The following is a 56,437-nucleotide window of genomic DNA, read 5'->3' as shown; positions in this document are numbered from 1 at the left end:
CAGGTTGAGGATCTGCGCCTGCACCGAGACGTCGAGCGCCGAGGTCGGCTCGTCGCAGACGATGAACTCGGCATCGGAGGCGAGCGCCCGCGCGATCGCGATGCGCTGGCGCTGGCCGCCGGAAAACTCGTGCGGAAACTTCAGTCGGTCGTCGGGATGCAGGCCGACGAGGCTGAGCAGCTCGCCGATTCGGGCCTGGATGTCACGCTCGCCCTGGATCAGGTCGAAGGCGCGGATCGGCTCGGAGATGATGGCATCCACGCGGAAGCGCGGGTTCAGGCTTGCATAAGGATCCTGGAAGATCATCTGGATGCGGCGGCGCAGCTTTCGCCGCGCCGGCGCCTGCCGCGGATCGGTCATCGAGACGCCGTCGATCAGGACGTCGCCGGAACTTGGCGGCAGCAGGCCAACGACCATCCGCGCCACCGTGGTCTTGCCGGAGCCGGATTCTCCGACCAGAGCAAACGTCTCGCCCTTTCTGATGTCGAAAGTGACGCCATCCACCGCCTTGAGGTATTCGAGGTGGCCACCTTCGAGCACGCGGTTGAGCCAGGGTTTCGAGACGTCGAAAACGCGGCGCAGATTTGTGGCCTGGACGAAGGGAGCGCTCATGCCGCGCTCTCCGCCGGCACATTGTCATAGAGATGGCACGCGACCGATTGCGCGCCGCGCGGCAGCGGCTCCGGCCGCTCCACGCGGCAGCGATCGAAGGCGAAGGCGCAGCGCGGATTGAACGAGCAACCACGCGGGATCGCTGACAGGCGCGGCATGGAGCCGGGAATCTGCACGAGGCGCTTGTCCTCGCCCGCAAGCGTCGGGATCGCGCCCATCAGGCCCTTGGCGTAGGGATGCAGCGGGTTCCTCACGACATCCTGCACCGGGCCGATCTCCGCGATGCGACCGGCATACATCACCGCGACGCGGTCCGAGGTCTCCGCGATCACGCCCATGTCGTGAGTCACCAGCATCACCGCGGTGCCATGGTCACGCCCGAGCCGCTTGATCAGCGAGATGATCTGGGCCTGCACGGAAACGTCGAGCGCGGTGGTCGGCTCGTCCGCGATGATCAACTCCGGCTCGGCGCAGATCGCAAGCGCAATCACCACGCGCTGGCGCATGCCGCCGGAGAACTCGTGCGGATAGCCGTCGATCCGCTTTTCGGGTGCGGGAATGCCGACCTCGGCGAGCAGGTCGATGGCGCGGCGGCGCGCCGCCTGCTCCGACAGATTGAGGTGCGTCCGGATCGTCTCCACGATCTGGTCGCCGACCTTGTACAGCGGATTAAGGGAGGTGAGGGGATCCTGGAAGATCATTCCGATGCGCTTGCCCCTGATACGGCGCATCTGCTCCGGCGGCAGATTGTCGATGCGCAGGCCCGCGAGACGAATCTCGCCGCCGGCGATGCGGCCGGGCGGATCGATCAGGCCGATTACCGAGAGGCCGGTGACGGACTTGCCGGCGCCCGACTCGCCGACGACGCCGAGCACCTCGCCCTTGGCGATGTCGAAGGAGACGTCGTCGATGGCGCGCAACGTGCCTCGGCGGGAGGCGAACTCCACCTGGAGGTTGCGCACGGAGAGAACGGGTTCGGTCATGGGCGAGGCGTACTCATCGAAGCTTCGGGTTGAGCGCGTCGCGCAGCCAGTCGCCGAGCAGGTTGATGGAGAGGATCAGGGCGGCGAGCGCAAAACCGGGGAAGGCGACGATCCACCATTCGCCGGCGAACAGATAGTTGTTGCCGATGCGGATCAGCGTGCCGAGCGATGGCATGGTGTCGGGCAGACCGACGCCGAGGAAGGAGAGCGTAGCCTCGGTGATGATGGCGAGCGCGAGGTTGATCGTGGCGATGACCAGGATCGGGCCCATCGTGTTCGGCAGCACATGCCGCAGCATGATCTTCGGCGCAGGCAGGCCGATCAACTGCGCGGCAGCCACGTAGTCCTTGTTCTTCTCGACCATCACGGAGCCGCGCACCGTCCGCGCGTACCCCACCCAGAAGCTCAGGCCGATCGAGATCACCAGCACCACCAGCATGCTGGTGGCGTCGAGCCGGTTGCCGAGGATCGATTTCGCGATGCCGTTGACCAGCAGCGCGATCAGGATGGCGGGGAAGGTGAGTTGCACATCGGCGATCCGCATGATCACGCCGTCGACTGCGCCGCCGAAATAACCGGCGATCAGGCCGAGCGCGATGCCGAGCGCGCCGGCGAAGATAACGCCGGCGACGCCGACGGCCAGCGAGATGCGCATGCCATAGAGAATGGCAGAGAACACGTCGCGACCCTGCTCGTCGGTGCCGAGCAGGAACGGGCTCTGACCGTCGGCGGTCCACAGCGGCGAGATCCGCGAATTCATCAATTGCAGCTGCGCCGGATCGAACGGGTTCTGCACCGCGAGCACGGATGCAAAGATCGCGAGCAGGAAGAACAAGACCGTGATGGCCGCCGCCACCATGGTGAGCTTGGAACGCCGGAAAGAATAGAAGAGATCGCTATCGAGCGCGCGCCTGAACCAGTTCTGGGCGGCATGTGATGGCTGCGCGCCCTGCTTGTCGGAATTGGAGACGGCTGCGTCGGACATGCAGGGCTGCCTTATGCGGCGCGACCGATGGTCGAGCGCAGGCGCGGATCGACCACGGTGTAGAGAATGTCGACCACCAGATTGATGGTGACGAAGATCAGCGACACCATCAGCAGGTAGGCGGCCATGATCGGGATATCGACATTTTGCACGGCCTGGACGAACAGAAGTCCCATGCCCGGCCACTGGAACACGGTTTCCGTGATGATGGAAAATGCAATAACCGAGCCAAACTGAAGTCCGGCCACCGTGATCACCGGAATCAGCGTGTTCTTCAGCGCGTGGCCGAAATGGATGGCACGGGTGGTCAGTCCCCGGGCACGGGCGAAGCGGATATAGTCGGTCCGCAGCACTTCCAGCATCTCCGCGCGCACCAGCCGCATGATCAGGGTCATCTGGAACAGGCCGAGCGTGATCGAGGGCATGATCAGTGCCTTCAGCCCGGACAGCGTGAGCAGGCCCGTCGTCCACCAGCCGAGCTTGACCACCTCGCCGCGGCCGAACGAGGGCAACCAGCCCAATGTCACCGCGAACAGATAGATCAGGAGAATGCCGATCAGGAAAGTCGGCAGCGAGATGCCTACAAGCGAAACGGCCTGGAATAGTTTCGCCAGCACGGTGTCGCGTTTGAGCGCCGAATAGACGCCCATCAGGATGCCGAACACCATCGCGAAGACGGTCGCGCAGATCGCAAGCTCCAGTGTCGCGGGCATACGCTCCATCAACAGCGCCGAGACTGGCTGGCGGAACTGGTAGGAAACGCCGAACTTGAACTGCGCGGCATCGGCGAAATAGCGCACGAACTGCACCGGCACGGGATCGTCGAGGCCGAGCGACTTGCGCACGATCGCCCGCTCGGCCGCCGAGGTGTCGATCGAGACGATCTGGTTCACGGGGTCGCCGGCGAAGCGGAACATCGAGAACGCGATGATGCCGACGGCGAACATGACGCCGATGGCCTGAACGGCGCGGCGAAGAGTGAAAGCGAGCATGCCTTCCACTGTCCTTGGGTGTGCGTGCGGCCGACGTCTTTGCCAGCCGGAAAAGGAATGGTCCCGGACGCCTCACGCGACCGGGACCTTGTGTTCAACTGACGCTATTCCTTCTTGGTCGCCCAGTGGAACATGACCAGATTGTCGGCGCGCTGCGGCAGGTTGACCTTTTTCGATACGCCCCATGCCAGCGCCTGCTGGTGCAGCGGAATGTAGGCCCAGTCCTTCATGCCGATTTCGTAGGCCTGCTTGATCAGCTGGTTGCGCTTGGCGGTGTCGGTCTCGACCAGCACCTTGTCGGTGATGGCGTCGAACTCCTTGTTGCAGTAGCCGCCGAGATTGGCCTCGCCGCGCGAGGATTTCGCATCGTCGCGGCAGCCCATGATGTCGTAGAGCACGTTATGGGAATCCATGGTGCTCGGCGTCCAGCCCAGCAGGTAGAACGAGGTCTGGTAGCCGCCTTGCTTGAGCACCTTGGCGAAGTACTGCGCCTTCGGCTGCGCCAGCAGGTTGATCTTGACGCCGATGCGCGCGAGCATGCCGACGACGGCCTGGCAGATCGCTGCGTCGTTGACGTAACGATCGTTCGGGCAGTCCATGGTGACCTCGAAACCGTCGGGGTAACCGGCCTCGGTCAGGAGCTTCTTGGCGCCGTCAGGATCGAATTTCGGCCGCGTGAACTCCTTCGACAGCGCGAACAATTCAGGTGCGATCATCAGAGCCGACGGCGTCGACAGGCCGCGCATCACGCGCGTCTTGATCAGCTCGATGTCGATGGCCTTGTAGAAGGCTTCGCGGACGCGGGCGTCCTTGAAGGGGTTCTTGCCCTTGATGTTGGAATAGAGCAGCTCGTCGCGAGTTTGGTCAAAGCCGATGAAGATCGTGCGCAGCTCCGGTCCCTTCAGCACCTGGGCATTCGGGCTGGAATCGACGCGGGAGATGTCCTGGATCGGCACCGGCTCGATGACGTCGACTTCGCCCGACAGCAGCGCGGCGACGCGGGTGGCGTCAGAGGCGATCGGGGTGAAGATGATCTCCTTCAAATTGCCTTCGACCTTGCCCCAGTAGTTGGGGTTGGCCTTGAACACCGTCTTCACGCCGGGTTGATGGCTTTCGATGATGAAGGGACCGGTGCCGTTCTCGTGCAGCGAGGCGTAGCTCGGCGTGGTCGCCGCCACCGGCGTCGGATCGACGACGTTGTTCGCCTCGGCCCACTTCTTGTCCATGATGTACCAGACATCCCACGACGAATGCAGGATGGGATTGGGCGAGGGCAGGATGAAATCGACGGTGTAGTCGTCGACCTTGACCACCTTGACGTCGGGCGCAAGGCGGGTCTGCATGTTGGACCCCTTCTTGCGGACGCGGTCGGCGGAGAACAGCACGTCGTCGGCGGTGAAGGGATCGCCGTTGTGGAATTTCACGCCCTTGCGCAAATGGAAGCGCCAGCGGGTAGGCTCCGGCGTTTCCCAGCTTTCCGCCAGTGCGGGAATAATCTTGAGGTCCTTGTCGCGCGCGGTGAGACCCTGATAGACGTGGCCAAGATGGGCGTGGGTGGTGCTCTCGTTCAGGGTGTAGGGATCGAGCGACTTCAGGTCACCCTGGTTGGCATAACGTAGCGTCTGGCTTGACGCCGGCGAGACTGCCAACGCAAGCGTACCGGCGAGCGCCGCCGCAAACAGACTTTGACCGATTGACATTCTTGACCCTCTCCGCACTGCCACGCCGGTGATTTTTGATTGTTCGGCGGGGCTGATTGATCCATGTTGCCCAGAGTTATCGACCCGTGCAAGCGCCATTCCAGCAAGGAACGCGCCAAGTTGCACCGCTGTGCAGCAATGCTGACGGTGTCACCGGGCATGGAGGACCATGTCTTTCGACTTTGGTTGACCATGCCGGCTGATTGCCGGACGGAGCATGTCGCGCCGGCATCAGGTCGCTTGCGTTGCACCACAACTCGCGGCGATACTCAGACAGGCCGCTCGAATCTCATCTGGAGGGGACATGAAGGTTAACATCGAAATCGACTGCACCCCCCTCGAGGCTCGCCAGTTCTTCGGTCTGCCGGACGTGGCGCCGATGCAGGCGGCGGTGATGGACAAGTTGCAGCAGCAGGTTCTCAGCAACATCGAGAAGGTCTCGCCGGAATCCCTGATCCAGAGCTGGTTCACCTTCGATCCCAAGATCGCCGAGCGGTTTCAGGACATGTTCGTCACGATGGCCGGCCTCGGCGGCTCTCGCAGCGGCGACAAGAAGAAATAATGTCGCCCGGGCCGGACGGGCCGCTGGAGTCGGGCCGGCTTCGTCCGCCAGGTCTCGGCCTGCTGCTGGCCGAAGCCCGTGGACTGTTCGAATTGAATGCGAGCCTGCTGCTGTCGCCGCTCCTGATGCGCGCGCCGAGGGGCGACGGCCATCCGGTGCTGGCGCTGCCGGGCTTTCTCGCCAGCGACCTCTCGATGGTGCCGATGCGGCGCTATCTCAGCGAGCTCGGTTATGAGGCACATGCCTGGCGGATGGGCCGCAATCTCGGCGGGCTCGGGCGGATGCGGGATTCGCTGCGCACCCGCCTGACCGAAATCCATGCCGAGAGCGGACGCAAGGTCAGCCTGGTCGGGTGGAGCCTCGGCGGCGTCTATGCCCGCGATCTCGCGCTTTGGGCACCCGACAAGGTCCGCTACGTCATCACGCTCGGCAGCCCTTTTGCCAACGACGTGCGGGCGACCAACGCCACGCGGCTTTACGAGGCGCTGTCAGGCGAGCGGGTCGAGGATTTTGCCGAAGCGCGCGAGGCGATCGCCGGCGATCTGCCGGTGCCGACGACGTCGATCTATTCGCGCGCTGACGGCGTCGTGAACTGGCGGACCTGCCTGCTTCGTCCCTCCGCGCGTGCCGAGAACATCGAGGTGCATTTGGCGAGCCACATCGGGCTCGGGGTGAACCCCGCGGCGCTGTGGGCCGTGGCGGATCGCCTTGCGCAACCGGAGGGGGAATTCCGGCCATTTGACCGGGCAGGGCCGTTTGCCATTGCATATGCCCCGCCGGAACAGGCAGTATCGGCCTGACGAGAAGCGCCGTCCAAGGCGCCCGTCAGATCTTGCGGGAGGGAACCATGGCCGACGGGAAGAAGCTGTCGTCGCTGGACGCGTCGTTTCTCTATCTGGAAACGCCGGAGATGCCGATGCATGTCGGGAGCATGGCGATCTTCCGCCTGCCCGACGACTACAAGGGCGACTTCTTCGAAGACTTCAAGGCGATGATCGTCTCGCGCCTGCACATCGCGCCGATCCTCAAGGCGCGGCTGGAGAAGGCGCCGCTCGACATCGATCATCCCTCCTGGGTCGAGGACGACCAGTTCGACATCGACCGTCACATCTTTCGCGCCAGCCTGCCGCAACCGCGCGACCGCGCCACGCTCGAACGTATCGTCGGCTGGATGCACGCCAAGCTCCTGAACCGCGCCCGCCCGCTCTGGGAGTTCTACGTGTTCGAGGGCATGAAGGACAATGAGGTCGGGCTCTATTCCAAGATGCATCATGCCGCGATCGACGGCGGCGCCGGTGCTGCGCTGACCAACATGATCTACGATATCTCGCCGATCCCGCGGAAGGTCGAGCCGCCGACGCCAGGAGCGAAGCCCGCTCAGGAGCCGCGTGACATCGCCGCGAACCTGCTCGATTCGTATCAGCAGCTCTTCTCTCAACCGCTCGACGCTTCGCAGACCGCGAAGAACCTGCAATTGCCGCGCACCGGCAAGAGCGACATCGGCTCGATCCTGTTCGACAACGCGATGTACCAGATCGAGAGCGCGGTGCGCTTCGCCGGCAACATCCCGACCGTGCTGAAGAGCGTCTCCGACGTGCTCGGCAAGGTCGCCGATCCCAAGTCGCGCGAGAGCCTCGCCAGCATGGTGTCGCCGCCGACCATGCTCAACAAGACGATCTCGTCGGAGCGCAGCTTTGCCGGCGTGTCGATCTCGCTCTCGCGCGCCAAGGCGTTGGCCAAGCAGGCCGGCGGCAAGCTCAACGACGTGGTGCTGGCGCTCGCCTCCGGCGTGGTCCGGCGCTACCTCCTGCAATATGGCACGCTGCCGGCGAAATCCTTGACCGCCGCCGTGCCGATCTCGCTGCGCGAGGAAGGCAACACGGAGGCCAACAACCAGGTGTTCGGCATGATCTGCTCGATCGCGACCAACATCGAGGATCCCAAGGCGCGGCTGGAGGCCATCATCGCGCAATCGACCAAGTCCAAGGAGATGTCGCATCCCTTGCGCGCCCTGATGCCGCAGGTCTCCAACATCTCCATGCTGGGCGCGCCGATCATGGTGCAGATCCTGGCGCTGCTCTACAGCCGCTCCAACCTGTCGGACGTGCTGCCGCCGGCCGCCAACATCACGGTGTCCAACGTGCCCGGGCCGCGGCAGACGCTCTATGCCGCCGGCGCCGAGCTGTTGCATATCTTCCCAGTATCGATCTCGACGCACGGGCAGGCCCTCAACGTCACCGTGCAGAGCTATCGCGACCAGCTCGACTTCGGTTTCATCGTCGGCGCCAACATCATTCCGCATGTGCAGGTGATGTGCGATATGCTGCCGGGCGAGTTTGCCGCGCTGGAGGCCGCCTATGCGCCGCCGGCCGCCGACATCAAGGGCGCGGCGGAATAGGAAGCCATGATGATTGAAATGCCGCCGCTCAAGTTCGCACAGACGAACGGAATCCGCATGGGCTATTACGAGGCGGGCCCGACCGATGACAGACCGCCGCTCGTGCTCTGTCACGGCTGGCCTGAGCTCGCCTTCTCCTGGCGCCACCAGATCAAGGCGCTGAGCGAGGCCGGCATTCGGGTCATCGCGCCGGACCAGCGCGGCTATGGCGCGACCGACCGGCCCGAGGCGGTCGAGGAATATGACATGGAGCATTTGACCGGCGATCTCGTCGGGCTGCTCGATCACCTGAACATCGACAAGGCGATCTTCGTGGGCCACGACTGGGGCGGCTTCGTCGTCTGGCAGATGCCGTTGCGGCATCCCGCGCGAGTAGCCGGTGTTGTCGGCGTCAACACGCCGCATTGGGACCGCGCTCCGGTCGATCCGATCGCGCTGTTCCGTCAGCGCTTCGGCGACCAGATGTATATCGTCCAATTCCAGGACCCCGCGCGCGAGCCGGACAGGATCTTTGGCAGCCGCGTCGAGCAGACCTTCGACGCCTTCATGCGCAAGCCGCTGCCGCGGCCGGCGGCGAAGCCGGAGGAGCCGCCGATCGCGGGCGTCGGCGCCTCGTCAAAGACCAATCTGGCGTTTCCGCAGATGATCGCGGCCTATGATGCCAAGGTGGATCCGCGCACGCCGATCCTGTCGGCGGAGGAGAAGAAAGTGTTCGTCGACACGTTCACGAAAACCGGCTTCACCGGCGGCATCAACTGGTATCGTAATTTTACGCGCAATTGGGAGCGCGCGAAGGGATTGGATCATCACATCCACGTCCCGTCGTTGATGATCATGGCCGAGAACGATGCTGTGCTGCCGCCCTCGGCGGCCGACGGCATGGAAAGGCTGATCGCCGACCTCGAGAAGTACCTCGTGAAGGACAGCGGCCATTGGACGCAGCAGGAGAAGCCGGAAGAGGTCAGCGCCAAGCTGATCGAATGGCGTAGAAGGCGGTTTGGGTGACGACGCAGTCGTCATCCCGGGGCGATGCATAGCATCGAACCCGGGATCTCGAGATTCCGGGCCTGGTCCTTCGGACCATCCCGGAATGACGCAGGGCGAGGGGGGAAGCACTTTTCATGTCATCCAAGAACCGTCTGGACCCGATCCCGCACCCGCCGACCAAGCCGGTGGTCGGCAACATGCTGTCGCTGGATTCGTCCGCCCCCGTGCAGCACCTGACGCGGCTCGCCAAGGAGCTGGGTCCGATCTTCTGGCTCGACATGATGGGCTCGCCGATCGTCGTCGTCTCCGGCCACGATCTCGTCGACGAGCTCTCCGACGAGAAGCGGTTCGACAAGACGGTGCGCGGTGCACTGCGGCGCGTGCGCGCGGTCGGCGGCGACGGCCTGTTCACGGCTGACACCAACGAGCCGAATTGGAGCAAGGCGCACAACATCCTGCTCCAGCCCTTCGGCAACCGCGCCATGCAGTCCTACCACGGAAGCATGGTCGACATCGCCGAGCAGCTGGTCCAGAAATGGGAGCGGCTCAACGCCGATGACGAGATCGACGTCGTCCACGACATGACCGCGCTGACGCTGGACACGATCGGCCTGTGCGGCTTCGACTACCGCTTCAATTCGTTCTACCGGCGCGACTACCATCCCTTCGTCGAATCGCTGGTGCGCTCGCTCGAAACCATCATGATGACGCGCGGCCTGCCGTTCGAGCAGCTCTGGATGCAGAAGCGACGCAAGACGCTCGCCGAAGACGTCGCCTTCATGAACAAGATGGTCGACGAGATCATCGCCGAGCGTCGCAAGATCGCGGAGGGCATCGACGACAAGAAGGACATGCTCGCCGCGATGATGACCGGCGTCGACCGCGCGACCGGCGAGCAGCTCGACGACGTCAATATCCGCTACCAGATCAACACGTTCCTGATCGCGGGCCACGAGACCACCAGCGGCCTGTTGTCCTACACGCTCTGTGCGCTGCTCAAGCACCCCGACATTCTCAAGAAAGCCTATGACGAGGTCGATCGCGTCTTCGGCCCCGATGTCAATGCGAAGCCAACCTATCAGCAGGTGACGCAGCTCACCTATATTACGCAGATTCTGAAAGAGGCGCTGCGGCTGTGGCCGCCGGCGCCGGCCTACGGCATCTCGCCGCTCAAGGACGAGACCATCAGTGGCGGCAAGTACAAGCTCAGAAAGGGCACTTTCACCACCATCCTGGTGACCGCGCTGCATCGCGATCCCTCTGTCTGGGGGCCGAACCCGGACGTGTTCGATCCCGAGAATTTCAGCCGCGAGGCGGAGGCCAAGCGGCCGATCAATGCCTGGAAGCCGTTCGGCAACGGCCAGCGCGCCTGCATCGGCCGTGGCTTCGCCATGCACGAGGCTGCGCTCGCGCTCGGCATGATCCTCCAGCGCTTCAAGCTGATCGACCACCAGCGCTATCAGATGCACCTGAAGGAAACCCTGACGATCAAGCCGGAGGGCTTCAAGATCAAGGTGCGTCCGCGCGCCGATCGCGAGCGTGGCGCCTATGGCGGGCCCGTTGCCGCGACGGTTGCGATTCCGAAGACGCCGCGGCAGCCGACTGCGCGCCCGGGCCATAACACGCCGATGCTGGTGCTCTACGGCTCCAATCTCGGCACGGCCGAAGAACTGGCGACACGCATGGCGGACCTCGCCGAGATCAACGGCTTTGCCGTGCATCTCGGGCCGCTCGACGACTATGTCGCCAAGCTGCCGCAAGAGGGTGGCGTGTTGATTATCTGCGCTTCCTATAACGGCGCGCCGCCCGACAATGCGACGCAGTTCGTCAAATGGCTTGGCAACGACCTGCCGAAGGATGCCTTTGCCGGCGTGCGCTATGCCGTGTTCGGCTGCGGCAACAGCGATTGGGCCGCGACCTACCAGTCGGTGCCGCGCTTCATCGACGAGCAATTGTCGGCCCATGGCGCGCGGGCGGTCTATCCACGCGGCGAGGGCGATGCGCGTAGCGATCTCGACGGCCAGTTTCAGAAATGGTTTCCGGCGGCGGCCCAGGTCGCGACCAAGGAGTTCGGCATCGACTGGAATTTCACCCGCACGGCGGAGGACGATCCGCTCTACGCGATCGAGCCGGTGGCCGTGACCGCCGTCAACACCATCGTCGCTCAGGGCGGCGCGGTGGCGATGAAGGTGCTAGTCAATGACGAGCTCCAGAACAAGAGTGGCCCGCATCCGTCCGAGCGCTCGACGCGCCACATCGAGGTGCAGTTGCCGTCCGACGTCACCTACCGCGTCGGCGACCATCTTAGCGTCGTTCCGCGCAACGATCCGACGCTGGTGGATTCGGTGGCGCGCCGCTTCGGCTTCCTGCCCGCCGACCAGATCAGATTGCAGGTCGCCGAAGGCCGGCGTGCGCAATTGCCGGTCGGCGAGGCCGTGTCGGTCGGCCGTCTGCTCAGCGAGTTCGTCGAACTCCAGCAGGTCGCGACGCGCAAGCAGATCCAGATCATGGCGGAGCACACCCGGTGCCCTGTGACCAAGCCGAAGCTGCTGGGCTTCGTCGGCGAGGAGCCTGAAACGCTGGAGCGCTATCACGGCGAGATATTGGCCAGGCGCAAATCGGTGTTCGATCTGCTGCTCGAATATCCCGCCTGCGAATTGCCGTTCCACGTCTACCTCGAGATGCTTTCGCTGCTGGCGCCGCGCTATTACTCGATCTCCTCGTCGCCGTCGGTCGATCCGGCGCGTTGCAGCATCACGGTCGGCGTGGTCGAGGGGCCGGCCGCCTCGGGCCGTGGCGTCTACAAAGGCATCTGCTCCAACTACCTCGCCAATCGACGGGCGGGTGATGTGATCTACGCGACGGTGCGCGAGACCAAGGCGGGCTTCCGGCTGCCCGATGATCCCTCCGTGCCGATCATCATGATCGGCCCCGGTACGGGGCTTGCGCCGTTCCGCGGCTTCCTCCAGGAGCGCGCCGCGCGCAAGGCGAGGGGAGCCGTCCTCGGGCCGGCCATGCTGTTCTTCGGCTGTCGCCATCCCGACCAGGATTTTCTCTATGCCGACGAGCTGAAGGCACTGGCGGCAGGCGGCATCGCCGAGCTCTTCACGGCATTCTCGCGCGCGGATGGACCGAAGACCTATGTGCAGCATGTGCTCGCCGCACGGAAGGACAAGGTTTGGCCATTGATCGAGCAGGGCGCCATCATCTATGTCTGCGGCGATGGCGGCAGGATGGAGCCCGATGTGAAGGCGGCGCTCGCCGCAATCCATCGCGAGAAGAGCGGGAGCGACGCGGCCGCGAGTGCCCGGTGGATCGAGGAGATGGGCGCGAAGAACCGGTATGTGCTGGACGTCTGGGCGGGCGGATAGGCGGAGCTCACCCTTGTAGCCCGGATGAGCGAAGCGACATCCGGGATTCCACAGCACCAGCGATCCCGGGTGTCGCTTCGCTCACCCGGGCTACGAGCCTGCGCAGCAAATCATGTTAAACGTCTCCCATGATTCCCTGGGAAAAGATCGACACCGCCAAAATCCCCGGCTCCGACGAGGAACTTCGCCTGATGCGGCGGGGCAAGGAGTTCTCCATCAAGCTCGGCAGCAACGAGCTGATGAACAATCGCCTGTCGGGCTCGGAGGCCGCGCTCGCGACGCTCGCGGCGAAACAGATCGAGAAGGTCGCAAAACCCGTCATTCTCATTGGTGGCCTCGGCATGGGGTTTACACTGCGTGCGGCGCTCGCTGTGCTCGGAACCAAGGCGAAGATCATTGTCGCCGAGCTCGTGCCCGCGGTCGTCTCCTGGGCGCGAGGCCCGATGGCGGAGGTTTTTGGCGACAGTCTCGATGATGCCAGGGTGAGCATCCGCGAAACTGACGTCGGCGAGATTATCCGCGCGCAACGGGCGGCGTTCGATGCCATTCTCCTCGACGTCGACAACGGGCCGGAAGGGCTGACGCGAAAAGGCAACGATGCCCTCTATAGCGCGAGCGGGTTGAAGACGGCGAAGACAGCGCTGCGTCCTGGCGGCGTGCTCGCCGTGTGGTCGTCGGGCCCCAACCCGGCCTTCACCAAGCGGCTCCGTACCGCCGGCTTCGACGTCAACGAGGTCAACGTCCGCGCCACTGGAAGAGGCGGCGGCGCGCGCCACGTGATCTGGATCGCGCGGAAGAACTAAAGCGTGATCCGGAAAAGTGCGCAGCGGTTTTCCGAAAAGATCATGCTTGAACTACAACCTGAAGCGCGATGACGATCATTCTAATCGCATCGCGCTTTAGGCCGCCTGCGCCGCCGCGCCGTGCGCATGCTTGGCGATGGCGCCGATGATCTCGGGCCAGAAGCGCATCGGCAGGGCGTGACCCATGCCCTCGATCATCAACAGCTTGGCATTCGGGATTGACGCCGCCGTGTCCTTGCCGCCTTCGGGATGGACCAGCGGATCGACTGTGCCGTGGATCACCAGCGTCGGTGTCTTCACGCTATGCAGGCGCTCCTTGCGGCTGCCGGAGGCCAGCACGGCTCGGAGCTGCCGGCCGACGCCGGCCGGATTGAGCCCGCGCACGAACACGCGCTCGGCACGTTCGAGGTCGAGCGCTTCCTCTTCCGGAAAAGACCCGGCGCGCAAAATCTTCCAGGTCTGGCCGAAGCGGACGATGAACTCCTCCTTGCTGCGTGGCGGCGGCGCCATCAGCATTGCGGCGGCCTCGCGGGTCGGCGGCGGTATACGCGGATTGCCCGTGGTCGACATGATCGAAGTCAGCGAACGCACGCGGTGCGGAAACGACAGCGCCACCTCCTGTGCGATCATGCCGCCCATGGAGGCGCCGACCAGATGCGCCGACTTGATGCCGAGTGCTTCCATCAAGCCGACCGTGTCCTTGGCCATGTCGATCAGCTTGTAGGTCGCGGCCACGGGAATCCTGAGGAAACGCAGCTTCAGCAGCTCGAGCGGGGTCAGGCGCTTGCCGCCAGTGAGATGGCTCGACTTGCCGATGTCCCTGTTGTCGAAGCGGATCACGCGGAAGCCGCGCGCGGCGAGCTGCTCGCAGAACCCGTCGTCCCAATGGATCATCTGCGCCCCGAGCCCCATGATCAACAGCAGCGGCTCGGCATTGTCATTGCCGAAGATCTCGTAGCAGATGTCGATGCCATTGGCGCGGACGGTGTGGGGCGGCTGATGGGCGGTCACGGGCGCGGTCCCTCCTGCTGGTCGCTGCTGTATCGCACGGTTTCGTTCCGCGAAGAAGCCGCGAGCGCGACACCGCGCCCGCTGCTTGCCGGTTGACCGGCATCTCGCAACGGTGTGGTATGGCGAGAAAAGAAGGGTGCAAAGCCCTCCACATGGGAGGACGCTGATGACCGACAAGATCACCGATCCGGTCGCCTTGTGGCAGAAGATGGTCGGCGAGATGGAGAAAGGTTTCAACTCTTTCGCGACCAAGGCGATGGAGACGCCCGAGTTCTCGCAAGCCGTGAACCGCGCCGGCGGCGTTGCTGCAGGTGCTCAGAAGCAATTTGGCGATCTCATGGAGAAATATCTGCTCTCCATGAACCTGCCGAGCCGCGAGCAGATGACCGGTATTGCGGAGCGGCTTCAGTCGATTGAAGGCCAACTCGGCGAGATCAAGTCGATGCTGAGCCAGATGTCGGCCAGCTCGGGTGCGCAGCAGGGCGGCGCCGCTCCGCGACCGCCGCGCACGAAACGTCCGCCGTCCGAAGGCGGAGACCAAAAGTGAACGCGACGACGGGACTTGATTTCGCCTCCATCCCGGAGCGCATCCAGTCCGAGGTGCAGCGCGCGATTCAGCGCAGCATCAAGGGCGTCGAGTATTTCTCGACCTCGGGCCCTTCGCTCGGCTCGACACCGAAGGACGTGCTGCATTCGCGCGGAACCATGAGCCTCTACCACTATCGGCCGATGTCGGACGAGATCTACCGCGTGCCGGTGCTGATCGTGATGGCGACGACCAATCGCGGCTATATCCTCGACCTCGTGCCCGGCCAGAGCTTCATCGAGTTCCTGCTGAGGCGCGGCTACGACGTCTATATGCTGGACTGGACCGCCCCGCGGCCGGAGGAGAAGAACCTGCGCATGGAGGACTATGTCCTCGACTTCATCCCGGACTGCATCCGCCGCGTGCAAGCCGATTCCGGCGAGCAGGACGTCTCCGTCATCGGCTATTGCTTCGGCGGCGTGCTGTCGCTGCTCTACGGCTCGATCCACAAGGACGGGCCGATGAAGAATTTGATCTGCTTCACCACGCCGATCGACTTCCGCGAGATGAGACTGTTCTCGAACTTCTCCGACCGCCGCTATTTCGACGTCGATCGTCTCGTCGATAGCGTGGGAAACGTGCCGCCGGAGATGATCCTGTCCTCGTTCGAGATGCTGCGCCCCGCCTCGCGCACGGCGAGTCAGATCCAGCTTTGGGAGAACATCTGGAACGACGAGTTCGTCAAGTCCTACCGCATGTTCGACCGCTGGGCGACCGACACGCTGCCGCTGGCGGGCGAGTATTTCCGCGCCATCACCAAGGACCTGATGTGGGACAACAAGCTGTTCAACGGCACCATGTCGGTTGGCGGCCGGGCGGCGAGTCTGGAAGACATCACGGTGCCGATCCTGCATGCGGTCGCCGAGCACGACCACATCGTGCCGTATGAGGCCGCCAAGCATCTGATCGCCAAGGTCGGCTCGGCCGACAAGGAGGAGGTGATCCTGAAGGGTGGTCACGTCTCTCTCGTGGCGGGTGCCAACGCGGTGAAGCGGCTGTGGCCGAAACTGGATTCCTGGCTGGGAAAGAGATCGACATGAGTGAGCAGCGTTCCTATCCGCGTCAGGTCAAGACCGAGGCCGGCGATTTCGAGATCCGCTTGATGTCGCCTGCGGACGAGGCCGCCGTGCTGGCCTTCGGCAAGGGCCTGCCGACCCACGATCTGCTGTTCCTCCCCCGCAACATCAGCGAGCCGAAGGTCCTGTCGGCATGGGTCAAGGAGATCGAGCGCGGCGCGATCCAGAGCCTGCTCGCGGTGAGAGAGGGCAGGGTGGTCGGGTGCGGCACGCTGGTGCGCGATCCGCATTCCTGGTCGCCGCATGTCGGCGAGATCCGGATGGTGGTCTCGCCCGATGTCCGCGGCAAGGGAGTGGGCAAGGCGCTCTCGCAGGAGACCTTTGCACTCGCGCTCGGCGCCGGCCTGGAGAAGCTCTCGGTCCAGATGACCGTCGACCAGCAGGCGGCGATCGCGCTGTTCGAAAGCCTCGGCTTCAAGGCCGAGGCGCTGCTGCGCGACCATGTCCGGGATGTCGACGGCAAGACCCACGACATCGTCGTGCTCGGTCACAACATCGCGCAGGTCCAGGCCCAGATGGAGGCGTATGGGGTGCCGGGCGCTGTCCAGCACTAGGAACGCCCGCTCGACATTCGGTTCAAATCGGGCCGATCATCGGTCCGGTGGCTAAAGAGGCATCATGATGCCTCTTGCCGAGGCTTGTCACATTTTTGTGATGGTGCGTCGCAATATGTATGTTGCATCGCACAATTAACTATGCCATACAGATGGCTGCCCCGGGCCAATGAGGACGGGGTGAGCCCATAGCTCAGATCAATGAGGATGGAGAGAACCCCATGACCACTGAAACCAACACTGCTTTCGAGGGCTTCAAGGACGCTTTCAAGAACATCCAGAATCTGGAAGTTCCCGAGGCCGCCCGCGAATTCGTCAAGAAGACTGCCAACACTGCCAAGGACCGTGCCGCGGAGGCCTTCGCCGGCTCCGAGCGGGTGACCGCCGCTGTCGAGAATGCAGTGGCCGAATCCGTCGCCGAGGCCGGCAAGATCAGCCGCAATATCCAGCAGGCGATCTACGAGGACGCCGAGGCGTTCTTCTCGGGCATCGACAAGCTGGCGTCGGCAAAATCGATCAGCGAAGCCGTCGAGATCCAGTCGAGCCTGCTCCGCTCCCGCGGCGAAGTGTTCGTCTCGCGTGCCAAGGCGACCGCCGACTATCTCGGCAACCTCGCCGCCAATGGTGCGAAGTCCGCTCAGGACAATTTCGCCAAGGTCTACAACAAGACCGCCTGATTTGGTGCCTGAGTAGAAACTGAATTTGAGGCCCGCTTCGGCGGGCCTTTTGTTTGAGCTGCCGTAAGCACATCCACGTCATTCCGGGGCGCCCGAAGGGCGAACCCGGAATCTCGAGATTCTCAGGTGCGCAATTGCGCACCATAGTTCGGTCCTGCGGACCGCCCCGGAATGACGTACTCTCAAACCGTCATGACTCCACCCGCCACCTTCTCCTTCGATACCCCCGGCGATGCCGAACGCGCGGCCGAGCTGCGCCGCGTGAAAACCCTGGCGACGCTGGTGCTGGCCGCGACGCTTCTGCTCTTCATCGTCGCGAAATGGCTTCTTCCGGTGCATCCCGTGTTCGGCTTCGTTGCAGCCTTCGCGGAAGCCGCGACCATCGGTGGTCTTGCCGATTGGTATGCGGTGGTCGCGCTGTTCAAGCGGCCGCTCGGCCTGCCGATCCCGCACACGGCGATCATTCAGAGCAATCAGGCCCGCATCGCCGACAAGCTCGGCGAATTCATCCAGGTGCATTTCCTCGAAGCCGGCCCCGTCGAGGCCAAGCTGAAGGAGATCGATTTCGGCTCCTTCGTTGCGGACTGGCTGCGCGACCGCAAGCGCAGCGACGACCTCGCGCGCTTCGCGCTGCGTCTGTTGCCGGAGGCCGTTTCCGCCACGGAAAGCTCCGGCCTGATGACCTTCATCATCCGCCGCCTGTCCTCGCAGCTCCAGGCGATCGACCTCGCGCCGCTCGCGGCCGGCACGCTGCGCGGCTTCGTCGCGGAGGGACGGCACCAGATCCTGTTCGACGATCTCCTGCGTGTGATGCACGACACGCTGAACCAGAAGGAAACGATGGCGATGATCCGCGAGAAAGTGCGCGCGGAGTTGCCGACCCTGCTCAGGCTCTATCGCGCCGACAAGTTTCTGGTGAACAAGATCGTGGCCTCAGCCACCGCTTTCTTCAACGAGGTGCGCAGCGATCCCAAGCATCCGTTCCGCGGCGAGTTCGATCGCATGGTGCTGAGCTTCGTCGATCGGCTCGGCACCGATCAGGCCTATGTCGATCGCATCGACGGCTTGAAGCGCGATCTGCTCGCGCGTCCCGAGCTTGCCGAACTCGCCCGCACCGTCTGGGCCAACACGCGCTCCTTCATCGAGCGCAGCGCGAGCGGCGAGACGCAGGTGCTGCAGCATCATCTCGCCGGCATGTTCGTCGCGGCCGGCGAGGCGCTCGCCGGCGATGCCGAGCTGCGCGGCGAGATCAACAATGGCCTGGTGAGGGTGCTGCGCAGCTTCGTTGCCGACCAGAAGAGCGGCGTCTCCACCTTCATCTCGGATCAGGTCAAAGCGTGGAATATGACGCAGCTGATTACGCTGATCGAGATCAACATCGGGCGCGACCTGCAATACATCCGTTTCAATGGTTCGCTGATCGGCGGTCTCGCTGGTCTCGCGCTCTACTCCGCGGAATTTCTGCTTCGATTGTTGTGACTTTCGCGTCACGGCCGTCAGCATTACCGCGCGGGCCTATTGCCGCCGCGCATCTCTCCCGCTTGAATGTCTGGAACCGGCCACCTAGCTGATTCATGTTGCGCTGCGGAACGTTCGACAAGCCGGTGCATTGGAATTCATGCCAATTTGCCGGCTTCGCAGCCGGCGTCCTTTCCAGGAAGTCTCCCCAGGGGAAACATCGATGACCGCAACTGCCCAGACGCTGCGTCCGCCGTCCCGTACCCTGATGTTTCTGGAGGGGCGGGCGCTCCACGAGTTCGGCGCATTCCTAGGCGCGCTACCGCTCCTGAGCCTTGCGCCGCGCGGCGATGGACATCCGGTGCTGGTGCTGCCGGGCCTCGTGGCTTCCGATGCGTCGACGCGCGCGCTGCGCACGTTCTTGACGAGCAAGGGCTATGCGGTGAGCGGCTGGCGTCAGGGTCGCAATTACGGCCTGCGCGAGGGCGTGCAGGATGCCATGGTCGATCTGGTCCAGGAGCTCAGCGACAAGCACGGCCGCAGGATCAGCCTGGTCGGCTGGAGCCTCGGCGGTCTCTATGCCCGCCAGCTCGCCAAGATGATGCCGGAGCGGGTGCGCCAGGTGATCACGCTCGGCAGTCCCTTCGCCGGCGATCCGCGATCGACCAACGCTTGGCGCGTCTACGAATGGGCCAGCGGGCACAAGGCCGATGAGGTCGATCCGCGTTTCGGGGGAGAGCTTGCCGCTCCGCCGCCGGTGCCGACCACCGCTATCTTCAGCCGCACCGACGGCGTCTGCGCCTGGCAGGGCTGCATGGAGAAAACGGGCGCACAGACCGAGAGCATCGAGGTGGAGAGCAGCCATTGCGGCATGGGCCATCATCCTGCCGTCGTCTATGCCGTGGCCGACCGGCTCGCGCAGAAGGAGGGCCAGTGGCGCCCATTTGATCGCAGCGGCTGGCGCAGCCTGGCGTATCCCGATCCGCATCGGTAGCTCGTTCTCCACTTCGTCCCGCACGACAATGGAAGAGGCGAGACGCTTCCGTCCATTGTCGTAGCCACGCCAAACGCGCTATGCCTCGCGCATGGCGCATCCTCTCTCCCGCATCATCGACCAGCTCAAGCGCGAGCCGTCGCGCACCGGCTCCATCGTCGTCACCGTGTTCGGCGACGCCATCGTGCCGCGCGGCGGCTCGGTGTGGCTGGGGACGCTGCTGGAATTCTTCGCAAGCCTGGATATCGACAGCGGCGTGGTCCGCACCGCAATGTCGCGGCTTGCTGCCGACGGCTGGCTGACGCGCGAGAAGGTCGGGCGAAACAGTTTTTATCGCCTGGCCGACAAGGGTCGGCAGACCTTTGAAGCTGCCACGCGCCACATCTACGATCCGCCGCCATCGGACTGGACCGGCCGTTTCGAGCTACTGCTGATCGGCAATGGCGAGGACCGCGACGCCTCGCGTGAGGCGCTGCGCAATGCCGGCTTCGGCAGTCCGCTGCCGGGCGTCTGGGTCGCGCCGTCAGGCGTACCGGTGCCGGACGAGGCTGCGGGCGCCATCCGTCTCGAAGTCTCGGCGGAGGATGACAGCGGGCGGCGTCTGCTCAGCGCGAGCTGGCCGCTGGATCGCACCGCGGATGCCTATTTGAAATTCATGAAGACGTTCGAGCCGCTCCGTGCCGCGATCGCGCGCGGTACGGAATTGTCCGATGCCGATGCCTTCACCGCGCGGATCCTGTTGATCCACTACTATCGCCGTGTCGTGCTGCGCGACCCGCTGTTGCCCGAGAGCCTGCTGCCGGCGGATTGGCCGGGAAGGGCGGCCCGCGTGCTGTGCGGCGAGATCTATCGCGCGCTCCTCGCTCCATCGGAACAATGGCTCGACGGCCATGCAATCAACCAGAAGGGGCCGTTGCCGGCGGCCTTGAAGCTGCTGGAACGGAGGTTCGATGCTTGATTGTTGTGTTACAGAAATATCTTGCATGAGATAATTTCTGTTATATATTGCCTCCCAATAAATCGGGAGGATGCGCATGTATACCCAGGCGCTGAACACGGCCGAGACCGACGATCGCGGTCTCGAGGACGCGGCCAAGGCTGCTCAGTTCCAGGCCCGCATCGATGCCGAGGAACGCATCGAGCCGAACGACTGGATGCCGGCGGCCTACCGCAAGACGCTCACCCGCCAGATCTCCCAGCACGCCCATTCCGAGATCGTCGGCATGCTGCCTGAAGGCAACTGGATCACCCGTGCGCCGACGTTGCGCCGCAAGGCCGCGCTGCTCGCCAAGGTGCAGGACGAGTGCGGCCATGGGCTCTATCTCTACGCGGCGGCGGAGACGCTCGGCTCCTCGCGCGAAGAGCTGGTCGACGCGATGCTCGCCGGCAAGGCAAAATATTCCTCGATCTTCAATTATCCGACGCTGACCTGGGCCGATATCGGCACGATCGGCTGGCTGGTCGACGGCGCGGCGATCATGAACCAGATCCCGCTGTGCCGCTGCTCCTATGGTCCCTATGCGCGCGCGATGATCCGCGTCTGCAAGGAGGAGTCGTTCCATCAGCGCCAGGGCTACGAAATCATGGTGACGCTGTGCCGCGGCTCCGACGAGCAGAAGGCGATGGCGCAGGACGCGCTGAACCGCTGGTGGTGGCCGGTGCTGATGATGTTCGGCCCGCCGGATGTCGCGAGCCAGCACAGCGACACCTCGACGAGGTGGAAGATCAAGCGCTTCTCCAATGACGAGCTGCGCCAGAAATTCGTCGATGCCACCGTACCGCAGGCGCAATATCTCGGCCTCACCATTCCCGATCCCGGCATGACGCAGGATGCGGACGGACACTGGCGCTACAGCGAGATCGACTGGACCGAATTCAAGCAGGTGCTCGCCGGCAATGGCCCCTGCAACCGCGACCGCTTGGCCGCGCGCCGCAAGGCGCACGAGGAGGGCGCCTGGGTGCGCGAGGCGGCAGCCGCCTATGCCGCCAAGCGCGCGCGGCGTCAGACCGCGCAAGCTGCCGAATAGGGAGATCAATATGACCACGCCGAACACCCCGCTGTGGGAGGTCTTCATTCGCAGTCGCAACGGGCTCGCGCACAAGCATGTGGGATCGCTGCATGCCAGCGACGCGACAATGGCGCTGCAAGCCGCCCGCGACATCTACACCCGCCGCGGCGAGGGCCTGTCGATCTGGGTCGTGCCATCGAGCGCGATCACCGCGAGCGATCCCGCCGAGAAGGGCATGATGTTCGAGCCGGCGGAGTCGAAGATCTACCGGCATCCGACCTTCTACGAGGTGCCGGAAGAAGTGGGGCACATGTGATGGCCGTGGCCAACATCCAGGTCTGCGAAACACCGCTGGTGCTCTATACGCTGCGCCGCGCCGACGATGCGCTGATCCTCGGCCACCGGCTGTCGGAATGGTGCGGGCACGCGCCGATGCTGGAAGAGGACATGGCGCTCTCCAACATTGCCCTCGACCTCATTGGTCAGGCACGCGAGCTCTACACCTACGCCGCGAAGGTCGAAGGCAAGGACAACGACGAGGACAAGCTCGCATATCTCCGCGACGTCAGGCAGTACCGCAATCTGTTGCTTGTTGAACAGCCGAATGGCAACTTTGCCCAGACGCTGGTGAGGCAGTTCTTCTATTCCGCCTTCGCCGACCTTTACTGGCGTGCCATGATGAGCTCGCGCGACACGACGCTTGCCGCCATTGCCGCCAAGTCGGAGAAGGAGAGCGCCTATCACCTGCGCCACGCCTCGGAATGGATCATCAGGCTCGGGGACGGCACGGATGAGAGCCACGCGCGTGTTCAAGGAGCGATCGATCATCTCTGGGCCTTCACCGGCGAGATGTTCTCGGTCGACGACGGCGAGCGCGCCCTGATCCAGGCCGGCATCGCCATTGATCCGGCGAGCTTGCGCGGTCGTTGGTTGACGACGCTGTCCGACGTTGTCGGCGAAGCGACACTTGAGCTGCCCCGGAACGACTGGATGCAGCAGGGTGGTCGGTCCGGCCGGCACAGCGAGCATCTCGGCCACCTCCTCTCCGAACTGCAGTCGATGCAACGCACCTTTCCGGGGTTGACATGGTGAGCGTGCTGGACCGCGACAGCGAGCTGCGCCGGCGGGCCTGGGACGCTGCGGCAAGCGTGGTCGATCCCGAAATCCCGGTGCTGACCATCGCCGATCTCGGCGTGCTCCGCGACGTCATAGTCGACGGTGATCATGTCGAGGTCGCGATCACGCCGACCTATTCGGGATGTCCCGCCATGAACATGATCGCGCTCGAAGTCGAGATCGCGCTGGAGCGCGCCGGCTTTCATCATCCCAAGGTGCGCACCGTGCTGTCGCCGGCCTGGACGACGGACTGGATGAGCGAGGAGGGCCGCCGCAAGCTGCGCGCCTACGGCATTGCGCCGCCGCAGGCCTCGAGCTCGCGCCGCACGTTGTTCGGCGAGCAGGCCATCGCGTGTCCGCAGTGCGGCTCCGACAGGACAGAGCTGTTGTCCGAGTTCGGCTCCACGTCCTGCAAGGCGCTGTGGCGCTGCAAGGCCTGCCGCGAACCCTTCGATTATTTCAAGTGTCATTGACCATGTCCGCAGCCGCACCGCGCTTCCATCGCCTGACCGTCAACGACCTCCGCCGCGAGGCGTCCGACGCCGTCTCGATGACCTTCGCCATCCCCGGCGAACTCGCCGGCGATTACGCCTTCACGCCGGGCCAGTATCTCACGCTCCGCACCATGCTGGATGGCGAAGAGGTACGCCGCTCCTATTCGATCTGCTCCGGCCCCGACGACGGCGAGATCCGCATCGCCGTGAAGAAGGTTGACGGCGGCGCGTTCTCGAACTGGGCGGCGGACGAGCTGAAAAGCGGCGACGAACTCGACGTGATGACGCCGACCGGCCGCTTCGGCGTGGTCCCGCCGGCAGATCGCGCGTGCATCCATGTCGGCTTCGCCGCCGGCTCCGGCATCACGCCGATCCTGTCGATCGTGAAGGGTGTGCTTGCCCGCGAGCCGGACAGCCGCTTCTTCCTGTTCTACGGCAACCGTACCACCGACAACATCATGTTCCTCGAAGCGCTCGAGGAGCTGAAGGATCGTTTCATCGATCGCCTCTCGCTCTTCCACGTCATCTCCGGCGAGGAGCAGGACATCCCGATCCTGCATGGCCGGCTCGATGGCGACAAGGTGAGGGTGCTGCTGCGCTCGGTGGTGCCGGCTGGGAGCGTCGATCACGTCTTCATCTGCGGTCCCCTTGGCATGAGCGAGCAGATCGAGGCGACCTGCCGCGATTTCGGCATTGCCGAAGAGCGTATTCACGTCGAGCGCTTCGTCTCCGAATTCGGCGGCAAGCCGCGGCCGAAGAAAGCCGTTGCGCCGGATGCGCCGCCGAAAGCGATCGCGTCGCTGATCATCGACGGCAAGCGGCGCGACGTGCCGGTCGCAGAGGACGAAGCGATCCTCGATGCCGCACTGCGCGCCGGGGTGGATCTGCCCTTCGCCTGCAAGGGCGGGATGTGCTCGACCTGCCGCGCCAAGCTGGTCGAGGGTGAGGCGCCGATGGACATCAACTATTCGCTGGAGCCGTGGGAGCTGAAGGCCGGCTTCGTCCTGACCTGCCAGGCAAAACCATCGTCCGAGCGTGTCGTAGTCGATTATGACCATGTCTGATCGGGCAGATCAGACCCGATGAATGCAAATGCGTCGCATTATTTGACAGCTCGAGCCAATCAGCAGAACATCATGTGCGAGCGTCTGGCCCGGAGAAGCGCGTGAACGTCAAAGCCGCCCTGTCGCCTGAGGATATTGCCCGCGCCTGCGCTGACGCGATGTGGGCCGAGGACGATGCGTCCAAGGGTCTCGGGATGGAGATCGTCGAGATCGGCCCGGGCTTCGCAACGCTTGCGATGACGGTGCGGCCGGACATGGTCAACGGCCAGCGCATCGCCCATGGCGGCTTCATCTTCACCCTCGCCGATTCCGCCTTCGCGTTCGCCTGCAACTCACACAATGAGCGCGTGGTGGCGGCGCAGGGGCAGATCACCTTCATCAAGCCGGGCAAGCTCGGCGACCGCCTCATTGCAAAGGCACGGGAAGTCACTCGTGGCGGCCGCTCCGGCATCTACGACGTGCGTGTCACTGCCGGCACCGCCGTCATCGCGGAATTTCGCGGGCATTCGCGTGTCGTTCCCGGCACATGGCTGCCGGCGCCAGATCAATAAGACCAAAGAAAAGAACAAACCAATGTGGGGAAACGAGGATGGCTCTGACGAGGCTCAAGGAAGGTGCCGGTACCTATAGCGCGGAGATGGACGCACATGAGCGCGCCTCGCGCGACGAGATCATGGCGCTGCAGAAGCAGCGGCTGGCCTGGTCGCTGAAGCACGCCTATGACAACGTCGCGCATTATCGCAAGGCCTTCGACAAGGCCGGCGTACATCCGTCCGACTTTCGTGAGCTCTCGGATCTCGCAAATTTTCCGTTCACGGCGAAGACTGACCTGCGCGACAACTATCCCTTCAACATGTTCGCCGTGCCGCGCGAAAAGCTGGTGCGCGTGCATGCCTCGTCCGGCACCACGGGCAAGCCGATTGTGGTCGGTTATACCCAGCGCGACATCGATACATGGTCGGAGGTGATGGCGCGGTCGATCCGCGCCGCTGGCGGCCGCACCGGCATGATCATCCACAACGCCTACGGCTACGGCCTCTTCACCGGCGGGTTGGGTGTGCATTACGGCGCCGAGAAGCTCGGCTGCACCGTGGTGCCGATCTCCGGCGGCATGACCGAGCGGCAGGTGCAGCTCATCAACGACTTCCGCCCTGACATCATCACGGTGACGCCGAGCTACATGCTGGCGATCCTCGACGAGTTCAAGCGCCAGAAGCTCGATCCGCGCCAGAGCTCGCTCAAGGTCGGCATCTTCGGGGCCGAGCCCTGGACCAATGCGATGCGCGGCGAGATCGAGGACGCCTTCGACATGGACGCGACCGATATCTACGGTCTCTCCGAGGTGATCGGCCCCGGTGTCGCGCAGGAATGCATCGAGACCAAGGACGGCCTGCACATCTGGGAGGACCATTTCTATCCCGAGGTGATCGACCCCGAGACCGGTGCGGTGCTTCCGGATGGGGAGAAGGGCGAGCTCGTCTTCACCTCGCTCACCAAGGAAGCCTTTCCGGTGATCCGCTATCGTACCCGCGATTTGACGCGACTGCTGCCGGGCACGGCCCGGCCCGGCATGCGGCGGATGGAGAAGGTGACGGGGCGCTCCGACGACATGATCATCCTACGCGGCGTCAACCTGTTTCCGACCCAGATCGAGGAAGTGCTGCTCGCGACCGACTGGTGCGGCGGGCACTTCATCCTGGAACTGACTCGCGAAGGCCGCATGGACGAGCTGACCATCGTCGCGGAGGCGCGGCCCGAGAGCTGGGACGGCCGTGGTCTGCTCGACCACGCCGACCGCGTCTCGACCCACATCAAGAACACGATCGGGATCAGCTCCAGGGTGCAGGTGGTTGCGCCCGCCACGCTGGAACGTTCCCTCGGCAAGGCCAAGCGGCTCTACGACAAGCGGCCCAAGGACTGACTGGATGGATTGACTTGACCGCGCCCAGAGGCGACAAGGCCCGCGAGAAATCGCGGGTCTTTTCATGTCGCCAGCCGATGCCAAAACCGTCGAAGCGCGCTGCGTGCGCCTTGCCTCAAAGGCTGAAAACGCTGCCGCGCTTGCGCCAGTCGTGGAGCGCCTGACACTCGAGCGCGGTCCGAACGATGTTCTGATCGAGGTCAAGGCCGCAGCCGTCAATCCATCCGACGTCAAGGCCGCGACCGGGCTGATGCCCTATGCCGTGTTTCCCCGGACTCCCGGCCGCGACTACGCCGGCGTGGTGATCGACGGGCCGGCGGGTACGGTCGGACGCGAAGTGTTCGGCTCCTCCGGCGATCTCGGTATCCGTCGTGACGGCACCCATGCCTCCCATCTCGTGGTCGAGGCTGATGCCGTCGTTGAGAAACCGAAGACCGTGTCCTGGGAGGAGGCCGCCGGCATCGGCGTGCCCTTCGTCACCGCGATGGAAGGCTTTCGCCGCGCGGGCGTGCCGAAGAGCGGCGAGACCGTGCTGGTGTTCGGCGTCAACGGCAAGGTCGGACAGGCCGCGGTTCAGATCGCGACCTGGCAGGGTGCGCGCGTCATCGGCGTGGTGCGCAGGACGGAAGCCTATGAGGGGCATAGCAGCGCGCCGGTCGAGGTGATCGACGCCTCTGCCGTTGACGTTGCCACGCGCGTGCGCGAATTGACCGGCGGGAAGGGCGCCGACATCGTCTTCAACACTGTCGGCGATCCCTACTTCCAGGCTGCGCACAAATCGCTTGCGCTGCGCGGCCGCCAGATCCTGATCGCAGCGATCGATCGCATCGTTCAGTTCAACATCCTCGAATTCTATCGCGGCCAGCACACCTATGTCGGCATCGACACGCTGGGCCTGTCATCGGCTGCAACAGGCGCGGTGCTGCGCGACCTCGGTCCCGGCTTCGCCAGCGGCCATCTGAAGCCGTTTCCGATCAGGGCGAATGCGATCTATCCGCTCGAGCGCGCCAAGGAAGCCTATGTCGCCGTCGCCGGCTCCTCGCGCGACCGGGTCATCCTGAAGCCGTAGCAAATCGTCATTGCGAGCGCAGCGAAGCAATCCAGCCGGTCTCCGCGGATGCATTTCTGGATTGCTTCGCTGCGCTCGCAATGACGGACGTCGAGAGATATGAGAACAGTCGATGGAATCCGCCCAATTCGTCATCTTCGCCGGTCTCGTCATCGGGCTCGTCTACGGCGCCGTCGGCTTGCTCAGCGGTTTCTGCCTGATGAGCAGCATGCGCGGCTTTCTGGCGGAGGGGGACGGGCGGCTGGTGCGGAGCTATGCGCTGGCGATCGCCGTTGCGATCGCTGCGAGCCAGTTCCTTGCCGGCAACGGCATGGTCGATCTCGGCAGGTCGATCTACCTGCAGCAGTCATTCTCAGTGCCTGTGCTCTTCCTCGGCGGCCTGCTGTTCGGCTACGGCATGGTGCTGTCGAATGGCTGCGGGTCGCGGGCGCTGGTGCTGCTCGGCCGCGGCAATCTCCGCTCCTTCGTCGTCGTGATCGTGCTGGCCATCGCCGCGCAGATGACGCTGAAGGGCCTGATCGCGCCAGCGCGTATCGCGCTGGTCCAGGCCTCGCAAACGACCGTCAGCGCAAATTCGCTGCCGTCCGTGCTGGCAATGCTCGGTCTCACGGAATCGCTTTCGCGCGCGCTTGCCGCCGCCGCGACGGTCGTCGCGCTGATGCTGTTTGCCTTCGCGCACCCAGCGTTTCGCCGTTCGCCGGGTCAGATCGTGGCAGGTGTCGTCGTGGGCCTGCTCGTCGCCGGCGGCTGGTACGTCACCGGCTGTCTCGGCGCTGACGACTTCAACCCCGTCCCCGTCACCTCGCTCACCTTCATCGCGCCGATCGCCGATAGCCTGCAATACGCCATGCTCTCGACCGGTCTTACGTTGAATTTCGGCATCGCGACGGTGGCCGGCGTCTTCGCCGGCAGTCTGGTGACGGCGCTCGCGACGGGCCGGTTCAAGCTCGAAGGCTATTCCTCACCGCGTCACATGCTGCGCTCAGGCAGCGGCGCGGCGCTGATGGGTATCGGCGGCGTGATGGCGTTCGGCTGCTCGATCGGGCAGGGGCTGACTGGCGTCTCTACGCTCGCGCTGGGGTCGTTCGTGGCGCTCGCCGGCATCCTGCTCGGCACGACGGCGGGCCTGCACGGTGCGCTGCGGGTTCAACCCCTCGCGGTGGCCTGACCGCGCAGCAGTCGGTCGCCGAGCGTCGCAAGGCCGATGCCGCTGACGATCAGTCCGGCCGCGATGGTAAGGCTCGCGTCGATCGGCTCACCCAGCAGGATTGCGGCACTGGCGATGCCGACGAGCGGCGTCGCGGTGGTCCCGAGCGACGTCGTCAGCGCCGAGATGCTCTTGTTGACCATCGACATCGCCCAATAGGCCAGCGCCGTCCCGATCAGGCCCGAATACAGGAACAGCGACACGAGCCTCCATGACCACTCGAATTGCGGCAGCCCGTCGATGATCATCGCCAGGGTCGACAGCACGGCCGTGGCCACGAGCACCTGCCAGAGCAGGAGCTGGAGCGGAGAAGCGATCCAGCGATGCGCGCGGATATAGATGATGTTCGCGGCCCAGGAGATCGCGGCCAGGATGACCATGCCGGCGCCGACCAGGACTCCTGTATTGGTCCAGTCGATCGAGGACGGATTCAGGATGACGGCAAGCCCGATCAGTCCGAGCAGAGCGCCGGCGAGCTTCGGCGCGGTCAGCGTGTCCTTTCCGAGGATGGGCGCGGCGAGTGCGACCCAGAGCGGCGTGGTGTAGCCGAGCACGACGCCCTTGCTCGCGGGCAGGAAGCGCAGGCCCGCCGCGACGAGTATCGAGAACAGCGTCATGTGCAGCAGCGCGACGCTGAGGATGACTGGCACGTCGCGTCGCTCCGGGATCACCAGATTCTTGCTCAGTCCGAGGATCACGATGAGGCCGACCAGAGCGATCCAACTTCGGATCGCGGCGGTCCACAGCGGTGGAACGAATTGCACGAGTTGCTTCGTCACCGACCAGTTCACACCCCAGGCCAGCACGACGACGAGGAACAGGCCGACGGCCGCGCGGGGTGAAAGTGAGTTCATCTCGGAGTCCTTGCAGCAGTCCGGTTCGCCGGATAGCATCGCCACTGGCACCTGAAAAAGTGCCAGATTGGAGAATAATGAGATGCCAGTTTCGGAAGAGGTGATCTCCGCTCTGATCGACTTGAAACGGACGGAGGACGCGGGGCTGGTGACGCAGCTGACGGGCCAGCTTAGAGACCTGATCGCGAGTGGCCGTCTCGGGAGGGGTCGTACGCTGCCGTCGAGCCGTCGGCTCGCGAGCGATCTCGGCGTCTCCCGCAACACCGTCACTTATGCGTACGAGCAGCTTGCCGCCGAGGGATATGTTGCGGCGTCGCACGGCCGCCGTCCGGTGGTCACGGTCGATGGAGGCGGACGTCGTATAAGGGCCGGCACCGCTGCGGCGCGCGGACGCTCCGGAAAGCCGCGACTTTCGCCCTGGGCCTCGAATCTCAAGCAGACCGACTGGCCGATGTCCTATCAGGCAGCACTGAGGCCGTTGCGCCCGGGGCATGGCGATTTCAGAGAGTTTCCGGACGAGGTCTGGGCGCGTTGCTTGCGCCGCGGTGCCGTGCGTGCAGCCAGGCGCGAACTCGGCCCGCTCAACCGGACGCGCCTGCGCGAGGTGCTCGCGGATTATCTGGCGACCAGCCGGGGTGTCCGGGCCGCCGCAGACCAGATCATGATCCTGCCGAGCGCGCAGGCTGCGTTGACCTTGATTGCCGCGACCATCATCACGCCCGGCGATGAGGTCTGGGTCGAGGATCCCGGTTATCCCGGTGCTGCGGCCGCCTTCCGGGCGTCCGGCGCGCGCGTGACCGGTATCGGACTGGATGGGCAGGGTATGCAACGGATGCCGGGCCTTGCGGCGCCAAAACTGATCTTCATGACGCCCTCGCATCAGCATCCGACGGGGCGGCTGATGTCGCTGGCCCGTCGCGCCGAGTTTCTCGGCCTGAGCAGGCCCGGCAAGACCTGGATCGTGGAGGACGACTACGACGGGGAATTCCACTATGACAGCCGGCCGGTGCCGGCCTTGCAGGGGCTCGATGCCCATGGCCGCGTGTTCTATGTCGGCACCTTCTCGAAGGCGATGACGTCGGATATCCGGCTCGGCTATCTCGTCGCGCCGCCGGCACTTGCCAGTATCCTGGAGATCGCGCAGCGGCATGTCGGGCTGATCGCTTCGAGTCACATCCAGGAGGCACTCGCCGAGTTCATCGCCGATGGGCATTTCCTCGCGCATCTGCGCCGGATGCGCCGGCTCTATCACGCGCGCCGTGATCACCTGGTCGAGGAACTGGAGCGACAGCTCGGCGGGATGCTCTCGGTCGAAGTGCCCCCTGGAGGCATCCAACTCGTCGCCCGACTCAAGCGCGGTCGCACTGATCAGGCGGCGGTGAAGCGGCTGGTTGCGGCGGGGGTCGAGACGCGCGCCCTGTCGAGCCTGGCGGTTGGCCGGCCCCGCGATCGCGGCCTGCTGCTAGGCTTTGCGGCGTGGCGCGAGAGCGAGATCAGCGCGGCCGTGCGGACGATGGCATCGTGCTTCTAGACGGCCGCGTCAATCAATCGCCTTCGTCACGATGCGGATCTCCGACGTCAGCGTCCGGTGCACCGGGCACTTGTCGGCGATCTCCATCAGCTTCTTGCGTTGCTCGGCATCGAGGGCGCCGTCCATCGTGATGTCACGCTCGATCTGGTCGAGCATACCCTCGCGGGTTTCACACTCCGCGCAATCTTTGGCGTAGATCTTGGAGTGCTTCAGCGTGACTGTGACGCGGTCGAGCGGCATTGACTTGCGGTCGGCGTAGAGGCGCATGGTCATAGAGGTGCAGGCGCCGAGGCCGGCGAGCAGGAAATCATAGGGACCGGGACCCGTATCCTCGCCGCCGGCCGCCACCGGCTCATCCGCCACGAGACGATGCGGCCCGACTGTGATTATCTGGTTGAATTTGCTCTTGCGGGTCTCCTGCACCACGACCTGGCGCGGCGCCTCAGGGAGATCTACCACCTTCGCGGGCGTTGCGGTGTCGATGTAACGGCTCGCCCAGGCCGCGATCACGTCGGCCGCGTAAAGCGCGTCGGTTGGCTTCGTCAGCAGATGATCGGCATGATCGAGCGAGACGAAGCTCTTGGGATGCTTCGCCGCAACGAAGATCTTCGTCGCGTTGTCGATGCCGACGGTGTCGTCGACAGGCGAATGCATCACCAGCAGCGGCTTGTGCAGGCCGGTGACGTCCTTCATCAGCTCGTGCTCGGCGATGTCGTCGAGGAATTCACGTCTGATCCGGAACGGGCGTCCCGCGAGTGAGACTTCGACCTCGCCCTGGCTGCGGATCTTGTCGATATGCTCCTTGAACAGACCGGTGACGTGGGCGGGATCGGACGGCGCCGCGATGGCCACAACCGCCCTGGCTTCGGGGATCTGTCCTGCTGCCGCGAGGATCGCGGCACCGCCGAGGCTGTGGCCGATCAGGACTGACGGCGCCTTGCGGATGCTGCGCAGATGATCGGCCGCGCGCACGAGATCGGCGACGTTGGAGGAGAACGTCGAATTGGCGAAGTCGCCCTCGCTGGAGCCGAGCCCGGTGAAGTCGAATCGCAGCACCGCAATGCCTTTGGCGGCGAGCGCGACCGCAATGCGCTTGGCCGCCAGCGCGTCCTTGCCGCAGGTGAAGCAATGCGCGAACAGCGCGAACGCCACGGCCTCGCCGTCAGGCAGCTCCAGCGCGGCCGAGAGCTGATGGCCGCCTTCTCCAGTGAATTGAAAGCGTTCCGTCGGCATGGGCTTCCCCTGTCCTTGCTTGAACCTAATCGCCCGAATAGCGCTGTTCGACCCAGGGATCGCCGCGGTTATGATAACCGCGGACTTCCCAGAAGCCCGGCGCGTCCTCGGTCAGGAATTCGATGGCCTGGAGCCATTTGGCGCTCTTCCAGAAATAGAGGTGCGGCACGACCAGCCGCACTGGGCCGCCATGCTCCTCGCTCAGGGGCTTACCCGACCAGCTATGAGCGAGCAGCGCGTCCTCGGCGGCAAAGTCTTCCAGCGCGAGATTGGTGGTGTAGCCGTCATAGGAATGCAGCACAACAAAGCGCGCATCCTGGCGCGGCTGGCAGGCTGCGAGCAGCTCACGCGTCGCAAGCCCTTCCCACTCGTTGTCATAGCGCGACCAGGTCGTCACGCAGTGGATGTCGGAGGTGAACCGCGCCTGCTTCTGTGCGATGAACTCGTCGAAGGTCCAGAACACGGGAGTTTCGATCGCGCCGTAGACGTCGAGCCGCCAGCGCTCGCGCGAGACCGGCGGCACGACGCCCAGATCGAGCACCGGCCAGTCCTTGGTGAGGTGCTGACCGGGCGGCAGGCGCTGATCTTCCGGACGCGTGACCTTGCCGGTGAGAAAGCGGCCCTCGCGCGCCCACTTTTCCTTGGTGCGCGTCAGCTTGCTGTCGGATGGCGTCTCGTCGGTCATGGCCTACTCGTGCCGATGCATTGCGGAGGCGTGCTTGGTGTCGCGCATGGTTGAATAGATGATCAGCGACAGGCAGATGATGCCACTGAGATAGAAATAAAACCATTCCTCGTGCCCGATGCTTTTGAAATAGAGCGCGATCGCCGGCGCCGTGCCGCCGAAGATCGAGACCGTGATGGCATAGGGCAGGCCGACGCCGAGGGCGCGGACGTTGGTCGGGAACAATTCGGCCTTCACCACGGCGTTGATCGAGGTGTAGCCGGCGACGAACAGCCAGGCGGCGCAGATCAGGATGAACGCCATGAAGGGCGACTTCGTCTCCCTCAGCGCCATCAGCAACGGAACGGTCGCGAGCGTGCCGGCTACGCCGAAGAAAATGAGCAGCGGCTTGCGGCCGATCTTGTCGGAGATCGCGCCGTAAATCGGCTGGAGGATGGTCGCGAAAATCAGCGTGCCGAAGATCACGAAGGTGGTCTGGTCCTCGGTCAGCCCGACCGAAAGCTTGACGAAGGTCTGCATGTAGGTGGTGAAAGTGTAGAACGCCGCGGTGCCGCCGGCGGTGAGGCCGACGACCAGCAAGAGCTCGCGCGGATAGCGCAGCAGATTGGTGATCGAGCCGGTCGGCTTCACCACTTTCTTTGCCTCCTCGAACGCCTCGGTCTCGTGCAGGCCGCGCCGCATCACCGCGGCGAAGATCGCCAGCAGCGCGCCGATCGCGAAGGGGATGCGCCAGCCCCAGGCCTTCAGCTCTTCCGGTGTGAGGAAGACCTTTTGCAGGAGCAGCAGCACGATGATCGCGGTGAGCTGGCCTCCGATCAGCGTCACGTACTGGAAGCTGGAATAGAAGCCGCGATGCTTGGGGTCGGCAACTTCGCTGAGATACGTGGCGCTGGCGCCGTATTCGCCGCCGAGGCTGAGGCCCTCGATGACGCGGGCGAGCGCGAGGATCACCGGCGCGGCGAAGCCGATCGTGGCATAGGTCGGCGTCAGCGCGATGATCAGCGAGCCGAAGCACATGAAGACGACGGACAGAGTGAGCGAAATGCGGCGACCGAAATGGTCAGCGAGATAGCCGAAAAACCACCCGCCCAGAGGCCGCATCAGGAAGGTCGCCGCGAATACGACGGCGACGTTCAATTGCTGGACGACGGGGTCGTTACCAGGGAAGAACGCGGGTGCGAAGTAGAGCGCGAATGCCGTGTACGCGTAGAAATCGTACCACTCGACGAGATTGCCGATGGAGCCGATGAAGATCGCCTTGATCCGCCGCTCGGCGTCGGCGACGTCAAAATGCTCGGAGGCCGGTTGGATTGCTTGCTCTGTCACGTCCGGCCTTCCGCTTCTTCGTCTGGGGAAGGCCTACATCGCCTTTCCCAGCAAAAATGGCAACTGCCGGGGGCCTCTCACCGTGCCCTGCGACCAGGTTACTGTGCCTGCCGGATCGAGTCGGAAGTCCGGAATCCGCTTCAGCCATTCCTCCAGCGCAACCTGCATCTCCATTCGCGCAAGGTTGGAACCGACGCAGCGATGGATACCGAGGCCGAAGGCGGCGTGGCGGTTCTCGCGGCGGTCGATCACGACTTTGTCAGCATCCGGAAACATCTTGGGGTCACGGTTAGCGGCCGGGAACGACAGCAGCACCATGTTGCCGGGCTTCACCGGACAACCCGAGACCGTGGTTTCCTTGACCACCTCGCGCGCCATCGTCACCGGTGAATAGGCGCGCAGCAGCTCCTCCGCCGCGGTCGGGATCAGTCCGGGCTCGGCGATCAGCCGCTCGCGGTCGGCCGGCGTCTTCGCAAGATGCCAGAGCGAGGAGCCGATCGCGCTCCAGGTGGTGTCGATGCCGGCGATCAGCAGCAGGCGCAGCGAGCCCAGCACGTGGGAGTCCTCGAGCGGGTTGCCTTGCTTGTCCCTGGCGTTCATCAGATAGGAGATCAGGTCGTCGCTGGGCTCGTTCTTGCGCGCTTCGATGTGGCCGCTGAAATAGGCCGTCATCTCCTGCACGGCCTGGAGCAGCTTGCTCTCGTCCTTGATGCCGAGCTCGAGGATCATGTGAATCCCGTTGATGAAGAGGTCGCTGTCGCTCTCGGGGATGCCGAGCATGTGCGCGATCGCCCGAACCGGGATGTATTTGCTGTAGCGTGCGGCAGCGTCGACCTTGTCGTCGGCGATGAACTCGTCGATCAGTTCGTTGCAGATGGCGCGAACTCGCGGTTCGAGCTTCTTCATCGCGTCCGGCGTGAAGGGCGGCAGCAGCAATTGCTTGGCCGGCTTGTGCTCCGGCGGATCGGAGGTGATCGGCGGCGCCGCGTTCCTGGCGACCTCGGGGCGCACATCGCGGACGATGATGCGGCGTGAGGAGAAGTGCTCGGTGTCGTTGGCGATCTCGCGCACGGCTTCATAGGTGGTCGGCAGGTAGCAGCCGAGGAAGCGTTCCGTGTGCACCACGGGACTCGCGGCGCGCAGCTCGTCCCAGATCGGGAAGGGGTCCTCCGTCCATTGCGGATCGGTGTGGTCGAAGTCATGGACCCAGTCGGTCACGGGCGGATGGGCGGTGGGCTGGTTGACGTCGGTCATGGCAGGGAATCCCTCGGCTCGTGTTCGCTGAAAGCACGCAGCTGGCCGCGCTACTCCTCGATCACATCGATTGCGATTTCCGGGCAGTTGGCTTTCGCAAGCCAGGCCTTGTCCTCGAGCCCCGGCGGGACGGCGCCGTCGCCGGCTTCGTGCGCGTTGCCATATTCGTCGAGCTCGAAAAGCTCCGGCGCGAGGGCCTTGCAGCGGGCGTGGCCTTGGCATTTCTCCGGATCGACGTGAACCCTTAGTCGCTCTGACATTGCGGCTTCCTCGGTCGTGCGCGCGCAAGGCCCGAAGGGCGGCGCGTTTCCTCATCTGGGATTGCTCTAAGTTATATCCTATTACATTCGCGGCGGGCTTCCCCTGTCAAGCGCAAACTTATAGGCTTCGCCTCAACATGCGTTCACAATTCGCTCGCAAGCCCGAGAAGACCTACCACCATGGCGATCTTCGCGATGCCTTGATCAAGGCCGCGCTGCACGAGGCGGAGCGGGGCGGCGCCGAGGCGATCAGCATCAAGGCGCTTGCCAGGCAGCTCGGTGTTTCGCAGCCGGCGCCATACCGGCATTTCGTCGACCGTGAGGCGCTGCTCGCGGCGGTCACGGCGGAGGCGTTCCGGCAACTCACAGCGGTTCTGCGCGAGGCGATGGCGGAGCCGTCGAAGCAGTCGAAGCTCTCGCGACTCGCGCAAGCGACGCTCGATTTCGGTCTGCGCCGTAACGGTATCTACCGCTTGATGTTCGCCTCGCGCACCGTGTCCTGCGCGGCCAAGGGCAGCGAGCTGCACGAGGCGACGCGGGAGACCTTTGCGCTCGTGATCGAGGCGCTAGAGGCCCCGGCGATCGGCTACTTGCGCGAGCGGCAGGCGCTCAAGATCTGGGCCGCGCTGCATGGGGTGGTGATGCTGGCCGAGCAGGGCCTGTTCACCGGCGAGGCGGCGCATGCCACGCGCGAGGAATTGGTCGAGGATTTCGTCAATGAGACGAAGGCTGCGCTCGCGGTCGCGATCAAGGATGCGCGGCGCCGGACAAAGGCCGGCGCCTAAGCCTTCGCCTTCAGCAGCCTCATCAGCTTGTCGACGGCACTGTCCGGCGTCGTCACGACCGGGCGGCCGGTGGCCTCCGCAACCAGCGGCGCAGTCGCGGCGATGCTGAATTGCGCGAGCGCGATGACGTCGCAGTCGCGCAAATCGCGAGATGCTTCCGCGATCAGCCGGTCGTGCGTGGCACGGTCGCCGCGATCGAGCGCGGCCAGCGCGCCCTCGGCCAGTTTCGGCACGATCTGGACGGAGGCAGGGAACTCGGGTGGCATCGAGGCTAGCGTCGGCGGAAAGGTCGAGAGCAGGCCGATGCGCTCACCCATGGTTATGGCACGTTCGATCATGGCCTCGTTCGGCTTCAGCACCGGCATCGACGCATGTGCGCGCGCGACCGCCTCGATGCAGGGGCCGAACGCGGAACAAGTGAACAGGATTCCATCCGCTCCCGTCGCCGCTGCGTAATCGCCCAGCGCGAGGAAGCGCTCGGTCATGGCATCGGTGAGCGCGCCGTCACGCGCCAGATCCGCAGACAGGCTGTCGTCGAGCAGGTTCATCAGCCGTGCCTCAGGCCACGCCGTCGCGAACGTCGCCTCGATCGGCGCGATGGAGTGCTTGAGCGCGTGGATGAGGGTGATGCGAGGCGGCGTCGTCATGAGGTATACGTCAGTTCGTCACCTTCGGATCGATCGGGGTCGTGCCGCGCAGGCCCAGAATATCCTCCAGCACCTTCGCGCCGGCGATCACCTGTGCGTCGGCCCGCGGTGCGCCGACGACTTGCACGCCGACCGGCAGGCCCGACGCCGTGAAGCCGCACGGCAGCGAGAGCGCAGGACAGCAGGCGAGCGTGATGGCGTAGACGATGCCGAGCCACTCGACGTAATTGTCGAATCTCTTGCCGGCGCATTCGGCGACATAGCGGTGTTCGATCGGGAAGGGCGGCACGATCGTCGTCGGCACCAGCAGGAGATCGTAGGTCTTGAAGAACTCGACCGCCCGCGCAGTCATGCCGACGCGCTGCGCCTCGGCGCGCGCGAGCTGATCGACGGTGAGCTTGAGGCCTTCCTCGATGTTCCAGATCACCTCGGGCTTGAGCATGTCGCGCTTGGTGCGCAGCAGGTTGGCCTTGGTGATCGCGAAATCGAACGCGCGCAGCACGTGGAAGCACTCATGCGCCTCGCGCCAGTCGGGATGTGCCTCCTCGACGATCGCGCCGGCTTCCGCGAAGCGCTCCGCGGCCTTGCGCGTGATCGCCTTCACTTCGGGATCGACCGGCGTGATGCCAAGGTCGGGTGAATAGGCAATGCGCTTCGGCTTCTTGCCCGCCTGTGCCGCCGAAAGGAACGAGGTCGTCGGCGCCGGCAGCGACAGCGGATCGTCCGCATAGTCGCCGCTCATGGCGTCCAGCAGCAGCGCGAGATCCTCGACGTTGCGCGCCATCGGGCCGACCACGCCGAGATTGCGATCGACACCTGACTTCGGGGTATGCGCGACACGGCCGATGCTCGGCCGCATGCCGACGACGCCGCAGAAAGCCGCCGGGTTGCGCAAGGACCCGCCCATGTCGGAGCCCTGCGCGAGCCAGGCCATGCCGGTTGCGAGCGCCACGGCCGCGCCGCCGGAGGAGCCCGCTGCCGATTTCGTCGTATCCCAGGGATTGAGCGTCGCACCGAACACCTCGTTGAAGGTGTTGGCGCCGGCGCCGAATTCCGGCGTGTTGGATTTGGCGTAGACCACCGCGCCGTTCGCCTCGAGGTTCTCAACCATGAGGTCGGACTTCGCGGGGATGTTGTCCTTGAAGATCGGCGAGCCCTGCGTGTTCAACACGCCCGCGACGTCGGTGAGGTCCTTGATCGGCACCGGTAGGCCTGCGAGCAGCCCGCGCGCGCCGGCCGGCTTCTGCATCAGCGCTTTCGCGTTGGTCCTCGCGCGATCGAAGCACAGTGTCGGCAGCGCGTTGACCTTGCCATCGACCTCCTTGATGCGCTTCTCCAGCACATCCAGGAGCTCGAGCGGCGAGACGTCGCCGGACCGCAGCTTGTCGACGACCGCGCATGCGGTTTCGCGGATCAGGTCTTGAGACAATTATCTTACTCCTATGCCCATTCTTGGTTTCGTCATTGCGAGCGCAGCGAAGCAATCCAGACTCTCACCGCGGATGCATTCCTGGATTGCTTCGCTGCGCTCGCAATGACGAGGATCGGGTTTAACCCCACCCCGCGCTGATGCCGCCGTCCACCGTATATATCACGCCCGACGTGTAACCAGAGCGATCCGACGCCAGGAACGCCATGAGGTCGCCGATCTCGCGCGCATGCGCAGGCCGTCCCAGCGGCAGGCTCTTCTGGAATTCCTTGTAGCGGCTCTCGTCGCCGAACTGGTGCTTTGCCCGCGTCTTGAGCAGGGTGACGTGGCGATCGGTGCCGACGGGACCGGGATTGATGCCGACGACGCGGATGTTGTCGGCGAGGCTCTTGCCGCCGAGCGCGCGCGTGAACGCCATCAGCGCGGCGTTGCCGGCGCTGCCGCAGATGTAGTTGGCGTCGAATTTTTCGCCGGCTGCGCCGATGTCATTGACGATGACGCCGCCACCCCTCGCCTTCATCTGCGCATAGATGTGCCGCGTCAGGTTGATGTAGCCGAACACTTTCAATTCCCAGGCGTGCCGCCAGGTCGCCTCGTCGATCTTGTCGATCGAGCCGCCGGGGATGTCGCCGGCATTGTTGACGAGCACGTCGATGTCGGCGGCTTCTTTCGCCAGTCGCGCCACGTCCTCCTCCTTGCGCAGATCGACGATGCTCGTTGCGGCGTCGATCTGGTGTGCGGAGCGCAGGCGGTCGGCCAGCGCCGTCAGCGCCTCGCCGCTGCGGGCGGCGAGCAGGAGATGCGCGCCTTCCTCGGCAAACGCCTCGGCGGCGGCTGCGCCAATGCCCTTGGACGCGCCAGTGATCAGGACGCGCTTGCCACGCAGATGCAGATCCATGGGAGTACTCGCAGGGTAGGAACTGGATCAAATCAGTAGGCGCTCGGCCGCGCCATGGTCAACATTGCAGTGCAGCGTTGCACCGCCCGCGACTTTGGTCCATTGCAGTGCGATCAAAACGCGGCGGCTGCCGGACCAACCAAGGACGTTTTCGATGAGCAAGAAGCAATACCGGATCGCGGTCATTCCCGGCGACGGCATCGGCAAGGAAGTCATGCCGGAGGGCCTGCGCGTTCTGGAGGCGGCGGCGAAGAAGCACGGCGTCTCCGTTCATTTCGACCATTTCGACTTCTCGTCCTGGGACTATTACGAGAAGCACGGCCAGATGATGCCCGATGACTGGAAGGAGAAGATCGGCAAGCATGATGCGATCTACTTCGGCGCGGTCGGCTGGCCGGCCAAGATCCCGGATCACGTCTCGCTGTGGGGCTCGCTGATCAAATTCCGCCGCGAGTTCGACCAGTACGTGAACCTTCGCCCGGTGCGGCTGATGCCCGGCGTGCCGTCGCCGCTGGCGGGCCGTAAGCCCGGCGATATCGATTTCTGGGTGGTGCGCGAGAACACGGAAGGCGAATATTCCTCCGTCGGCGGCCGCATGTTCCCCGACACCGACCGCGAGTTCGTGACCCAGCAGACGGTGATGACCCGCACCGGCGTCGATCGCATCCTGAAATTCGCCTTCGAGCTCGCGCAGTCGCGGCCGAAGAAACATTTGACCTCGGCGACGAAGTCCAACGGCATCTCCATCACCATGCCCTATTGGGACGAGCGCGTGGAGGCGATGGCCAAGAAGTTTCCGGGCGTGAAGTGGGACAAGTACCACATCGACATCCTGACGGCGAACTTCGTGCTGCATCCGGACTGGTTCGACGTCGTGGTCGGCTCGAATCTGTTCGGCGACATCCTCTCCGATCTCGGCCCGGCCTGCACCGGCACGATCGGCATCGCGCCATCAGGCAACATCAATCCCGAGGGCGATTTCCCCTCGGTGTTCGAGCCGGTGCACGGCTCGGCGCCCGATATCGCCGGCCAGGGCATCGCCAACCCGATCGGCATGATCTGGTCGGGCGCCATGATGTTCGAGCATCTCGGCGAAAAGGAAGCAGGAAGATCGATCGTCGATGCGATCGAGCGCACGCTGGCCGAACGCACGCTCCGCACCAAGGACCTCGGCGGCAACGCCGATACGACGGCCTGCGGTAAGGCGGTTGCGGATATGGTGGATTGAGGCGGACTGCCGACCAAGTGTCATCCCGGCGTACGCCGGGATGACACTGAGGTTGGCGGCTAGCCGGCGATCTTCTCGATCGCAGTCTGATCCAGCCCGAACTTCTTCCCGGCCTCAAGAATCTCCCGCCAGGTGGTCGGATCGACCGGAACGCCTTCCGCGAGCCGCTTCTTCTTCGTCTCGCGCTCGGGATCGCCGGCGATCTTCACCTTGTCGACGCCGGGTGCTGGCGGCGAGCCGGTGTGCCAGGCAACGAAGCTCTCGACTTCGCTCGCGAGGTTCTCGCCGGTGCCGAGCTTGCCCGGGTCGATGATGATCGAGAGCATGCCGTTGAGGACGTTGTACTTGCCGTCGGATGGGCCCTTGACCACCTGCCCCCCGGAGAGCGCGCCGCCGAGGATTTCGCACACCAGCGCGAGCCCCGAACCCTTGTGCTCGCCGAACGGCAGGATGGCGCCGTGCGGCGGGATCACGGTGTAGCGCGGGTTGGTGGTCGGCTTGCCTTCATTGTCGATGATGGTGCCGGGCTCGAGTTCGACGCCCTTGTTGTGGGCGACGCGGGTCTTGCCCTGCGCGATCCTGCTGGTGGCGAAGTCGAGCACGATCGGGTCCTTGCCCCTGCGCGGGATGCCGACGCAGAACGGGTTGGTGCCGTGGCGCGCATCGCTGCCGCCCCAGGGCGCCACGATCGGACGCGAGATCACGTTGACGAAGTGGATCGAGACCAGCCCGTGGTCGATGCATTGCTCGGCCCAGTGGCCGATGCGGCCGATGTGGTGCGAATTGGACAGGCCGACGAGACACACGCCGTTGCGCTTGGCGCGCTCGGCGCCCAACTCCATCGCCTCATAGCCCATCACCTGGCCGTAGCCGGTGAGGCCGTCGAGGGTGAGAAGCGGACCGGTGTCGAGCACGATCTTGACGTGCTGGTTCAAGGCGAGGCCGCCTGTGGTGACGCTCTGGACATAGCGCGGGATCATGCCGACACCGTGCGAGTCATGCCCTCTAAGATTGGCCTCGACCAGATTGGTGGAGACGAGGTCGGCTTCGCGGTCCGTAGACCCGCCCGCCTTGACGATGGCACGGACGACGTTGGTGAGCGGCTCAGCCTTGATGGTGCGATAGTCGGCCATTGTTGTTGCTCTTATCCTTTCACGATCCGGCGGCAGTGGACCCAGGCCGCTTCAATCAGGTTCTCGCTCGCCTCCGGCGTGCGGAAGGCCGAATGCGCCGACAGCGTCACGTTCGGCAATTTCGTCAGCGGATGATCGCCGGGTAGCGGCTCGATGTTGAAGACGTCGAGGCCGGCATGGCGAATATGGCCGGACTTCAGCGCGTCGATCATCGCGGCTTCGTCGACGACCGCGGCGCGCGCGGTGTTGATGAGGATGACACCACGCTTCATCGCAAGGATCTTCTCGCGCGTGATCATGCCGCGGGTTTCGTCGTTGAGCAGCAGATGCAGCGACACGACGTCGCTCTTCGCCAGCACCGTATCGAGATCGGTGAATTCGACACCAGGATAGCTCTTGGGCGAGCGATTCCAGGCGATCACTTTCATGCCGCTTCCCGTGGCAATGCGCGCAACTTCCGCGGCGATGCCGCCGAATCCGATCAGGCCGAGGGTCTTGCCGGTGAGCTGCATGCCGTCTTCGCGCAGCCAGTTGCCCGCCCGCATCTCGCGGTCCATCATGGCGATGACGCGGGCCGAAGCCCACATCAGCGCGATCGCGGATTCGGCGACCGCTGTGTCGCCGTAGCCCTTGATCAGATGCACGGAGATGCCGAGCTCGGCGAGCTCCTCCGGGTTCATGTAGCTGCGCGCACCGGTGCCGAGGAACACGACGTGCTTCAGCCCCGTGCATTTCCTCGCCACGTCGGTGGGAAGCGCGGTGTGGTCGACGATCGCGATCTCGGCGCCGTCGAGGATTTCCGGGTATTGGTCGGGCTTGATGTCGGGATCCCTGTGGATCCGCACCTTGGGATCGCCGGGCTTCTCCAGCCGCTCCATGATCACGGCGAGGGCTTCATTGGCGTCGACGAAAACTCCGCGCATGGCTCTCTCCGATCAGGACGCGACGCCGGCAATCGCCAGCACGGTATGCATCAGGACGTTGGTGCCCGCAGCGCAGTCGGTCTGCGTGGCGTCCTCCAGCTCGTTGTGGCTGATGCCGTCCTTGCAGGGGACGAACACCATCGCCGCCGGCATGACGGTGTTGAGATTGCAGGCGTCATGGCCGGCGCCGGAGGTGATGCGGCGAGAGGGATAGCCCAGCGTCTTCGCGGCGTTCTCGACCGCCGCGATCAGCTTGGGATCGAAATGCGTCGGCGGCTTGCGCCAGACCAGGTCGATCTTGACCTCGACCTTGCGCCGTGCGGCGATCTCGGCGATGGCCGCACGAAGATCGCGATCCAGCGCATCCATGATGGCGCCGTCGGCACTGCGGCAGTCCATGGTGAAGGCGATCTCGCCGGGAATGACGTTGCGCGAGGGATTTGCGATCACGGCCTCGCCGATGGTGCCGACCGCGTTCGGCCCGTGCTTCTTCGCGATGGCCTCCATCGCCAGCACGATTTCCGACAGCGTGGCCAGCGCGTCGCGCCGCAGCGGCATCGGGGTCGAACCCGCATGGCTCTCGAAGCCGGAAATCTTGCCGTCGTACCAGAGCACGCCCTGGCCGGAATCGACCACGCCGATGGTCTTGCCTTCCGCTTCGAGAATGGGACCCTGCTCGATGTGCAGCTCGACGAAGCATCCGAGCTTCTGGAAGCCGACCGGCTTGTCGCCGCGATAGCCGATGCCGTCGAGCGCCTGGCCCACGGTCATGCCTTCGGCGTCCTTGCGCGACAGAATGTCGTCGGTGGTGAAGTCGCCGACATAGGCGGCGGAGGCCATCATCGCAGGTGCGAAGCGCGAGCCTTCCTCGTTGGTCCAGTTGACGACGCAGATCGGCGCCTCGGTCTCGATGCCGGCATCGTTCAGCGTCCGGATCACTTCCAGCGCGCCGAGCGTCCCCAGGATGCCGTCATATTTGCCGCCGGTCGGCTGGGTATCGAGATGCGAGCCGATGCCGACGGGCGGCTTCGACATGTCGCGGCCCTTGCGCAGGCCGAACATCGAGCCGAGCGCGTCGACGTGGACTTCCAGTCCGGCGTCTTCGCAAGCCTTGCGGAACCAGTCGCGCACCTGCTTGTCTTCCGCGCTGAGCGTCAGTCGTCGCACGCCGCCCTTGGCGGTCGCGCCGAACTTTGCGGTCTCGTGGATGGAGCCCCAGAGGCGGGCGGAATCGATTTGCAGATTGGTGGCGGCTCGGCTCATGCGTCTCTTCCATTGATCGCTGTCATTCCGGGGCGCCCAAAGGGCGAACCCGGAATCTCGAGATTCCGGGTTCTCGCTGCGCGAGCCCCGGAATGACGGTAGAAAACCCGGCGCTTTTTCAATGACGCGCCTGCGCGGGCGCGTCAACCGCGAGGCTGCTCTGCGCAATCTGCCTTGCGAGCTCGGCGACGCGCTCCACGGCAACGACGTCGGGAGAGGCGAGCCAGCTCGCCGTGAATGTCAGCGGCGCGATCGCGAGATCGGTGTCGAGCAGTTGCAGCCGTCCGTCGGCGAGCTCGTTCGCGACGATGGCGTCGGGGATCACTGCGATGCCGAGTCCCTCGACCGCCATGTGGATGACCGTTGCGAGCGAAGCAGAGGCATGCAGGCGGATCGGCGGCAGCTCCGGCCGGTCGAACACCTCGCGCACGACCTCGTAAGGCTTGGTCTTGCGCGGAAAGGTGATGATCGGAAACCGCGCCAGCTCCACCGGGGTCACCGGGCCCGCGCCGAGACCGAGTGAGGGGCTTGCGAGGAAGCCGATCGGATAATCGGCGAGCACGCGGTTGTGCACGCCGGAGGCGGACAACGGCCCGACGACGAAAGCGAGCTCGATCTCCTGCGCGAGAAGGCGCCCGGTCAGGTTCGGCGTGATGTCGACCTCGATCTCCAGCGACAGGTTCGGATAGACCTCGTTCACGCTCTTCACCAGCCGCGGCAGCCAGGTGTGCACGATGGTCTCGGCGACGCCGAGCCGCATCACGCCGCGCATCGCCGACCGGTCGCCGATCTCCGCCATCATCGCGGCACGCAGACCGATCAGCTTCTCGGCATAGACCATCATCTGTCGCCCGCTGGGGGTGGGCGAGGCCACGCGATGATCGCGGTTCAGAAGCTTCACGCCCATCTCGCGCTCGAGCTGTGCGATGCGCTGCGAGATCGCCGGCTGGGTGGTGTTGAGCCGTTGGGCGGCGCCACGGAAGCTGCCGAGCTTCACAACCCACAGGAACGTCTCGATCGACCTGAAGTCCAGCATTGGAAGGATTTTCCCGATCGATAAATTGAATTTATCGATATTGATTAGAAACGACGATTAGACTTTATAGCACGCTTGGTGTTGGCTTGTCTTTGTCGAGTTTATAGGCAGATCGATCACATGACTGTTTTGGTGGCAACGCCGCAAACTGAAACGCCCGACGCCCTTCCGAGCCGCAAGGCCCGGCTCGCCTATCGCGCGGGGCTGGTCGCCTCCACCGCCGGCGTCGCTCCGGGTTTTGTCCAGGGCAATCTGGCGATCCTGCCTGCCGAGCATGCCGGCGCCTTTCACCGCTTCTGCCAGCTCAATCCAAAGCCATGCCCGATCATCGGCATGTCCGATGTCGGTAGCCCTTTCATCCCGTCCCTCGGCGCCGATCTCGACATCCGCACCGACGTGCCGCGCTACCGGGTCTGGCGCGACGGCGAGGTCGTCGACGAGCCGACCGACGTCACCAAGTATTGGCGCGACGATCTCGTCACCTTCGTGCTCGGCTGCTCCTTCTCGTTCGAGGAGGCTCTGCTCGAGGAGGGCATGCCGATCCGCCACATCGAGAAGAACGTGCGCGTGCCGATGTACCGCACCAACATCGCCTGCGGCGAGGCCGGTCCGTTCGCTGGGCCGATGGTCGTGTCGATGCGCCCGTTCAAGCCGGCCGATGCGATCCGCGCGGTGCAGATCACCTCGCGCTATCCCGCCGTCCACGGTGCGCCCGTGCATCTCGGCCATCCGCATCTGATCGGCATCAAGGACATCGCCAAGCCCGACTACGGCGATCCGGTGCCGGTCGCCGACGACGAGATTCCGGTGTTCTGGGCCTGCGGGGTGACGCCGCAATCGGTCATCAACGCCGCGAAACTCCCGTTCGCGATTACGCATTCGCCCGGCCTCATGCTGGTGACGGATCTGAAGAACAGAAACATGGCCGTGATTTAGTGGGCAGCGTGTGCTGCTTCTTCAGGCTTTACCGCATCCATCAATCGCTTCATTCGATCAGCCGAAATTCAATAACAGGGGACCTTGCCATGACGATCACTCGCCGCGACGTGCTGTTGGGAGCCACCGCCACTGCCGCTCTCGTGCCGCTGGCAGCGCGCGCACAGAGCTCGGAAGTCGTGATCGGCGTGATCTATCCGTTCTCCGGCGGCAGCGCGCAGCAGGGCGTCGACGCGCAGAAAGCCTATGAGACCGCGCTCGAAGTCATCAACAAGGACACCGCCTTCGACCTGCCGCTGGCGAAAGGCGAAGGCCTGCCGGGTCTCGGCGGAGCGAAGATCCGTCTCGTGTTCGCCGATCACCAGGCCGATCCGCAGAAGGGGCGCGCCGAGGCCGAGCGCCTGATCACGCAGGAGAAGGTCTGCGCCATCATCGGCACTTATCAGAGCGCCGTCGCCGTCACCGTCAGCCAGATCTGCGAACGCTATCAGGTCCCGTTCGTTTCCGCCGACAATTCCTCGCCCAGCCTGCATCGCCGCGGCCTGAAATATTACTTCCGCGCTGCGCCGCATGACGAGATGTACTCGGCCGCGATGTTCGACTTCTTCGATGCCATGAAGAAGAAGGGCACCAAGATCGAGACGCTGTCGCTGTTCCACGAGGATACCATTTTCGGCACCGACTCCGGCAATGCCCAGACCAAGATCGCCGGTGAGCGCGGCTACAAGATCGTCACCGACATCAAGTATCGCGCCAACTCGCCCTCGCTCTCGGCCGAGGTGCAGCAGCTCAAGACCGCCAATGCCGACGTGCTGATGCCCTCGAGCTACACCACCGACGGCATCCTCCTGGTCAAGACCATGGCCGAGCTCGGCTACAAGCCGAATGCGATCGTGGCACAGGACGCCGGCTTCTCCGAGAAGGCGCTCTATGATGCCGTCGGCGACAAGCTCGAAGGCGTGATCTCGCGCGGCACCTTCTCGCTCGACCTCGCGCAGAAGCGCCCGATGGTCGGCAAGATCAACGACATGTTCAAGGCGAAGTCGGGCAAGGATTTCAACGATCTCACCTCGCGCCAGTTCATGGGCCTGATCATCCTCGCCGATGCCATCAACCGGGCCAAGTCGACCGACGGCGAGAAGATCCGCGACGCGCTGGCCGCGACCGACATTCCGGGCGAGCAGACCATCATGCCCTGGAAGCGCGTCAAGTTCGACGAGATGGGTCAGAACAACGACGCCGATCCGGTGCTGCTGCAATATGTCGGCGGCAAGTTCGTCACCATCTTCCCGCCGCAGGCGGCGATCGCCGAGGCGATCTGGCCGATGAAGTAAGCGCTGCGGGAGCAGGGGAGCACATCGCGATCGTCGCGCGAGCCTCGTCATTGCGAGGAGCGAAGCGACGAAGCAATCCAGACTGTCTCCGTGGTGAGATGCTGGATTGCTTCGCTTTGCTCGCAATGACGGAGCAAACGGTGACTATTCGAACGGGGGACGAGAGTTGACAGCCCAAGCCATTATCCAAAGTCTCGCGAGTGGCCTCCTCATGGGCCTGCTCTACGGACTGATCGCGGTCGGCCTCGCGCTGATCTTCGGCCTGATGGACGTCACGAACTTCGCCCATGGCGAGTTCCTGATGCTCGCGATGTACCTGTCCTTCTTTCTGTTCGCGTTCTTCGCCATCGACCCCTTGCTGTCGGCGCCATTGGTCGCCGCGGCGCTCTTCGTTTTCGGAGCGGTGATCTACCTGCTCATTGTCCGCTTCGCCATGCGGGCCAAGGCCAATGCCGGCATGGTGCAGATCTTCACCACCTTCGGTCTCGCCATCGTCATGCGCGGCCTCGCGCAGTTCTTCTTCACCCCGGACTATCGCAGCATTCCGCAGTCCTGGCTCGGCGGCAAGACCATCTCCTTTGCCGGCATCTTCCTGCCGGAGCCGCAGCTGGTCGGCGCGCTGGTCTCGGTTCTCGCCTTTGCCGGTCTCTACTTCTTCATCCACCGCACCGATTTCGGCCGCGCGATCGAAGCCACCCGCGAAGATCCCGGTGCGGTCGCTCTCGTCGGGATCGACAAGAACCGCGTGTTCGCGTTCGGCTGGGGCCTCGGCGCCGCGCTGGTCGGTCTCGCCGGCGCCATCATGGCGGTGTTCTTCTACATCTACCCCGATGTGGGTGCGTCCTTCGCGCTGATCGCCTATGTCACGGTGGCGCTGGGCGGCTTCGGCAGCGTGTTCGGGGCCTTCGCCGGCGGCATCATCGTCGGCCTCGTCGAGGCGGTCACGGCCTTGGTGCTGCCGCCCTCGCTGAAATCCGTCGGAATCTACGCCGTCTACCTGCTCGTCGTCTTCATCCGGCCACGCGGCCTGTTCGGGTCGATGTGATGGACAAGAATTTTGCCGCGCGGCGCCGCCGCGACCTCATCATCGCCGCGGTGCTGGCTGGGCTCGCGGCGCTGGCGCCGCTGTTCGTCAAGGACGTCTACGTCCAGAACATCCTGATCCTGACGCTGATGTACGCGGCGCTGTCGCAGAGCTGGAACATCCTGTCCGGCTATTGTGGACAGATCTCGCTCGGACACGCGCTCTATTTCGGCATCGGCGCCTACACCACCGAGCTGCTGTTCACCAAGTTCGGCGTACTGCCCTGGTTCGGCATGCTCGGCGGCGGCGTGATTGCGGCCCTGATCGCGATGGGACTCGGTTATCCCTTCTTCCGCCTGCGCGGCCATTACTTCGTGATCGCGACCATCGTCATCGCCGAGATCGGGCTGCTGCTTTTCCAGAACTGGGAGTGGGCGGGGGCCGCGATGGGCATCACCATTCCGATCCGGGGCGACAGCTGGCTGAAATTCCAGTTCCTGCGCACCAAGCTGCCGTACTTCTATTTCGCGCTGGGGCTGTGCTGCCTCGCCTGGTTCGTCACCTGGTGGCTGGAAGATTCCAAATGGGGCTTTTGGTGGCGCGCGGTGAAGGACAATCCGGAAGCGGCCGAGAGCCTTGGCGTCGTCGTCTTCAACTCCAAGATGGGCGCGGCCGCCGTCTCGGCCTTCCTCGTCGCCATTGGCGGTGCCTTCTATGCGCAGTTTCTCGCCTATATCGATCCTGAAAGCGTCATGGGCTTCCAGTTCTCGCTGCTGATGGCGCTGCCGGCCGTGCTCGGCGGAATCGGCACCCTCTGGGGCCCGGTGTTGGGGGCTGCCATCCTGATCCCGATGACGGAGCTGACGCGCTCCTACATCGGCGGCTCCGGGCGCGGCGTCGACCTCATCGTCTACGGCACGCTGATCGTGCTGATCTCGCTGGCTTTGCCGCAAGGTCTGGTGAGCCTGTTCTCCCGCTCGAAAGCAAAGGGAGCCACGCGATGACCGCGCTCCTTGAAACCCGCGGCGTCTGGCAGCGTTTTGGCGGGCTCATCGCCAACAGCGACGTCTCGATCTCGGTCGGCCGCGGCGAGATCGTCGGCCTGATTGGCCCGAACGGCGCCGGCAAGTCGACCCTGTTCAATCTCATCGCGGGCGTGCTGCCGCCGACGCAAGGCTCGATCTGGTTCGACGGCGAGGACGTCACCCACATGCCGGCGGCCGAGCGCTGCCAGCGCGGGATCGGCCGGACCTTCCAGGTGGTCAAGAGCTTCGAGACCATGACGGTGATCGACAACGTCATCGTCGGTGCGCTCGTGCGCAATACCGTGATGCGCGAGGCGCGCCGCAAGGCGCATGAAGTGCTGGAGTTCACCGGCCTTGCCGCGCGCGCCGACGTGCTTGCGAGCGACCTCGTGCCGGCCGAGAAGCGCCGTCTGGAAGTCGCGCGTGCGCTTGCGACCGAACCGAAGCTGCTGCTGCTCGACGAAGTCCTCACCGGCCTGACCCCGACCGAGGCGCAGACCGGCGTGGCGCTGGTGCGCAAGGTGCGCGATGCCGGCATCACCGTGCTGATGGTCGAGCATGTCATGGAGATCGTGATGCCGCTGGTCGACCGGGCCATTGTGCTCGACCTCGGCAAGGTGCTGGTCGAGGGCAAGCCCGCAGACGTCGTCCGCGATCCCAAGGTGATCAGCGCATATCTGGGAGATCGTCATGCTGTCGGTGCGTGAAGTCACGACCGCCTATCAGGGCCTCGTCGCGATCTCCGCGGTCTCGATCGAGGTCCAGAAGGGCGAGATCGTCTGCGTCGCCGGCGCCAACGGCGCGGGCAAGTCGACGTTGCTCAAATCCATCGCCGGTGCCGAGCGTCCGCGCTCGGGCACGGTGACGTTCGACGGCAAGCGCCTTGACGGCATGGCGCAGCATCACATCACCGCCACCGGCATCGCTTATGTGCCGGAGAACCGCCGCCTGTTTCCGCGCCTGTCGGTGCGCGACAATCTTCGTCTCGGCAGTTATCTCTACCGTGGCGAAGCCAACCGCGAAGAGCCGCTCGATCTCGTCTTCACGCTGTTTCCGCGTCTTCAGGAACGTTTGGAGCAGCGCGCCGAGACGCTCTCCGGCGGCGAGCAGCAGATGCTCGCGATCGGCCGCGCGCTGATGACGCGTCCGCGGCTCCTGATGCTGGACGAGCCCTCGCAGGGCATCATGCCGAAGCTGGTGGATGAGATCTTCCAGGCGGTGAAGCGCATCCGCGACGCCGGCATGACCGTGCTGATCGTCGAGCAGCGCATGGCCGAATGCCTCGAGATCGCCGACCGCGCCTACATCCTGCAAACCGGCCGCGTGCTGATGCAGGGCGCAGCAAGCGAGATCAAGGGCAATCCGGATGTGCGAAAGGCGTATCTCGGGCTTTAGTCGAGAAGTATCGGGCACGCCCGCGCAACATACTCGGTGTCATCGCCCGACTTGATCGGGCGATCCAGTACTCCGAGACGTCAGAGATATGCGGAGAAGCCGCGGCGTACTGGATTCCCCGCCTTCGCGGGGAATGACAGCGGTGGGTGAGGCGGAGCTATTCCGCGCATGACTGCACGTAGCTAATGCCCGTGCCCATGTTCCGGCAGCGCCACCCCGAACACCTTCACCAGATCCGTCACCTGCTTCGGGGATAGATAGCGCGGGTTCATCCCGCGCAGCAGCAGGTACAGCTTCGCCGTCTCCTCCAGCTCCTCGGTCGCGAACACCGCGGCCTCCAGTGTGTCGCCGGCGACCACCGGGCCGTGATTGGCGAGTAGCACCGATGAATATTTCCCCGCCAGCCCCTTGATCGCATCCGCTACCGCGGGATCGCCCGGGCGGTAATAGGGCACGAGCGCGGTGGCGCCGCATTTCATCAGGTAGTAGGCTGTCATCGGCGGCAGCGCGGCGCGCGGGTCGATCTCGGGGAGCATCGAGAGCGCGACCGAATGGGTGGAGTGCAGGTGCACGATCGCGCGCGCGCTTCCGCGTGTGTCGTAGAGCGCGGTGTGCAGCGGAACTTCCTTGGTGGGCGCATCGCCCGAAACCAGCTGTCCCCTCCCATCCAGCCGCGAGAGCTTTGCGGGATCGAGGAAGCCGAGCGAGGCATTGGTCGGCGTGACCAGCCAGCCGCCGTCGTCCATCCTGACGCTGATATTGCCGGAGGAGCCCGGCGTCAGCCCGCGCTCGAACAGGGACCGTCCGAAGCGGCAGATATCCTCGCGCAGCCGTGTTTCGTTGCTCATGGCCGTCATGCCTGCTTGTCTCACGCTTTGGCAGCGCGGCCAAGCCGTGATATCGGTTCGCTGAGCCGCCGCAAAGGGCAGCCATCCGGGAAACGTTCGCAAGGGTCAGTTGCATGTCCGCCTCCACCTCTCAAAACCAGCGCGTTGCTGTCATCGGGCTCGGCTCGATGGGATACGGCATGGCGACCTCGCTGAAGCGCGCCGGCCACGCCGTGACCGGCTGCGACGTTTCGGCTGAGGCCGTCGCGCGCTTCGTGAAGGATGGCGGCGCGGGGGCCAGGACGCCGGCCGAAGCGGCCAGGGAGGCCGATATCGTCGTCAGCGTCGTCGTCAATGCCGCGCAGACGGAGGCGATCCTGTTCGGCAAGGATGGGGCCGCCGAGACCATGCCGAAGGACAGCGTCTTCGTATCCTCGGCCACAATGGATCCCGACGTGGCGCGGCGCCTGGCCAAGCAGCTTGAGGCGACCGGCCGGCATTATCTGGACGCGCCGATCTCCGGCGGGGCGCAGCGCGCCGCGCAAGGCGAGCTGACGATCCTCGCCTCCGGCAGTCCCGCCGCTTTTGCGAAGGCGCGGCCCGCGCTGGATGCCATGGCCGCAAAGCTCTACGAGCTCGGCGATGCCGCCGGGCAAGGCGCTGCGTTCAAGATGATCAATCAATTGCTCGCCGGCGTGCACATCGCCGCCGCCAGCGAAGCCATTGCGTTCGCGGCAAAGCAGGGCCTCGACATCCGCAAGGTCTATGAGGTGATCACGGCATCGGCCGGTAATTCGTGGATGTTCGAGAACCGCATGCCGCACGTGCTCGACGGCGATTACACGCCGCGCAGCGCGGTCGAGATCTTCGTCAAGGACCTCGGCATCATTCAGGACATGGCACGCACTGCCCGATTCCCTGTGCCGGTCTCCGCCGCCGCACTCCAGATGTTTCTGATGACATCAGCCGCCGGCATGGGCCGCGACGACGACGCGTCGGTGGCGCGCATGTACGCGCAGGTCACCGGCGTCAAGCTGCCCGGCGACAAGTAAGCAAGAGGAACTCCGATGCCCCGTTTCGCCGCCAATCTCTCGATGATGTTCACCGAGGTGCCGTTCCTCGACCGCTTTGACGCCGCGGCCCAGGCCGGCTTCACCGCCGTCGAGTTTCTCTTTCCCTACGAGCATCCGGCGGAAGCGATCGGCGAGCGGCTCAAGCGCAATGGCCTGACCCAGGCGCTGTTCAATCTGCCGCCCGGCGACTGGAACGCCGGCGAGAAGGGCTTTGCGGCGCTGCCCTCGCGGTTCAACGATCTCAAGGCGAGCCTGGAGACGGCGCTGCCTTATGCCAAGGCGACCGGCGCCAAGCGCCTGCACCTGATGGCCGGCATCGCCAACCGCGGCGAGCGTGTGGCGATCGAGGCGTTCTACAAGTCGGTGGCCTGGGCCGCGGAATTCTTCGCGCCGCACGGCATCGACGTCGTGATCGAGCCGATCAATGCGCGCAACGTGCCTGGCTATTTCCTCAACGATTTCGGCTTCGCGCGCGACCTGATCCAGGAGCTGAGGCTTGCGAACCTGAAGCTTCAGTTCGACATCTATCACTGCCAGATCATCCATGGCGACGTCACCATGCGGCTGCGCGAGATGATGCCGATCATCGGCCACGTCCAGATCGCCAGCATCCCTTCGCGCAACGAGCCCGACGGCGAGGAACTGAACTATCCGTTCCTGTTCGCAGAGCTCGACCGGCTCGGCTATGCCGGCTTCGTCGGCTGCGAATACAACCCGCGCGGCAAGACCACCGACGGGCTCGCCTGGTTCAAGCCCTACGCTGGAGTGAAGTCGTGACGCTTGCGTTGGGCTGCATCGCAGACGACTACACCGGCGCCTCCGATCTCGCCAACACGCTGACGCGCGCGGGCCTGCGCACCGTGCAGACCATCGGCGTGCCCGCGGACGATCTCGCGCTGCCCGAGGTCGATGCCGTCGTGGTGTCGCTGAAGAGTCGCTCGATCGAAGCCGGGCTCGCAGTGTCGCGCTCGCGCGCGGCGGAGACATGGCTGCGCGGCCGCGGCGCGGGCCACGTGTTGTTCAAGATCTGCTCGACCTTCGATTCCACCGATGCCGGCAATATCGGCCCGGTGATGGACGCGTTGCGCGCCGATTGCGGCGAAGCTGTCGTGCTGGTGACGCCGGCGTTTCCGGAAACGGGCCGTACCGTCTACCAGGGCAATCTCTTCGTCGGTGCTGTGCCGCTCAACGAGAGCCCGCTGAAGGACCATCCGCTCAACCCGATGCACGATTCGAACCTGGTGCGCGTGCTGGCGCGCCAGAGCAAGACGCAGATCGGCCTCGTCGATCTCGCCACCGTCACGCGCGGCGCGGAGGGCGTGCGGGCGCGCTTGGCCGAACTCGCGGGCAAGGGGATCGGCGCCGCGATCATCGACGCCGTCTTCGACCGCGACCTCGAGACCATCGGTCTCGTCGCCGCCGAACATCGGCTGTCGGTCGGCGCCTCCGGGATCGGCCTTGGACTCGCGCGGGGGCTGGTATCGACCGGAAAGGTCAGGGCAACGGCAACCAGTGATGCAGGCGCGCCGGTCGGCGGATCGGCGGCATGCCTTGCCGGGAGTTGTTCGCAGGCGACGCTTCAGCAGATCGCCAATGCCGAACGCATCATGCCGGTGCTTCATCTCGATCCGGACCGTATCATTACGGGGGCGGGCGAAGCACAGCGCGCGCTGGACTGGGCGAGGCCGCGGCTTGCGGAAGGTCCGGTGCTGATCGCATCGAGCTCGACACCGGATCAGGTCGCCGCGCTGCAGGCGCGCCACGGTCGCGACGCCGCCGGTCATGCTATCGAGCAGGCCATGGCCGATATTGCAGAGAGCCTCGTAAAATCAGGCGTGCGACGGCTGATCGTTGCCGGCGGCGAGACGTCGGGGGCCGTTGTCGATCGGTTGAAGATTCCCGGATTTCTCGTGGGACTGGAAATTGCCGCAGGCGTTCCGGTGCTGCGCGCGGTCGGTGCCGAAAGGGACATGCTGCTCGCTCTGAAGTCCGGAAATTTCGGCGGAGCAGAGTTTTTCTCCGACGCACTTAGGCTCATGCGCTGAGCGCAGAGCATTTTTAGCTGCCTGTTCATTTCTTTCGGGCTCCGTGCTCGCACGGAGTCGTCGTTAACATCTGCACAATTGCTCTGGTGTTGGATGTCGGCGCTGCTCCCTTTGGTTGATTCGTAGAACTTCGGACGCGCGCCGGCGCCAATACAACGAGACCCGATTATGTTTGCCAAGCTCTCCATCCGCACCAAAATCATCAGTGTCGTGGCATTCCTGCTGGTCGCGATGACCGGCATGGGCCTGCTCGCCGTCATGAAGATGCGGTCGATGAATGCCAACACCGTCGACATCACCACGAACTGGATGCCCAGCGTGCGGGTGATCGGCGATCTGCGCGCCAGCGTCATCACGTATCGCAACGTGGTGCGCCAGCACATGCTGGCCGAAGCTCTGGAAGATAAGCTCGCGGTGGAGAAGACCGCTGCCACGGTGACTGAAGCGCTCGCCAAGGTGCGCTCCAGGTACGAGGCCATGATCAGCTCCCAGGAAGAGCGGGCGCTCTACAGCCAATGGTCCAAGCTCTGGGACGACTACAAGAAGGGCACCGAGGAGGTCATGGCGCTGTCGCGCAAGGAGGCCGGCAAGATCCCGCGCGAGGCGCAGGAGCTCAATTCCAAGACGGTCAACAAGATCGGGCTTCAGGCCGATGAGGTCCTGAACAAGGACATCGAGCTCAACACCAAGGGCGGCGAGCGGGCCGCTCAGGATGCCGCCGACAGCTACGCCTATGCCTTCATGCTGGTTTCGGTCATTCTCGGCGCCGTTGTCGTGATCGGCCTTGGGCTCAGCTTCTATCTCGTCCGAGACGTCTCCAGCGGCATCAACTCGATCATCCAGCCGATGCAGGCGCTGGGTAAGGGCGACCTCTTCGCCGAAGTCCCGCATCGCGGCGAGAAGACGGAGATCGGTGCCATGGCCGACGTGCTCCAGATCTTCAAGGAAGCCCTGATCGCCAAGAAGGCCGCCGACGAGGCCGCCGCGGCCGATGCAGAGGCCAAGATCGAGCGCGGCCGCCGTGTCGACAACATCACCCGCGAATTCGAAACGATGATCGGCGAGATCGTTCAGACCGTGTCGTCGGCCTCGACTCAGCTCGAAGCCTCCGCCTCGACGCTGACTGCGACCGCGGACCGCTCGCAGCGGCTGGCAACCACGGTGGCCTCCGCTTCGGAGGAGGCCTCGACCAACGTGCAATCGGTCGCCTCGGCGACGGAGGAGATGGCTTCGTCGGTCGGCGAGATCAGCCGTCAGGTGCAGGAATCGGCGCGGATGGCGGGCGATGCCGTCGGCCAGGCGCGTGCCACCACCGAACGCGTCGGCGAGCTCTCCAAGGCCGCCTCGCGCATCGGCGACGTCGTCGAGCTGATCAACACCATCGCCGGCCAGACCAATCTGCTCGCGCTGAATGCCACCATCGAGGCCGCCCGTGCCGGCGAAGCCGGCCGTGGCTTCGCCGTGGTCGCTTCCGAGGTGAAGGCGCTCGCCGAGCAGACCGCGAAGGCGACCGGCGAGATCGGCCAGCAGATTTCCGGCATCCAGGCCGCGACCAACGACTCGGTCGGCGCCATCAAGGAGATTTCCTCGACTATCGAGCGTCTGTCGGAGATCTCGTCGGCGATCGCGGCGGCGGTGGAAGAGCAGGGTGCGGCGACGCAGGA

55 protein-coding genes (1 of these 55 cut by a window edge) are annotated in these 56,437 nt (G+C 64.6%); 35 read left to right on the top strand and 20 right to left on the bottom strand.

The features are described 5' to 3' along the window. The 5 genes from ACM42_RS22295 to ACM42_RS22275 all read right to left on the bottom strand — a co-directional run. Positions 1 to 612: the 5' portion of an ABC transporter ATP-binding protein gene (locus ACM42_RS22295; RefSeq protein WP_271529950.1), read on the bottom strand. It extends 378 nt beyond the left edge of the window; only the first 612 of its 990 coding nucleotides appear in the window; its start codon is at positions 610 to 612; the stop codon falls past the left edge of the window. Then, complete coding sequence (locus ACM42_RS22290) at positions 609 to 1,595, bottom strand: ABC transporter ATP-binding protein (protein WP_271529949.1); 987 nt, start codon at positions 1,593 to 1,595, stop codon at positions 609 to 611. Before ACM42_RS22290 ends, ACM42_RS22295 begins: the two co-directional genes overlap by 4 nt. 13 nt (positions 1,596 to 1,608) lie before the next feature. Next, a complete protein-coding gene (locus tag ACM42_RS22285) occupies positions 1,609 to 2,580 on the bottom strand; it encodes an ABC transporter permease (RefSeq protein WP_271529948.1) in 972 nt (323 codons plus the stop codon). A gap of 11 nt (positions 2,581 to 2,591) precedes the next feature. Further along, a complete protein-coding gene (locus tag ACM42_RS22280) occupies positions 2,592 to 3,572 on the bottom strand; it encodes an ABC transporter permease (RefSeq protein ID WP_028178267.1) in 981 nt (326 codons plus the stop codon). A 104-nt stretch (positions 3,573 to 3,676) separates the two neighbouring features. Further along, positions 3,677 to 5,272, bottom strand: coding sequence for an ABC transporter substrate-binding protein (locus tag ACM42_RS22275; protein WP_271529947.1), 1,596 nt, complete (start codon positions 5,270 to 5,272; stop codon positions 3,677 to 3,679). 304 nt (positions 5,273 to 5,576) lie between these two features. On the opposite strand from ACM42_RS22275, the gene ACM42_RS22270 reads away from it, so the two are divergent. The 6 genes from ACM42_RS22270 (at position 5,577) to ACM42_RS22245 (ending at position 13,393) form a co-directional block, all read left to right on the top strand. Then, positions 5,577 to 5,834, top strand: a complete 258-nt coding sequence (locus ACM42_RS22270) for a DUF6489 family protein (RefSeq protein WP_028178265.1) — start codon at positions 5,577 to 5,579, stop codon at positions 5,832 to 5,834. Beyond that, entirely contained in the window at positions 5,834 to 6,634 is an 801-nt protein-coding gene (locus ACM42_RS22265; protein WP_271529946.1) for an esterase/lipase family protein, read from the top strand. Before ACM42_RS22270 ends, ACM42_RS22265 begins: the two co-directional genes overlap by 1 nt. A gap of 47 nt (positions 6,635 to 6,681) precedes the next feature. Continuing rightward, entirely contained in the window at positions 6,682 to 8,232 is a 1,551-nt protein-coding gene (locus tag ACM42_RS22260) for a WS/DGAT/MGAT family O-acyltransferase (protein WP_271529945.1), read from the top strand. Positions 8,233 to 8,241: 9 nt separating this feature from the next. Next, positions 8,242 to 9,237 (top strand): alpha/beta fold hydrolase, encoded by a 996-nt coding sequence (locus tag ACM42_RS22255; RefSeq protein WP_271530262.1) that lies wholly within the window; start codon positions 8,242 to 8,244, stop codon positions 9,235 to 9,237. A gap of 116 nt (positions 9,238 to 9,353) precedes the next feature. Next, a complete protein-coding gene (locus ACM42_RS22250; protein WP_271529944.1) occupies positions 9,354 to 12,590 on the top strand; it encodes a bifunctional cytochrome P450/NADPH--P450 reductase in 3,237 nt (1,078 codons plus the stop codon). Positions 12,591 to 12,718: 128 nt separating this feature from the next. Beyond that, entirely contained in the window at positions 12,719 to 13,393 is a 675-nt protein-coding gene (locus tag ACM42_RS22245) for a spermidine synthase (RefSeq protein WP_271529943.1), read from the top strand. A gap of 96 nt (positions 13,394 to 13,489) precedes the next feature. Here ACM42_RS22245 and ACM42_RS22240 read toward each other — a convergent pair whose 3' ends face one another. Next, positions 13,490 to 14,404 carry an alpha/beta fold hydrolase gene (locus ACM42_RS22240; protein ID WP_271529942.1) on the bottom strand — a complete coding sequence of 305 codons (915 nt, stop codon included), beginning with the start codon at positions 14,402 to 14,404 and terminating at the stop codon, positions 13,490 to 13,492. A 166-nt stretch (positions 14,405 to 14,570) separates the two neighbouring features. On the opposite strand from ACM42_RS22240, the gene ACM42_RS22235 reads away from it, so the two are divergent. From ACM42_RS22235 to ACM42_RS22160, 16 genes are all read left to right on the top strand, one after another. Continuing rightward, positions 14,571 to 14,951: a hypothetical protein gene (locus ACM42_RS22235; RefSeq protein ID WP_194388722.1), complete on the top strand. Its 381-nt coding sequence runs from the start codon at positions 14,571 to 14,573 to the stop codon at positions 14,949 to 14,951. Further along, positions 14,948 to 16,030, top strand: a complete 1,083-nt coding sequence (locus ACM42_RS22230) for a PHA/PHB synthase family protein (protein ID WP_271529941.1) — start codon at positions 14,948 to 14,950, stop codon at positions 16,028 to 16,030. The genes ACM42_RS22235 and ACM42_RS22230 overlap by 4 nt, the downstream gene beginning before the upstream one ends. Beyond that, positions 16,027 to 16,620: a GNAT family N-acetyltransferase gene (locus ACM42_RS22225; RefSeq protein WP_271529940.1), complete on the top strand. Its 594-nt coding sequence runs from the start codon at positions 16,027 to 16,029 to the stop codon at positions 16,618 to 16,620. Before ACM42_RS22230 ends, ACM42_RS22225 begins: the two co-directional genes overlap by 4 nt. A 221-nt stretch (positions 16,621 to 16,841) precedes the next feature. After that, positions 16,842 to 17,297: a phasin gene (locus ACM42_RS22220; protein WP_061878177.1), complete on the top strand. Its 456-nt coding sequence runs from the start codon at positions 16,842 to 16,844 to the stop codon at positions 17,295 to 17,297. A 192-nt stretch (positions 17,298 to 17,489) separates the two neighbouring features. After that, positions 17,490 to 18,776, top strand: a complete 1,287-nt coding sequence (locus ACM42_RS22215; protein ID WP_271530261.1) for a DUF445 domain-containing protein — start codon at positions 17,490 to 17,492, stop codon at positions 18,774 to 18,776. A 202-nt stretch (positions 18,777 to 18,978) separates the two neighbouring features. Further along, on the top strand, positions 18,979 to 19,749 hold the full coding sequence (locus tag ACM42_RS22210) for an esterase/lipase family protein (RefSeq protein WP_271529939.1): 771 nt from the start codon (positions 18,979 to 18,981) through the stop codon (positions 19,747 to 19,749). A 91-nt stretch (positions 19,750 to 19,840) separates the two neighbouring features. Beyond that, entirely contained in the window at positions 19,841 to 20,707 is an 867-nt protein-coding gene (gene paaX / locus ACM42_RS22205; RefSeq protein WP_271529938.1) for a phenylacetic acid degradation operon negative regulatory protein PaaX, read from the top strand. A gap of 76 nt (positions 20,708 to 20,783) precedes the next feature. Next, a complete protein-coding gene (gene paaA, locus ACM42_RS22200; RefSeq protein WP_271529937.1) occupies positions 20,784 to 21,776 on the top strand; it encodes a 1,2-phenylacetyl-CoA epoxidase subunit PaaA in 993 nt (330 codons plus the stop codon). 10 nt (positions 21,777 to 21,786) lie between these two features. Continuing rightward, a complete protein-coding gene (gene paaB, locus ACM42_RS22195) occupies positions 21,787 to 22,074 on the top strand; it encodes a 1,2-phenylacetyl-CoA epoxidase subunit PaaB (RefSeq protein ID WP_028135228.1) in 288 nt (95 codons plus the stop codon). Beyond that, complete coding sequence (gene paaC / locus ACM42_RS22190) at positions 22,074 to 22,850, top strand: 1,2-phenylacetyl-CoA epoxidase subunit PaaC (protein WP_271529936.1); 777 nt, start codon at positions 22,074 to 22,076, stop codon at positions 22,848 to 22,850. Before paaB ends, paaC begins: the two co-directional genes overlap by 1 nt. After that, on the top strand, positions 22,844 to 23,347 hold the full coding sequence (gene paaD / locus ACM42_RS22185) for a 1,2-phenylacetyl-CoA epoxidase subunit PaaD (protein WP_271529935.1): 504 nt from the start codon (positions 22,844 to 22,846) through the stop codon (positions 23,345 to 23,347). The genes paaC and paaD overlap by 7 nt, the downstream gene beginning before the upstream one ends. A 2-nt stretch (positions 23,348 to 23,349) precedes the next feature. Continuing rightward, positions 23,350 to 24,432, top strand: coding sequence for a 1,2-phenylacetyl-CoA epoxidase subunit PaaE (paaE, locus tag ACM42_RS22180; protein WP_271529934.1), 1,083 nt, complete (start codon positions 23,350 to 23,352; stop codon positions 24,430 to 24,432). 101 nt (positions 24,433 to 24,533) lie between these two features. After that, positions 24,534 to 24,983, top strand: coding sequence for a hydroxyphenylacetyl-CoA thioesterase PaaI (gene paaI, locus ACM42_RS22175; protein ID WP_194388704.1), 450 nt, complete (start codon positions 24,534 to 24,536; stop codon positions 24,981 to 24,983). 38 nt (positions 24,984 to 25,021) lie between these two features. After that, positions 25,022 to 26,353, top strand: a complete 1,332-nt coding sequence (paaK, locus tag ACM42_RS22170) for a phenylacetate--CoA ligase PaaK (protein WP_271529933.1) — start codon at positions 25,022 to 25,024, stop codon at positions 26,351 to 26,353. A gap of 64 nt (positions 26,354 to 26,417) precedes the next feature. Continuing rightward, positions 26,418 to 27,422, top strand: a complete 1,005-nt coding sequence (locus ACM42_RS22165; RefSeq protein ID WP_271529932.1) for a quinone oxidoreductase family protein — start codon at positions 26,418 to 26,420, stop codon at positions 27,420 to 27,422. Between the two features lie 112 nt (positions 27,423 to 27,534). After that, positions 27,535 to 28,590 carry a YeeE/YedE family protein gene (locus ACM42_RS22160; RefSeq protein ID WP_271529931.1) on the top strand — a complete coding sequence of 352 codons (1,056 nt, stop codon included), beginning with the start codon at positions 27,535 to 27,537 and terminating at the stop codon, positions 28,588 to 28,590. Here the strand turns inward: ACM42_RS22160 and ACM42_RS22155 are convergent. Beyond that, positions 28,569 to 29,483 (bottom strand): DMT family transporter, encoded by a 915-nt coding sequence (locus ACM42_RS22155; RefSeq protein WP_271529930.1) that lies wholly within the window; start codon positions 29,481 to 29,483, stop codon positions 28,569 to 28,571. The genes ACM42_RS22160 and ACM42_RS22155 overlap by 22 nt on opposite strands. An 82-nt stretch (positions 29,484 to 29,565) precedes the next feature. On the opposite strand from ACM42_RS22155, the gene pdxR reads away from it, so the two are divergent. Beyond that, positions 29,566 to 31,014 carry a MocR-like pyridoxine biosynthesis transcription factor PdxR gene (gene pdxR, locus ACM42_RS22150; protein ID WP_271529929.1) on the top strand — a complete coding sequence of 483 codons (1,449 nt, stop codon included), beginning with the start codon at positions 29,566 to 29,568 and terminating at the stop codon, positions 31,012 to 31,014. Between the two features lie 9 nt (positions 31,015 to 31,023). Here the strand turns inward: pdxR and ACM42_RS22145 are convergent, their stop codons facing one another. From ACM42_RS22145 to ACM42_RS22125, 5 genes are read right to left on the bottom strand one after another with little or no spacing between them, the layout of a single operon-like run. Further along, a complete protein-coding gene (locus ACM42_RS22145) occupies positions 31,024 to 32,247 on the bottom strand; it encodes a bifunctional alpha/beta hydrolase/OsmC family protein (RefSeq protein WP_271529928.1) in 1,224 nt (407 codons plus the stop codon). A 25-nt stretch (positions 32,248 to 32,272) separates the two neighbouring features. Next, complete coding sequence (locus ACM42_RS22140; RefSeq protein WP_271529927.1) at positions 32,273 to 32,932, bottom strand: sulfite oxidase-like oxidoreductase; 660 nt, start codon at positions 32,930 to 32,932, stop codon at positions 32,273 to 32,275. Between the two features lie 3 nt (positions 32,933 to 32,935). Then, positions 32,936 to 34,258 carry an MFS transporter gene (locus ACM42_RS22135; RefSeq protein WP_271529926.1) on the bottom strand — a complete coding sequence of 441 codons (1,323 nt, stop codon included), beginning with the start codon at positions 34,256 to 34,258 and terminating at the stop codon, positions 32,936 to 32,938. 33 nt (positions 34,259 to 34,291) lie between these two features. After that, positions 34,292 to 35,512 (bottom strand): cytochrome P450, encoded by a 1,221-nt coding sequence (locus ACM42_RS22130; protein ID WP_271529925.1) that lies wholly within the window; start codon positions 35,510 to 35,512, stop codon positions 34,292 to 34,294. A 50-nt stretch (positions 35,513 to 35,562) separates the two neighbouring features. Next, positions 35,563 to 35,772, bottom strand: coding sequence for a ferredoxin (locus tag ACM42_RS22125; protein ID WP_028178369.1), 210 nt, complete (start codon positions 35,770 to 35,772; stop codon positions 35,563 to 35,565). Between the two features lie 137 nt (positions 35,773 to 35,909). On the opposite strand from ACM42_RS22125, the gene ACM42_RS22120 reads away from it, so the two are divergent. Beyond that, positions 35,910 to 36,557: a TetR/AcrR family transcriptional regulator gene (locus tag ACM42_RS22120; protein WP_271529924.1), complete on the top strand. Its 648-nt coding sequence runs from the start codon at positions 35,910 to 35,912 to the stop codon at positions 36,555 to 36,557. Here the strand turns inward: ACM42_RS22120 and ACM42_RS22115 are convergent. The 3 genes from ACM42_RS22115 to ACM42_RS22105 all read right to left on the bottom strand — a co-directional run bounded on the left by ACM42_RS22115 (position 36,554) and on the right by ACM42_RS22105 (position 39,531). Beyond that, positions 36,554 to 37,204 carry an aspartate/glutamate racemase family protein gene (locus ACM42_RS22115; RefSeq protein WP_271529923.1) on the bottom strand — a complete coding sequence of 217 codons (651 nt, stop codon included), beginning with the start codon at positions 37,202 to 37,204 and terminating at the stop codon, positions 36,554 to 36,556. The genes ACM42_RS22120 and ACM42_RS22115 overlap by 4 nt on opposite strands. 10 nt (positions 37,205 to 37,214) lie before the next feature. Next, complete coding sequence (locus ACM42_RS22110) at positions 37,215 to 38,633, bottom strand: amidase (protein WP_271529922.1); 1,419 nt, start codon at positions 38,631 to 38,633, stop codon at positions 37,215 to 37,217. Positions 38,634 to 38,754: 121 nt separating this feature from the next. Then, complete coding sequence (locus tag ACM42_RS22105; RefSeq protein ID WP_271529921.1) at positions 38,755 to 39,531, bottom strand: SDR family oxidoreductase; 777 nt, start codon at positions 39,529 to 39,531, stop codon at positions 38,755 to 38,757. Positions 39,532 to 39,685: 154 nt separating this feature from the next. On the opposite strand from ACM42_RS22105, the gene ACM42_RS22100 reads away from it, so the two are divergent. Next, positions 39,686 to 40,759 (top strand): tartrate dehydrogenase, encoded by a 1,074-nt coding sequence (locus ACM42_RS22100; protein ID WP_271529920.1) that lies wholly within the window; start codon positions 39,686 to 39,688, stop codon positions 40,757 to 40,759. Between the two features lie 59 nt (positions 40,760 to 40,818). On the opposite strand, the gene ACM42_RS22095 is transcribed toward ACM42_RS22100, so the two are convergent. The 4 genes from ACM42_RS22095 to ACM42_RS22080 all read right to left on the bottom strand — a co-directional run bounded on the left by ACM42_RS22095 (position 40,819) and on the right by ACM42_RS22080 (position 45,114). Beyond that, positions 40,819 to 41,892 (bottom strand): malate/lactate/ureidoglycolate dehydrogenase, encoded by a 1,074-nt coding sequence (locus ACM42_RS22095; RefSeq protein WP_271529919.1) that lies wholly within the window; start codon positions 41,890 to 41,892, stop codon positions 40,819 to 40,821. 11 nt (positions 41,893 to 41,903) lie between these two features. Further along, positions 41,904 to 42,815, bottom strand: coding sequence for an NAD(P)-dependent oxidoreductase (locus ACM42_RS22090; protein ID WP_271529918.1), 912 nt, complete (start codon positions 42,813 to 42,815; stop codon positions 41,904 to 41,906). A 12-nt stretch (positions 42,816 to 42,827) separates the two neighbouring features. After that, positions 42,828 to 44,078, bottom strand: a complete 1,251-nt coding sequence (locus ACM42_RS22085; protein WP_271529917.1) for a Zn-dependent hydrolase — start codon at positions 44,076 to 44,078, stop codon at positions 42,828 to 42,830. A 118-nt stretch (positions 44,079 to 44,196) separates the two neighbouring features. After that, entirely contained in the window at positions 44,197 to 45,114 is a 918-nt protein-coding gene (locus ACM42_RS22080; RefSeq protein ID WP_271529916.1) for a LysR family transcriptional regulator, read from the bottom strand. Positions 45,115 to 45,234: 120 nt separating this feature from the next. On the opposite strand from ACM42_RS22080, the gene ACM42_RS22075 reads away from it, so the two are divergent. The 6 genes from ACM42_RS22075 to ACM42_RS22050 all read left to right on the top strand — a co-directional run bounded on the left by ACM42_RS22075 (position 45,235) and on the right by ACM42_RS22050 (position 50,828). After that, positions 45,235 to 46,050: a putative hydro-lyase gene (locus ACM42_RS22075; protein ID WP_271529915.1), complete on the top strand. Its 816-nt coding sequence runs from the start codon at positions 45,235 to 45,237 to the stop codon at positions 46,048 to 46,050. An 89-nt stretch (positions 46,051 to 46,139) separates the two neighbouring features. After that, positions 46,140 to 47,384: an ABC transporter substrate-binding protein gene (locus ACM42_RS22070; RefSeq protein WP_035673267.1), complete on the top strand. Its 1,245-nt coding sequence runs from the start codon at positions 46,140 to 46,142 to the stop codon at positions 47,382 to 47,384. 166 nt (positions 47,385 to 47,550) lie between these two features. Beyond that, positions 47,551 to 48,429: a branched-chain amino acid ABC transporter permease gene (locus ACM42_RS22065; RefSeq protein ID WP_035673273.1), complete on the top strand. Its 879-nt coding sequence runs from the start codon at positions 47,551 to 47,553 to the stop codon at positions 48,427 to 48,429. Then, positions 48,429 to 49,412, top strand: coding sequence for a branched-chain amino acid ABC transporter permease (locus ACM42_RS22060; RefSeq protein ID WP_271529914.1), 984 nt, complete (start codon positions 48,429 to 48,431; stop codon positions 49,410 to 49,412). The genes ACM42_RS22065 and ACM42_RS22060 overlap by 1 nt, the downstream gene beginning before the upstream one ends. Further along, a complete protein-coding gene (locus ACM42_RS22055; protein WP_271529913.1) occupies positions 49,409 to 50,140 on the top strand; it encodes an ABC transporter ATP-binding protein in 732 nt (243 codons plus the stop codon). Before ACM42_RS22060 ends, ACM42_RS22055 begins: the two co-directional genes overlap by 4 nt. After that, positions 50,124 to 50,828: an ABC transporter ATP-binding protein gene (locus ACM42_RS22050; RefSeq protein ID WP_028178354.1), complete on the top strand. Its 705-nt coding sequence runs from the start codon at positions 50,124 to 50,126 to the stop codon at positions 50,826 to 50,828. Before ACM42_RS22055 ends, ACM42_RS22050 begins: the two co-directional genes overlap by 17 nt. 182 nt (positions 50,829 to 51,010) lie before the next feature. On the opposite strand, the gene otnC is transcribed toward ACM42_RS22050, so the two are convergent. Next, entirely contained in the window at positions 51,011 to 51,685 is a 675-nt protein-coding gene (gene otnC, locus ACM42_RS22045; protein ID WP_271529912.1) for a 3-oxo-tetronate 4-phosphate decarboxylase, read from the bottom strand. A gap of 104 nt (positions 51,686 to 51,789) precedes the next feature. On the opposite strand from otnC, the gene ltnD reads away from it, so the two are divergent. The 4 genes from ltnD to ACM42_RS22025 form a co-directional block, all read left to right on the top strand. Continuing rightward, positions 51,790 to 52,707: an L-threonate dehydrogenase gene (ltnD, locus tag ACM42_RS22040; RefSeq protein WP_271529911.1), complete on the top strand. Its 918-nt coding sequence runs from the start codon at positions 51,790 to 51,792 to the stop codon at positions 52,705 to 52,707. Between the two features lie 15 nt (positions 52,708 to 52,722). Further along, a complete protein-coding gene (otnI, locus tag ACM42_RS22035) occupies positions 52,723 to 53,505 on the top strand; it encodes a 2-oxo-tetronate isomerase (protein ID WP_271529910.1) in 783 nt (260 codons plus the stop codon). Next, positions 53,502 to 54,773 (top strand): 3-oxo-tetronate kinase, encoded by a 1,272-nt coding sequence (gene otnK, locus ACM42_RS22030; RefSeq protein ID WP_271529909.1) that lies wholly within the window; start codon positions 53,502 to 53,504, stop codon positions 54,771 to 54,773. The genes otnI and otnK overlap by 4 nt, the downstream gene beginning before the upstream one ends. Before the next feature lie 168 nt (positions 54,774 to 54,941). Beyond that, positions 54,942 to 56,437 (top strand): methyl-accepting chemotaxis protein (locus ACM42_RS22025; RefSeq protein ID WP_271529908.1); only part of this gene is annotated, 1,496 nt, incomplete at its 3' end.

Source organism: Bradyrhizobium sp. CCBAU 25338 (assembly GCF_028128965.1).
Lineage (GTDB): Bacteria > Pseudomonadota > Alphaproteobacteria > Rhizobiales > Xanthobacteraceae > Bradyrhizobium > Bradyrhizobium liaoningense.
This window is presented reverse-complemented; position numbering and strand designations above follow the sequence as displayed.

Coding starts and splice junctions, on each gene's coding strand:
- ltnD (WP_271529911.1), top strand. CDS start 51,790: ATGTCCGCCTCCACCTCTCAAAACCAGCGCGTTGCTGTCATCGGGCTC.
- ACM42_RS22145 (WP_271529928.1), bottom strand. CDS start 32,247: ATGCCGACGGAACGCTTTCAATTCACTGGAGAAGGCGGCCATCAGCTC.
- ACM42_RS22075 (WP_271529915.1), top strand. CDS start 45,235: ATGACTGTTTTGGTGGCAACGCCGCAAACTGAAACGCCCGACGCCCTT.
- otnI (WP_271529910.1), top strand. CDS start 52,723: ATGCCCCGTTTCGCCGCCAATCTCTCGATGATGTTCACCGAGGTGCCG.
- pdxR (WP_271529929.1), top strand. CDS start 29,566: ATGCCAGTTTCGGAAGAGGTGATCTCCGCTCTGATCGACTTGAAACGG.
- ACM42_RS22255 (WP_271530262.1), top strand. CDS start 8,242: ATGATTGAAATGCCGCCGCTCAAGTTCGCACAGACGAACGGAATCCGC.
- ACM42_RS22090 (WP_271529918.1), bottom strand. CDS start 42,815: ATGCGCGGAGTTTTCGTCGACGCCAATGAAGCCCTCGCCGTGATCATG.
- paaE (WP_271529934.1), top strand. CDS start 23,350: ATGTCCGCAGCCGCACCGCGCTTCCATCGCCTGACCGTCAACGACCTC.
- ACM42_RS22245 (WP_271529943.1), top strand. CDS start 12,719: ATGATTCCCTGGGAAAAGATCGACACCGCCAAAATCCCCGGCTCCGAC.
- ACM42_RS22125 (WP_028178369.1), bottom strand. CDS start 35,772: ATGTCAGAGCGACTAAGGGTTCACGTCGATCCGGAGAAATGCCAAGGC.
- ACM42_RS22210 (WP_271529939.1), top strand. CDS start 18,979: ATGACCGCAACTGCCCAGACGCTGCGTCCGCCGTCCCGTACCCTGATG.
- ACM42_RS22115 (WP_271529923.1), bottom strand. CDS start 37,204: ATGACGACGCCGCCTCGCATCACCCTCATCCACGCGCTCAAGCACTCC.
- ACM42_RS22275 (WP_271529947.1), bottom strand. CDS start 5,272: ATGTCAATCGGTCAAAGTCTGTTTGCGGCGGCGCTCGCCGGTACGCTT.
- ACM42_RS22280 (WP_028178267.1), bottom strand. CDS start 3,572: ATGCTCGCTTTCACTCTTCGCCGCGCCGTTCAGGCCATCGGCGTCATG.
- ACM42_RS22130 (WP_271529925.1), bottom strand. CDS start 35,512: ATGACCGACGTCAACCAGCCCACCGCCCATCCGCCCGTGACCGACTGG.
- ACM42_RS22160 (WP_271529931.1), top strand. CDS start 27,535: ATGGAATCCGCCCAATTCGTCATCTTCGCCGGTCTCGTCATCGGGCTC.
- ACM42_RS22225 (WP_271529940.1), top strand. CDS start 16,027: ATGAGTGAGCAGCGTTCCTATCCGCGTCAGGTCAAGACCGAGGCCGGC.
- ACM42_RS22140 (WP_271529927.1), bottom strand. CDS start 32,932: ATGACCGACGAGACGCCATCCGACAGCAAGCTGACGCGCACCAAGGAA.
- ACM42_RS22285 (WP_271529948.1), bottom strand. CDS start 2,580: ATGTCCGACGCAGCCGTCTCCAATTCCGACAAGCAGGGCGCGCAGCCA.
- ACM42_RS22235 (WP_194388722.1), top strand. CDS start 14,571: ATGACCGACAAGATCACCGATCCGGTCGCCTTGTGGCAGAAGATGGTC.
- paaC (WP_271529936.1), top strand. CDS start 22,074: ATGGCCGTGGCCAACATCCAGGTCTGCGAAACACCGCTGGTGCTCTAT.
- ACM42_RS22270 (WP_028178265.1), top strand. CDS start 5,577: ATGAAGGTTAACATCGAAATCGACTGCACCCCCCTCGAGGCTCGCCAG.
- ACM42_RS22155 (WP_271529930.1), bottom strand. CDS start 29,483: ATGAACTCACTTTCACCCCGCGCGGCCGTCGGCCTGTTCCTCGTCGTC.
- ACM42_RS22215 (WP_271530261.1), top strand. CDS start 17,490: ATGACTCCACCCGCCACCTTCTCCTTCGATACCCCCGGCGATGCCGAA.
- ACM42_RS22220 (WP_061878177.1), top strand. CDS start 16,842: ATGACCACTGAAACCAACACTGCTTTCGAGGGCTTCAAGGACGCTTTC.
- ACM42_RS22120 (WP_271529924.1), top strand. CDS start 35,910: ATGCGTTCACAATTCGCTCGCAAGCCCGAGAAGACCTACCACCATGGC.
- ACM42_RS22265 (WP_271529946.1), top strand. CDS start 5,834: ATGTCGCCCGGGCCGGACGGGCCGCTGGAGTCGGGCCGGCTTCGTCCG.
- paaD (WP_271529935.1), top strand. CDS start 22,844: ATGGTGAGCGTGCTGGACCGCGACAGCGAGCTGCGCCGGCGGGCCTGG.
- ACM42_RS22060 (WP_271529914.1), top strand. CDS start 48,429: ATGGACAAGAATTTTGCCGCGCGGCGCCGCCGCGACCTCATCATCGCC.
- ACM42_RS22165 (WP_271529932.1), top strand. CDS start 26,418: ATGTCGCCAGCCGATGCCAAAACCGTCGAAGCGCGCTGCGTGCGCCTT.
- ACM42_RS22070 (WP_035673267.1), top strand. CDS start 46,140: ATGACGATCACTCGCCGCGACGTGCTGTTGGGAGCCACCGCCACTGCC.
- paaA (WP_271529937.1), top strand. CDS start 20,784: ATGTATACCCAGGCGCTGAACACGGCCGAGACCGACGATCGCGGTCTC.
- ACM42_RS22085 (WP_271529917.1), bottom strand. CDS start 44,078: ATGAGCCGAGCCGCCACCAATCTGCAAATCGATTCCGCCCGCCTCTGG.
- ACM42_RS22290 (WP_271529949.1), bottom strand. CDS start 1,595: ATGACCGAACCCGTTCTCTCCGTGCGCAACCTCCAGGTGGAGTTCGCC.
- paaK (WP_271529933.1), top strand. CDS start 25,022: ATGGCTCTGACGAGGCTCAAGGAAGGTGCCGGTACCTATAGCGCGGAG.
- ACM42_RS22055 (WP_271529913.1), top strand. CDS start 49,409: ATGACCGCGCTCCTTGAAACCCGCGGCGTCTGGCAGCGTTTTGGCGGG.
- otnC (WP_271529912.1), bottom strand. CDS start 51,685: ATGACGGCCATGAGCAACGAAACACGGCTGCGCGAGGATATCTGCCGC.
- ACM42_RS22250 (WP_271529944.1), top strand. CDS start 9,354: ATGTCATCCAAGAACCGTCTGGACCCGATCCCGCACCCGCCGACCAAG.
- ACM42_RS22100 (WP_271529920.1), top strand. CDS start 39,686: ATGAGCAAGAAGCAATACCGGATCGCGGTCATTCCCGGCGACGGCATC.
- ACM42_RS22105 (WP_271529921.1), bottom strand. CDS start 39,531: ATGGATCTGCATCTGCGTGGCAAGCGCGTCCTGATCACTGGCGCGTCC.
- paaX (WP_271529938.1), top strand. CDS start 19,841: ATGGCGCATCCTCTCTCCCGCATCATCGACCAGCTCAAGCGCGAGCCG.
- ACM42_RS22050 (WP_028178354.1), top strand. CDS start 50,124: ATGCTGTCGGTGCGTGAAGTCACGACCGCCTATCAGGGCCTCGTCGCG.
- ACM42_RS22095 (WP_271529919.1), bottom strand. CDS start 41,892: ATGGCCGACTATCGCACCATCAAGGCTGAGCCGCTCACCAACGTCGTC.
- ACM42_RS22260 (WP_271529945.1), top strand. CDS start 6,682: ATGGCCGACGGGAAGAAGCTGTCGTCGCTGGACGCGTCGTTTCTCTAT.
- paaB (WP_028135228.1), top strand. CDS start 21,787: ATGACCACGCCGAACACCCCGCTGTGGGAGGTCTTCATTCGCAGTCGC.
- ACM42_RS22080 (WP_271529916.1), bottom strand. CDS start 45,114: ATGCTGGACTTCAGGTCGATCGAGACGTTCCTGTGGGTTGTGAAGCTC.